A 57,671-nucleotide genomic window follows, 5' to 3' on the forward strand; every position below is an offset into this window, starting at 1 on the left:
GTCTACGCCAAGCCCGACGGCACCGCGAGCCCCTGGCTCATCCGCCACGGCGACGGCCCGCTCGAACGCCACGCGCCCGAAGCGCGCCTCGTGCTGGCCAGCGCGGAGGCGCAGGTCGACGCCGCGGCGAGCGGCTTCGGCATCACGCAACTGCCTACGTGGCTGATCGGCGACCACCTCGCCGACGGACGGCTCATCGCCATCCTCCCCCAGCACGACACGGAAGGCCTGCCCATGCACGTGGTGTGGCCACGGGCGCGGCAATGGTTGCCGAAGGTCTCGGCCGTGGTGGATTACCTGGGCAACGCGCTCGAGGGCACGATCGCTCCGTGAATCCCCGGCCGGACGACGGCAAGAAATTGCGAATCGGTCGTCGCCATGGCGATGCATGTAGACGGCCATTCCGTAATGGGATGTGATGGCGACTCTATCCCGACCGCTTCGTGAGGTTCGCCGTGACGCTTATCCGCCCGTTGGTGCTTTCGTTGATGATGGCCATGCCCGCGGTATCGCATGCACTGACGGACAAGGGCACCTACAAGGCGCTGCCGAGCGAAACACCGACGACGTTCAAGCCGACCAACGATGCCTTCGACTACGAAACGCGCGATGTCATGATTCCCATGCGCGACGGCGTGAAGCTGCATACCGTGATCCTCGTGCCGAAAGGCGCGAACAAGGCGGGCATCCTGTTCACCCGCACGCCGTACGACGCGAGCGAGATGACGAGCGCCATCGCGAGCGGTCACCTCGCCGTAGCCGTGAGCCACGACGACGAGCCCAGCGACGTGCTCGTGCAGGACGGCTACATCCGCGTGGTGCAGGACGTTCGCGGCAAGTACGGTTCCGAAGGCGATTACGTCATGAACCGGCCGTTGCACGGACCGTTGAATCCGACGCCCGTGGACGACTCCACGGATGCCTACGACACCATCGACTGGCTGGTACACCACGTGCCGGAGAGCAACGGCCGCGTCGCCATCATCGGCATCTCGTACGACGGCTTCGAACCGCTCATGGCCATCGTGCACCCGCATCCGGCGCTCAAGGCCTCCGCGCCGATGAATCCGATGGTGGACGGCTGGATGGGCGACGACTGGTTCCATCATGGTGCGTTCCGCCAGCAGAACCTGGAATACATCTACGAACAGACCGCGTCACGGAAGAACCACTACAAGTGGCCGGCGAACTATGCCGACGATTACCAGTTCTTCCTCGAAGGCACTTCGGCGGGTGCCGTCGCGAAACGCTACGGCATGGAGCAGCTGGGCTTCTGGAACAAGGTGGTGGCGCATCCGGCCTATGACGCCTTCTGGTCGCAGCAGGCGGTGGACAAGATCCTCGGCCGGGAACCGGTGAGCGTGCCGACGATGATCGTCGCCAGCCTGTGGGACCAGGAAGACATCTACGGCGCGTTCGCCGTGTACAAGGCGATGGCGCCGCATGACGACGCCCACCGCCTCTTCCTCGTCGCGGGCCCCTGGTTCCACGGCCAGGAGATCGGCGACGGCAGCAGCCTGGGCGCCGTGCGTTTCGGCTCGAATACGGGCCTGTATTTCCGCCAGAACATCCTGCGCCCGTTCCTGGCGCATTACCTGAAGGATGCGCCCGACCTGCCCGCGCCGGTCAACGCCTTCGTCACCGGCGAAAACCGCTGGGAGACCGCGCCGTCGTGGCCGATGTCGACGGGCGATACGCTGAACCTCGTACCGGAAGCCGATCGTTCGCTCGCGCTCGCCCACGGCGGCCACGGCACTGGCACCGGCACGTCCGGTAGCGTCGAGTACGTATCCGATCCCACGCATCCGATTCCCTACCGGCCGCGGCCGGTCGGCCCCATGTCCGGCACGGGCTGGCAGCACTGGCTGACGAACGACCAGCGCGAGGCCTCCGCGCGGCCGGACGTGGCGACCTTCACGTCGGCCGTGCTGACCGCGCCCGTGCGCATCAGCGGCGCGCCACACGTGCACCTGGTCGCCAGCACGACGGGCACCGACGCCGACTGGGTGGTCAAGGTGATCGACGTCTATCCGGATCAGGTCGCGAAGCAGCCGGAGATGGGCGGGTACCAGCTAGGCGTGTCCATGGACATCTTCCGCGGCCGCTATCGCGAAGGCTTCACCACGGCGAAGCCCATCCAGGCGGGTGCATCATTGCCGTACGACTTCAGCCTGCCCAACGCCAACCACGTGTTCCTCCCGGGCCACCGCATCATGGTGCAGATCCAGTCGAGCTGGTTTCCGTTGTACGACCGCAACCCGCAGACCTTCGTGCCGAACATCCTGCTTGCGCAACCGGGGGATTACGTGACCGCCACCCAGAAAATCATCACGGGTGGCGACGCAACGTACGTCGAACTTCCGCTGGGCCGTTGATCGCGGGTGATCCACCCCCTGCGACGCCCCCCCCAAACCGCGGTGCGCCCGTTCCCTGGCGATCCGCCAACCAGGCCACTTCCGCCGAATCGGCATAGAGATCGCCTTTGATGATCGGTATCGATCGGCGTAGGTTGACCATGCACCAACGTTTCAGGACAGGATGTCTACGAGGCGCGCCATGCGCCTCTCACTCATGGAAGAGGAAACGCATCATGGCGCCGTCGCTCTGGTCCCTGCCCCGCGTCTCGCCCGCCACCGGCGATCTCGAGCGCAAATACCTGTTGAGCCCACTGTGTCCATGGGTTAGCGACAGTCCGCTCGATGCCGGCATCGACGACGCTTTCGCACGGTCCGCGTCCGCCATGGATGCCTACCTCATCCGCGACGATGGCGAGATCGTCGAACGGCTGGCCTACGCTCCCGGCGACGACGCGACCTGGGGCAAGGCGGGGTGGCAAAAGGCGCTGGCCGCCTTCGTGCAGACGAACGGTGTCCAGCTCAAGGCCGGCGTCGCCGGCAAAAAAGGCCTGGTACTCGAAGACACCGGCAATCGCCTCTGGCACTACGGCCATGATTGCCGGTCGTTTTCCACCTTGCCGTCGCCCGACAACTGGGTTCGCGCGCTTTGCCTGGAGCCGGTCGAAGTCCCGGCAGGCACGTCGTTGTGGATCGAGGTGCGGGACATCCGGACGCAACGTCTCTACGAACGCATCCGTTTCACCGCACCCGATGCCGGCGGCTGGATCCCGGGCTTGTGCGAAGAGATCAATCGGGCGAGCCGCTGGATCCGGGCAGGCCAGGGGTGGAAAGCCGAATCCGAAGACATGCCCGGCATCTTCATTCCCCAGCACTCCGACCTGGCCGTCACGCTGTCCACGTTCGCCGACGAAACGCAGGTGGTCGAAGCGGCACCATCGGTCCGAGCCACGAGCGGACCAACCCTGCCGGATTCACTCGAGACCATCGATCCGTTCTGGGCGAGTGACTTCCTACAATCCCACTTGGACCGACGCGCCGGCATCGAGGGGGAGGCGTCGACGAGTGAAACGCAATTGACCTTGCGAAAAGCACAGGCGTTCTGGAACGCCTACCGGGTATGGCTCGCTCGACAACCTTTCCTGACCTCAGCGACCAAAGCCGACGTGAGGCCCATGCAATGGAACGTCATCTCGGAGGAAAATAGCTTCCTTGCCTCGTTGGCGCCCCGTGAATACAAGGGAGAGTTCGTCTTTCCATACCGCTCTCGACCCTTATCGTTCGAGATGCCAAAAATTCCTCTTGATCCAGCGCTGGACGAGATTTGTTGGGAATTTCAGATTGATCGAAAGACGGCACTTCACTTGAACGCCAACGACCTGATGTTTCTTCTCAGGCTCGACGGCTCCGTCGATGTGATGTCTCTGAGGGCGCAGCATCTACGGGAGGAAGCCCACCTTCCCGGGCCTTGGAGCAGGGACGGCAATCCGCGACAGGTTCAACCTGGCCTGGTCCAGCCATGGAACGATTGCCGCTTCTATTACGCCGATCGGAGCATGTCGTGGGAGGGGCAGGGTCCGTGCCTCCGTCTGCAACCCACGTCAGGCGGCTCGTGGGAGCCGGGCTGGTACCGCGTGTACATGCATATCGCGGGAAGTTATGCGCCAGAGACGGCGTCCACCCTGTTGGGGGAGGCCGGCTTCTGTAGCAGGACCGCGCCGTGGGCCTCGATATCGTCGTTATCCATTCCCCTTAGAGCATTACGCTCGACGCAAACCGCTTACGAGCCGACCAGCTTGCTGTGCGAGGACTACGGCAACACCGCCGGCAGCGAGCTGTTCGATACCGAAGGCGAGACCGAAACGGGCGTCAATCCGCAGACCGGCCTGTTTCATGCCCACTATCCGGTCGCTACGCTTCACGCGCTCAATGGACGCGACGGCCAGCTCGACCTGACGCTCCACTATTCCGCGCGCCGAGGCAACGAAGCGGGCCTCGGCGACGGCTGGGCCTTTCGCTTTTCCGGATTCGAATATCGCGATCGCCGCCTGACCCTCGACTCGGGAGAGGTGATCCGCTTCACCGACGACGAGTGGGACGAGCTTCTCGAGGGGAAGACCGTGCGGCGCGCGCCGTGCTGGGTGAGCGCCGATACCGACGGCGATGATCTCTCAGGCATTGGACGCCTGATCGTCACTCATCCCTCGGGACGGATCGATACGCTGGTCCGCCCATCCGGTGACCGCACGGAAAGCAACCAGGCCTTCGTCGACCAGTGGAAAGCCCGAATCCAGACGGCCAAGTCGAAACTGTCCGAACCGGAGAAGAAAGAAGTCGATGCGTTGATGGCTCAGTACCAAAGCAACTGGTTCGATGTCCTCGTGCCTTTCGCGGGACCCATCAAGGCCGTGGTATCCAAAGGCATCGAAACCTATGTCGAGCAGCGGCGCGAAAGGGAAAAAGCCAACAGCCCGCTCATCAAGGAGCTGGAGCGCCTGCGCGACTACCTCGACCGTCCGTTCGGTTACTTTCTCTCGTCGACCATCGTCATGCCACAAGGTGGCCGCTTCGACCTGACCTGGCAGCAGCGCAGCGGCCAATGTCTGTTGAAGCGGATCGAATCCGGCGCCACCTGCCTGTTCACTGCGGATTATCCGGTCATCGCCGATCTGCTGGCCCGGTCGACGGTGACCATGTCCTGCTTCCCCGGCACCGGGAGCGAGATGTCCGTCGGCTTGACCCTGGAGCGACTCCTCCTGGTCCAGGCCTCGCGGCGCGATGGCGAGGTGATCGACAACGACACGGCTTCGTACCGCGTCACACGCTTTGAATACCATCATGTCGAAACGCTGGACCATGTCCTCGTGAGCGTCACGGACCCCGACGGATCCATTGAGCAGGTCATCTACCAATCCAACGTCATGGCATACCCGGATGCCACGCCATCCTTGCCGGCGGTTCGTATCCATTCCGTACGCGACCGTGGAAGCCTGGCGCGGCTCGCGAGGTACGCATACAGTCCCAACCATTACCTGACCCGATCGGGCCACTTCAGCACGACCATCGACCGTGGCGACGCGGGTTCGACGTACCTTGAATTCGACAAGCACCATCGGCGGGTCAAGGAAGTGCAAACGTCCGGTGAGGCCAAACAAACGACCGAATGGTCCTACGAGGAGGACGCCTCACCGAAGCGACTGGCCTATTCCCAGGTCAAGAGCATCACCACGACGTATGAGGACGGGGACGAAGACGGGGACGAGGACGCGTACGAGTACGAGAAGGCAAAGGAAACCGTCGTCCAGTCCTTCACTTACGACAACGCCGGCCGATTGACGCAAAGCACGGCCGCCGACGGCACCCTCACCCAATGGTGGTACTACCCCCGCGAGGGGGGCAACGCGAGCGACGGGATCGCCGAAGACAGCGTCGGCAGGGATTCATTGGCGGAATTGACCTGCCCTGCCTATCCCGCCGTCCAGAATGCATCGCTCTTGTCTTGCGCTTACGAATACCGCCACCTGGATGACGGCACGCTGCAACCCCATGCGCTGAAGTTCTACGGCTACACGCTCAACGCGGCCGGACGCTTGGAATCCCGGCGGCACGTCGAGCTGCGCGGCGTCATCCGGGACGGCAAGGTACTCAGGCTCGCGGCCGGTCGGCAATCGCCGGTCATCCAGATCGTGCAGACGATCCTGACCGATCCGGTCACCGAAGCGGGTCAGAGCACGTGGTCGGAGAGCAGCCAGACGACGATCTTGTGGAATGGCATGCGCAGCCAGACGCGCTATACCGGGACGTGGCGCGAAGACGCCACGCGACGGATCAAGAGCGTCAGCATGGAAACCGACGGCCGAACGGTGGAACAGCCTGAAGCGGAGACGTTCTGTCGTTTCACCCGCCATCTGCTCAGCCGACGCGACGGCGACAAGGTACTCCGGTGGCGTTGGCACGGCGAGGGTCGCCAGATGGTCGAAGGCGAATCCTGGCCCACGGCCAATCGACAGTTGGCCAACGTGGGCGGCATGGCCTGCGAGACCGAATACGACGGGCTGGGGCACGCCATACGGCGCACGGTCGACGGTCGGCTCGTCTACCGAGCGTATTACGACCACGACGCCCTGGTCTGCGAAAGTCGTTATGACCATCTGCCCGGCGGCCTTTGCCGCGCCCGCCACGGTAGCCTCGCAGCCCCGGCCTTTTCGCAAACCAGAACGCGCAACCCCGATGCCTTTGGCGAGGACGTCGATACGGAGACGGTCTCCGTCCTGCTAGGCGACCGCGTGGTCTCGACCATTGCCGAGCAGGAAACCGTCACCGCGTCCTGTGGTGTCGTTCATCGCAGAACGGTCTACGCTCCGGACGCCACGACCCTGAACACGTCTATCCGTCATTACGACGATCGAAGCCGGCTCACGCGTATCGAAAACGGCAAGGAAAAGCGCGCCATCACCATCGAGTACGACGATCTCGATCGTCCCGTCGCCCATGTCATGCCCGACGGCACACGCCTGGAACGGAGCTACCTCGGACTTACTCGTCAGGTGCAGCGAATCGACTGGGTGAAGTCGGCCAAGGAGCGGATCGCCCTAGGCGAGCAGGCGCAGGAAAGCGGTCGCCTGAGTCGACGCAAGGTCGGCGCGTACGCCTGCGAGTACCCTGCCGCGGATACCGTGCGCTACCCGGACGGCCGACAGGTCGTGCAGCGGGTGACTGGCCCGATCCGGGAGACGCGCCAGGATAGCGCGACAGGCAACCTTCTCGTCCGCCGATCCGTCGAGGACGACGGACGGACGGTGCGACTGACGTCCGGCACCGCCAACCAGGTGATCGACGGCATGACCCTGGGCCGGCACGAACAAGTGGTCGAAGGCCGCCCCAGGAGTTGGTCGCTTTCACTGACGCAGACCACGCCGCTCGGTTCGCGCGAGGGCGAGATACGTATGTCGCTGCAGGGCCAGCCCCTGGCGGTGACCTCGCTCGCCGGCACACGGACCCGCCTGTTCCGCGACGCGTACGAGCGCGTGGTCCGCAAGATCGATGAGGACGCCGATCGACGCTATATCTACGGCGACACCGGCCTGCTCGAGCGGCAGGAGGTGTTCGACGGCACGCGGCACCTGACGATGACGGTGACCCATGATCCGGCAGGGCGCGAAATCGAACGCGCTTATGTCGTCGACGGCGACGAGCAGGTGCGTTTCGGGTTCACCTACCAGGACAACGGCCAGCTGGCATCGAAGACGATGAGCCGCGCAGGGTCTGTGCAGACCACGGAAACCTACCGATACGATCCCCAGACCGAACGACTGCTCACGTACGCGTGCGATGCCGCCGATCCCGCCCTCGCCCCCACCGACGAGACTGGCAAGGCGTTCCGGTCGCAAGCCTTCGCCCACGACTCGCTCGGCAACCTGCTGTCGTGCACCACCGTCTACGTCGACGGGACCCAGCGCTCGCTCGGCTACGAGTACGACAAGGCCTCGCCGTGCCTGCGCCGGTTCGTCACCGTCGACGGCAAGAAGACCGAGCTGCGCTACGACGCCCGGGGTAACCTGCTGAGCGACGAGCGCGGGCGCTGCTTCGAGTACAACCTCCTCGGCCAGGTCGTGCGCGTCACCGACGGCAAGGGCACGGTGCTGGCCCGGTACGACTACGACGGCCTGATGCGCCTGTCGGCCGCGTACGACGGCGACAGCGGATACACCCGGCAACTGGTCTACGACGACAACCGCCTCATCGCGGAGACCTGGCTCGACAAGGGTCTCTCTCCGATCCAGACCGTCCGCTTCGACGGCGTCATGCAAAGCACCGTGAAGGACGGCAGGACGACGGTGGACTTCGCCTTCGTTGATCCGTTCAGCGGTACGCGCGGTATCGCCGGCGGCGACATGGTCACCTTCGGACCCTTCGGCGACCACTGCGGCTCCACGCCGTCGTCCGTGGGCTACAACGGCCAATGGCGGGACCCCGTGCTCGGCGGCTACCACCTGGGCAACGGCTACCGCTATTACGACCCCGCCGCGCGCATGTTCCACCAGATGGATACGCTCAGCCCGTTCGGCGAAGGCGGCATCAACGACCGGGCGTATTGCGACGGCGACCCGATCAACCTGCACGACCCGAGCGGGCACGTCCTGCTCAGCCGATGGGCGCAGCAGCAGCAACTCTCCGAACTCGATCGCCTGATCGACAGCCTCGATCCGCCGGACGATCCGCCGGAAGTCGACGACCGGCCCTGGTACGTTCGCGCCATGTCGTCGATCATCTGGGGCGGCGTGGCCATCCTCGCCAGCGTGGCCGCCGTCCTGCTGGCCATCCCCACCGGCGGCGCCTCGCTGGTCTTCGCCGGCGTCATCCTGGCGGCCACCGTGGTCTCGACCGGCATCCAGTTGGCGGCAGAAGCGATCCGGTACAGCCACCCGAAGATCGCAAATGCCCTGAGCTGGGCCGGCTTCGCCATGGACATGGCAATGGCGGCGCCGACCATCGTCAGCTTCACCGGCCGACTGCTCTCCTGGAGCGCCTCCCGGATAGGCAAGCTGGCCTCGCGCGTATCCGAGCGGCTCCGGCCCCCTCTGGGCGTCGGCTCGCGCGGCGGACTGCGCAACATGCTGGAGGGCGGGACGAAATTCCTGCCCATGCCGAACCGTGCCGCGTGGGCGCCCCTAAATACCGCTTCGCCGAAGCCCGTCACCAAGCCTTGGGTGGAAGCCCTCGGCGATCTCAAGTTCGGCAGCTCGCGTCGTTCCGCTACCTCCCTGCCAGTGGAGACATATGCCTCACGAGGGAAGCTGGCGGTCGAATCTACTTCACCCATGGGAGGAAGAAAACTCGGGTCTCTGCTAGGGGAAAATGCTGACACGCTGGACTTCACTTACAACATGACCTGCCTGCCACTGTTCTTCAGCTCGACGCTGGACAGATTGGAGGAAACGGCGGGAAACATCGTGGAAGCGGCCACGCCGGGCGATGTCATAGACGCACCATCGGGCTTTACCGTACCAACCTATCTGAATGTGCCGGAGATGCAAGGTGCTATGTCGTGACGTTGCGCCAGGACGCTCCGATTCACCGGGAATGTCTATGCGCCCCACAGATCCATCACTCGAGGAAGCGGACCCCTTCATGGGCGCGATGGCGAGCGAAGAGGTGACGGATGCGCAGGGAGGCGACATCCTGCCCGTCTATCTGTCGGTCGCACGGATGTGGGAGGCTACGTCGTGATGGACGTGCCTCCATGGATGCGTTCGCCCATAGTTTGGCGCTGGCATTGTGGGCTTGTTTGGCGGCAGACATCGATGAAGAGCAACGCGATGCACCTTGCCAGGCAAGTAGGGAGACGCCCGAACCGCGACCGAACGTCGAAGCCATGCCCCGATATCCTAAGGTTACACCCCAACAGGATCGTCCCCGCGGGTACCAGGGGGGATGTCCGAGAAGCACTCTCATCTCGGATAAGCCCTGATCCCTGGCGCGCTACGGTAGTTCGCCAAGCCAACGGCTCCGCGAGTCCAATTCATTACGCGCAACAGGGATCGCGGCCGCGAGCGAAGCGTCGCTCGTAGGACTCCATTCAATCTAGGCGGCATAGCGGCATTATGGCTACACCCTGAGACTGCGTTGTCGCCAATTCCCAGGCCTGCGCTTAAAGTCGCACCGTTGGAAAGAGGGAGCGAACGTTGACAATCGACGTACGCAGTGTTCGGGGAGACCATCCAGAATCGCTTTTTGCGCGCCCAGCAAGAGGCAGCATTCCACTTCTATACGTGTAAGAAAATCTAGTCTCGACGCAGTTCCGCTGGCGACATCAGACCCGGGGCCACCGGGCCCACCCGCGCTTGCTAAAGAAAATGTCCCGGGTTCAGCAACGGGTCTGCTCGGGACGCCAGAAGGCGCGCGTGTGGTGGTTCCGAGCGCGGCCGATGCCCCAGGAGTCTTAGATTACCTTCGCTCCCAAGGCTTCACCGACATCGAGGATGCACCCAACCGTCCAGTCGTTTCGGGAAACGACACGATGGAGGTTGCACAGCTCGCGTTACAAACGAAGATCGTACGTCTTTCCTATTCGGACGGTTCGGAGATCACGAACCTGACAGTCCCCATGGTCCCGCCGTATCTGACCCAGGCCGATCAAATAGTGCGTTGGACACTTCCCAGCCGGCGCACACGTTGACGCACCACTAGATCATCGAGCTGATGGCCTTCTTTGGTTTCGCACATGCATCGTGTGACGCAGTGCGCACTTTGGCTTCGTTGAAGGCGATGCATGAAATTCACCTACGTCATTGCGCGGAAAGGATTCGTAAGCGCGGCGAAAAGTTTGCGCCTAATGCATTGTCGCGTCGAAACCGATGGCATAGCGTTGTTGTCGTGATCAATCGGTCACGCGGAAGGCGGTCAAAGGAGGAACGCGCGGTCGGTCCAAAGGCCTCGATGTCGCTTCTGTTGGCAGCTATGGCTCGGTGGCCTGAAAAGCGAACGCTGCGGGTCACACGCGTCGGTGGCAGACCGCGTAAATCGTCGAATTCGGCCCGCGATGCGTCACGACTGGACGAAACACGGTACACGGACCTTACCAGCGAATTTCCTTTCTCCATCGCGCCGCCTAAAGCTTTCGGTCGAATCGTTGTCAGAACAATCAGGCGAGTGAGGTCGCCTATCAAGGACGTATACGTACGATCACACACGTGGACGAATGCCAACGTGTGCTCGTTAAGCATCCTCAGCGATGCTTGTCCATGGTCCACACCGGACCGATATGTGTAATCACATGGGGAGTCACTATGGTCATGCGAAATGCAGTCCTCGCGGCAATCATTGCCGCGACACTCGGAAACCCATCATTTGCCAACGACGTTCCCGCCGCGCGCAAAGCTGCAGTGCAACGTGCAATCGACTTGGCCACGCAAAATCCCGGCGCCTTCCAGCTCGCTAGACCGAACTCCGGCTTGCGGACTGCGATAAACGCAGCAGATCCAGGGGTCGGAGATACATTCACCGCTCGAGATGTAATTATAGACGAAGATGGTACCGAGCACGTTCGGCTAAATCGCTTCTACGCTGGACTACCAGTCATCGGCGGTGATGTCGTATCACATGCGCGCGCGGGGCAGCTTTTAAGCGCTGACTTGGGGCTTAGCACCACAAAGCGCCCGGCGCTTACACCGAAGCTGAGCCAGGACGAAGCTAAGGTGTTTGCTGCTGCCGCCTTTCCCGGCGTGATTACCGATGAACCGGAGACGACGCTCGTTTTATACGCCAGGGGTGTCGCTCCTAAGCTTGCATGGCAGGTTCGCGTTCTCGGTAAACGTAACGATGGGGTACCTGTAGGTGACATCGTGTATTTCATCGATGCGTCAACTGGCAAAGTATTGGGCTTGGACGACCAAGTAATGAGCATCGCCGCGGTAGGGACGGGCAAGAGTCTCACGCTCGGCGCAGTTGCCATACCCACAGATTCCGTCGCAGGTGGATTTCAGCTCGTCGATCCATCGCGAGGTGGCGGATCGATCTATGATGCGCACAACCGGGCTAACCCGCAGGACGTTTCTGCAGCTACTCTATTTGTGGATTCTGACAACACTTGGGGCAACTATCAAACGAGCGATAGAGCGACCGTGGCAGCAGACATTGCTTTTGGAATAGCAGCGACTTGGGATTACTATAAAAACACCCACGGACGAACGGGGATCTTCAACGACGGAAAGGGTGTCAGATCGTATGCCCATGTCGGCCAGGACTACTCGAATGCGTTCTGGTATGGAGCCACGAAGACCATGTATTACGGAGATGGAAATCCCGCAGACGGGTTTAGGCCGTTGGTTGCGCTCGACGTGGCGGGTCACGAGATGAGTCATGGTGTGTCGGCCGCGACGGCTGGCCTGGCTTACTACACCGTCAAGGACACTGGCGGCATCAATGAAGCAAACTCGGACATCTTCGGTACACTTGTCGAATTCAGTGCGAATGTAAAAGGCAAGCCTGGCAATTATCTTATTGGCGAAGATATTTACGCCGATAACCCTTCGCGAACTAAAGCTTTGCGGCTCATGTTCAAACAGGATGCCGACGGGAGGTCCTTCAGTTGCTACATTCCGGGTGGTTTCACGGCGGATAAAACATATAAAGGCGGCCCCTACGATCCACACTTCACCGGGGGTGTCGGCAATCGCTTCTTCTATTTGCTCGCCGAAGGCCCCGTCGTTCCAGCGGGGTTCAACTACGCTCCCAAAGACCTGGTCTGCAATGGCAACACCCAATTTGCAGGAATCGGAAGGGACAAGGCGGGCGCAATTTGGTTCCGCGCACTTACCGTCTACTTCACATCGACGGTGACCTATCCGGAAGCGCGCGCGGCAACGCTCAAAGCGGCCGGTGATCTTTATGGCACCAATTCTCCTGAGGCTAAGGCTGTTGCCACTGCTTGGAGCGCGGTTCTCGTGAATTGACTTCGGATGCCGGCCGAGGCGGGAGAGCCTCGGCCGGACAGGATGGAGGCTTTTTCATGCTTGCCCCCCCAACGTTTCGAGCCATCCAAAAGTAGAGAGATTCGGCGAAACTAAGCCCATCCAAGAGGTCGTTTTGCCGTGAAGAAATCGAAATTCATCGACGAGCAGATCGCGTTCGCGTTGCGCCAGGTCGAAGGCGGGACCGCCGACGACGAGACGTGCCGCAAGAGGGGTATTTCCGAGTCGACGTTCTACAACTGGAAGAAGAAATATGGCGGACTGGGCGTGACCGAGCTTCGGCGCCTGCGTTAGCTCGAAGAACAGAACCGCAAGCTCAAGCAGCTGGTCGCCGACCTGAGCCTGGACAAGGCCATGCTTGAGGACGTGATCCAAAAAAAGCTCTGAAGCCGGTGCAACGCCGGGCGCTCATCGGCTTTACAAGCTGGCCGGGCTCAATCTGCGCAGCAAGCGGCCCAGGCGCCGGAAGGCCGCTCGAGATCTGGAAGGCGGTCACCTCAAAGATCATCGCCTGCGCCAATATCTGTGTTAATGCACCTTTAGCTTGGACGGCGAACGAGTCGCTCGCGCCAAACTTTTGCCAATTTCGTTCAAAGTTTGGCGACGGCGCCAAACTATCGGCAAATGCATACCATGTCGAGGCCACGACGGAAAATGGCGCGCCCGGAGGGATTCGAACCCCCGACCAATGGCTTCGGAAGCCACTACTCTATCCGGCTGAGCTACGGGCGCGTGCTGAAGCGGACGGGCATTGTAGCGGGATTGCCGGGCCCGGCCTAGCCCGTTCTGCGGGCGGGCTCGATGCCGCCCGCCGCGGTGCGCACGCCCTCGCGATATCGCCGGCTGCACGGCAGCGTGCTGCCGTCGGCCATGTGCAGGCGGGCCTCGCCGGCGTCCAGGGGCTCGATCGAGGCGATCTGGCTCAATCGCACCAGATAACTGCGGTGCGCGCGCACGAAGGCGGCCGGATCGAGCCGCGCCTCCAGCGCCGCCAGCGTGCTGCGCAAGGGATAGTCCCGCCCGCGCACGCGCAGGTTCACGTAGTTGCCCGCCGCCTGCGCCCATTCGATCTCGGCGGTGGCCACGAGGAAGTCGCGGCCGAGCTTGCGCACGAGGAAGCGCTCGGGCCGGTCCACCGGCTCGACGGGCAGGCCTTCATCCGGTTCGGCGAGCAGGCTGGCTTCACCCTTCACCCGGCGGCCGAACCACTCCACGAGATGCGCCACGGCCACGATCAGGAAGAACGTGCGCACGTCCTTGAGGTATTCGTAGACGGCCGCCAGGCCGAGGTCGCCCGGATCGTAGTGCGCGCCGTTGAGGCGGTAGATCACCACGCGCAGGAGGTTCATGCCCACGACGTGGAAGGCGCACCAGGCCACGCTGCCCAGCATGTAAAGCGGCAGGCGGCGGCGCCAGGTATCGGCGTGCAGCGGCCAGCGATCGCAGGCGACGAGCAGGAACGGCAGGGCGATCAATGAGAACAGCATGCTGCTGAGCTCGTTGGTGGCGATCTGCCAGGTGGGCGCGTCGATCCCGTAGCGATCGGCGTCGATGCGCAAGGTGAGGATGTTGGTGACGGCCGAGGTGACAAAGACGGCGAGCCAGAAGGCCACCACGAACACACGACGGCGATGATGTGCGTGGGCGAGTTCCTGGCCGGGAAGTGTGGGGGATGCGCTCATGTGGGCATGCTACCCGGAACGGGCGCCTCGCCGTAGGCACGATCGGTGTTCGCCGCACGGCTTTCCTGCCGAATCCATCCATGTCACGCCTACACCGAAAGTCAGATCGAAATCGTCCATCGACTCGTGGTTAGCTCGACGTCCCCAGCAGGGGCCCATGGAAGCGACACGCACAAGGAGAACGCAGATGCGGTGCAAGCCGACGCCCGTGCCCCCACGGGCGCATGTGATCCACGACATGTTCGAATGCGCCACGGCGGTGGGCAAACACCATGTCGAGAGCGGCCACACGCGGTGGCTCATGGAAGGAAAAGGCACGCTCACCCTGTCGAACCGGTATCCCCGCTGCCTCGTCGCCCGATTCGAGGACTACGGCACGCTGACCATGCAGTCGCGACATGACCTGGGCGAGTACAGCCAGTTCACCCTCGACCTGGATACGTCCGGCCTCGGCGAGGATGCCCTGCTGAATACGCAGTTCGACGGTGAGGACATGTGCCACTCGATCGTCATCCGCAAGGGTTTCGAAAAGATCGTCGGCACCTGCCCCATGTCGGATGCGTGGCCGCGCAATCCCATCAACGAGTTCGTGATCGAAGTGGAAGACGCGGGCTGCCTGATCGTCAGGGGCGTGACGATCCTCGATGTCGGCCCCCTGCCGCGACGCCCGGAAAAAAAGAGGGCGCCTCCCGGCGCCCTCTTCCTCGTCACTTCGTCTTGTACAGCTCGCTGAGCCAGTCGGGCTTGCTCTTGTCCCGCTCCAGGTGCGGGTACTTCAGGCCTTCGTGGTAGTCGATCTTGATCGTCTTGTACTGGTCGAAGTTCTTCACCAGCAGCTCGATCGGGGCGGAGGTGCCCTTGGCGGCGGTGACGGCATCCTTCAGGGTGTCGCCGTCGAGCGACTTGCCGTTGACGGCGATCACCGTCATGCCCGGCGACAGGCCGGCGTTGAAAGCCGGGCTGTCCCAGCGCACGTCGGAGATGTCGCCCTTGGACGACACGCCGAAGCCCACCGAGTAGGTGAGGTCGGTGTAATGGCGCCGCGCCTCGACGGCCTTCACGGCGTCGGAGGGCTTGTCGTTGTAGACGAGCTTCCAGCCGCCGCGCTCGATGCCTTCGAGGTCACCCTTGTGGCCGTCGACGCGATCGCGCAGGTACTTGGCCCAGTCGTAAGGCTGGATGCCGTTGAGCGTGTTGGCCACGTCTTCGAAGGTGTACGGGTTGACCTTCCAGTCGCCGTCCTTCATGCCGAAGAACGCCTTGGCGAAATCGTCGAGGTTGTGCTTGTTCTTGGAAAGCTCACGCAGCTTGGTGTCGACGTCGAGCCAGATCATCTGGCCGCCCGAGTAATAGTCTTCGCTCATCTGGTAGTTGCGGTACGAGAGCGGGCGGCGCTGGGCGATGGTGGGATCGTTGGTGGTGTCCTGGATGTTGCGCCAGGAAAGACCCGGACGGCCCTTGTCGTAGGTAGCGGCGACGAAGGCGAGCAGGTCACGCGCCTGGTCCTGCGAAACGAGGCCCGAGCGCGCGGCAACCACGTTGCCCCAGAACTGGGTCTGGCCTTCGTACACCCACAGCAGGCTGTCGCCCATCGGCACGTTGAAGCTCGGCGTGGCCAGGTCGGCACCGCGACGGTACTTGCCGTCCCACGAGTGATTGTATTCGTGGGCGAGCAGGTCGCGACCGAGCCAGTTCTTCTCCCATTCGGTGAAGTATCCCGGCGCGGCGCTGTTCTCCGAGGAGCGGTGGTGCTCCAGGCCGATGCCACCGAGGTTTTCCGAGAGCGCCAGCAGGAAGTCGTAATGGTTGTAGTGTCGCGCGCCGTAGAGCTTGTCCATCTGCTTGACGAGGTTGCGATGGATCTGGAGCGCCTCGGGCTTGATCTCCAGCGACTTCGCATCGTCGGCGACGATGTTCAGGTGCACGGGCGAGCGGCCGTTGGGGTCGAGGTCCACGCGCTTGAAGTACTTGCCCGCGAAGACGGGCGAGTCGACGAGGTCGTCGAAGTCTATCGTCTTGAAGGTGACGGTGTCGCCGCTCTTGCTGGCCTCTTCCAGGGCCGAGCCGTACTGGAAACCGGCGGGCAGCTTCACCGAGGCGTCGATCTTCACCTGGTCGGCGCGATAGCCGGCCGGGTAGAGGGCCACCTGGTTCCACTGCACGTTGACGATCTCGGGCGTCATCACCACGCGGCCCTGGCGCGGGCTCTGCGGCGTGAGGGTCTGGAACTCCACCTCGACCGACGATGCGCCGGCGGGCACGTCGACGTGGAAGGCATAGACGTTGTACTGGTCACGCTTCCACTCGAGGCGCTGGCCGTTCGCGTGCACGATGAGGCCGGCGAACTGGTCGATCGGCCCGGTCGGCGAATGGTGGCCGGGAATCCACTCCGGGAACAGGAGGGTGAGCTTGCCGGGCTGCGCCGGGATGGTTTCCTTGACGCGGAAGATGCGACGGTCGAGGTCGGTGGCGTCGACGTCGAGTTTCAGGATGCCGGCGTAGGGCGCGTCCTGGATGGGCGGCACGTCGTCCGCGGCGAACGCGGCGGAAGCGCCGAAACCGGCCATGGCGGCCAGCAGCGCGGAAGCGAGAAGGGTGGATTTCACTGGGGTCTCCCGTGGAACAAAAGGCGCCCGGCCATTCCCTTCCGAGCGGATCGGCGCGCGTTCCCCTGTGGTTCGCGCAAGTGACCGATGCTAGCTCCGGGGGGCTGGCAGGCCCCATGCCAGAGGTCACGGTAGCCCCGCTTCCGGCGCCATGACGGGCCGACAGGATTTCACGAAAACCGGCGCGGTTTCACGAAACGCGCGAGAAAGAGCCTTATCCCGGGGATGCCGAAGCGACGAGGTTTCCTATAATGCCGCGGCCCGCCGCGTACCGTCGGGCGCGAAATCCAGGAAACAGGGACCCAAGGACTCATCATGCACACTTCGGTACTCAAGGCGACCGTCGCCGTCGTGTTGCTTTCGTCACCCTTCGCCGCTCTCGCCGACTCCGCGTCCGTCACCCAGACCGGCGCGTTCGTGTCGGTCACCGGCGGCAAGTCGCACTTCAACGTGGACCGAGATCCATCCGCGCTCGACCCGAAGGACGACAGCGACGGCACGGGATTCGACGTGCTCGGCGGCTATCGCTGGGTGGTGGCGCGGCCGTTCTCGCTGGGTGTCGAAGGTGGCTACGTCAACCTCGGCGACACGACGTGGAAAGGGCACTACGGCGGCCTGTCGTCCCAGTACGACGCGCGCGCGAAAACGAAGGTCGACGGCATCCTCGTCGGCATCAACGGCAAGTGGGATCTCCCCTACGAGCTCACCGTGACCGCCCGCGTCGGCGTGTCGCACATGCGTGCCAGGAACCACGAAACGGACATCGGGGGATTCATCTTTCTGGCACCCGTCACGACGCAGACCAGCCATTCGACGAACAGTAACCGCGTCTACGGCGGCGTCGGTTTCGGCTATGACTTCAACGAGAACATCGGCCTGACGCTCAGCTACGACCGATACGGTTACAAGACGGGAGGCCCGCACGATGCCGGCCACACGGCACACGTAGGCCTCCTTGGCCTCACGGCGGAATACCGCTTCTGGTAAGCGGGTGGAGGGTCGGCGCGTCGCTCCCGCTCCCTCCGGATGATCAATGGTCTCTGCTCCACTCGAAGTCGCGTTGCAAGAAAGCCCGCGCCAAACGTCTACGAGTGATTGATATACGCCGGGCATATGTGAAGAATGACCGACTTCTCGGGGATCAATGCCGCGCCAGTCGCGGCTTCACTACGGATACAGGGACTCGTCATGCAAATCTTCCGAACGGTAGCCGCCGCTACCACTCTTATTCTGTGCTCCGCCGTCGCACACGCCGACGTTGTCGATGGACTGTTCGTGCACGCCAATGCGGGCATGTCGCACACCAGCGCCAACTACGGTCCGCGCGACGATAAGAGCGACCACTCCCTCGGCTTCCTGCTGGGGTATCGCTGGAGCCTCGCCGATACCTATGCGATGGGCATCGAGGCGGGTTACAGCCGCCTGGGGAATTTTGGATCGAGCGACATTTCGCCGCAGACCCTCCCCCTGGGGGGAACGGGTACGTCCGTCACCTTCCCCGCTGGAAGCAGCTGGCGCCTGCGAGCCAGGGCAACGCTGCTCGGCGCGACGATGAAATGGAACGTGTCAGGCCCCTGGACGATCCTCGCGCATGCCGGCGCACTGCATTCACGCGCGACCGTCGACGAGGAATTCGATTTCTCCGGGCTTTCCCGGACTCGTCATACGGTGACCACCCACGGAGGTATCTACGCAGGCATCGGCTTCGGGTACGACGTGACTACCCACCTGACATTCGCCCTGAACGCTGACGCGTACAAGATCAAGTTGGAAAATGGCTTCGTCGTCGGCCAGCACACCAGCTACATACGCACGCTCGGCGCATCGGTCGAATACCGGCTCTGACGAAAGCCCCCCGAATGTGGGAGCCGGAGAGGTCGGCTCCCACCCTGGGCTCAGGACTTCGACGGGATCTTCAAGCCACGCTGCACCGCCGGCCGCGACATGCCGCGCTCGAGCCACGCCGCGACGTTCGGATAATCGTCGAAGCCCACGAGTTCACGCGCTTCGTAGAAGGTGATGAGGTTGTTCACCCAGCCGAGCGTCGCGATGTCGGCGATGGTGTAGTCGTCGCCCATGATCCACGTGCGACCGTCGAGCCGCTTGTCGAGGATGCCGAGCAGGCGCTTCGACTCGCCGACGTAGCGTTCCAGCGGGCGTTTATCCTCGAAGGCGCGACCGGCAAATTTGTTGAAGAAACCCACCTGCCCGAACATCGGGCCGATGCCGGACATCTGGAAGTGCAGCCACTGGATGGTTTCCCAACGTCGCGCCGGATCGCTCGGGATGAATCTGCCGGTCTTCTCGGCGAGGTATTGCAGGATCGCACCGGATTCGGTGAGGCCCATCGGCTTGCCGCCCGGGCCGTCGGGATCGACGATGGCCGGAATCTTGCCGTTGGGATTGAGCGATTCGAACTCGGGCGACTTGCTCTCGTTCTTCGTGATGTCGACGAGGTGCGGCTCGTAAGGCAACCCCAGCTCCTCGAGCATGATCGACACCTTCACGCCGTTGGGCGTGTTGAGCGAATACAACTGCAGGCGATCCGGATGCGCCGCCGGCCAGCGTTGCGCGATGGGAAAACCGGAGAGATCGGCGGTCATGGGGGGCATCCTTCGTGGGAGAGAGCATCGAAGGTAGGCGCCCGCGCCTGCGTATTCAAGCGAGGAGGCGCCGCACACCGCGACACCTCCCTGCCGGCTCACTCCAGGTCGCCGAGCTTGTCGTCCATCTTCGGCGCGGACAGCCAGTGGGCGATGTCCTCGCCGATGGCGTTGGCCGTGCGCACGAGCACCGAGCAGCTTCCCTTGAAACCACCAAAGGCCCCGCCCATCGACGAGCGCCGGTCCTTGAAGCTGCCCACGACCTTGCCGTCCTCGTAGAGCTTGCCCTTCACGGTGATCGACTTGCGGTGGCCGATGAATCCGTTTCCGTCGGACATCACGTCGGCGATCTCCATCCAGAGCACGCGTCCCGGCTCGGTGCCATCGACCTTCTCGGCGAAATTCACCGTCGTGCCGGCATTCAGGGCGCTCTCTGCCACGGCCCTCGGCATCTCGCCATCGAGTTTGCACTCCTCGAGCACCGCCTTGGGAACCTCGGCATCTTCGTTGAACCCCATATGCCTCTGGATCGTCACGATGTCGGCGGCGAACGCGGCCGGCGTGGCGGCAAGCACGAACAGCACGGTCAATGCGCTCTTCTTCACTTTGATTCTCCCTTGTGATCCATCATGGAAACCGCGGTTTGAGCATCACGGGCATCTTCGTCACGATGCGCCCGTTCACCGCCAGGAGGCGGCGCACGACGATGAAGCATTCCTTGTTGGTGATCCTGGACGAGACTTCGTAATCGCCGCCGTCGTCCACATGGAACTTGGCGTCGATGGGGCCGCATTTCTGGATCGTTCCCGGTTCATACTTGTTGCCCGGCGTGTCCATGCGAAACGAGAAGAACGCATCGACGTCCTGGTCGGCTATCACGTAGTGCTCGTCGGCCAGCCGCGTGGGTTCTTCATCGTCGGGCATGCCGATACGGACACGATTTCCCGGCCACAGGAGGCCATGGGCCACCATGTCCCCGCGCTTGTCGCCGGGTTGTTTCTCGGGTCGGATCATCAGGTCGCCCGCGCCGCCGATGAGTCGGATGCGCGCGCGGGGCCCACTCGTGGGCTCGGAGGCTTTCGGAAGCAAGGCTGTCATGCAGCCGGACAGCATCACCGCCGTCACGGCGGTTGCCAGCATGGCGTGTAACTTCATGTTTTCCCCTGTAGCGTGATAGCGGACGAAACCGGCGTGCGGTTTCGTCCCGGCCCAAAGCTAACACGAAGCCCGGGGGCAGTGTCAGGGGACGGCGGAGCCTAGCCGCGATTGAGCTTGCTGTGGCGTACGCCGTAGGTGAAGTACACGATCAGGCCGATCGCCATCCAGATCGCGAAGCGCTCGAAGGTGATCCACGGCAGGCCCCAGATCAGGGCCAGCGAGAACAGGATGCCCAGCGGCGCCACGAACCAGACGGCCGGCGTGCGGAACTTGCGCTCCAGGTCCGGCTTGCGCACGCGCAACACGAGCACCGAGGCGCAGATCAGGATGAAGGCGCTGAGCGTGCCGATGTTGACCAGCTCGGCCACTTCGCCGATGGGCAACAGGCCGGCGACGACGGCAGTGAATACGCCCAGGATCATGGTGGGTCGGGCGGGCGTGCCGAAACGCGGATGGACACGGGCGAACCACGCGGGCAGCAGGCCGTCGCGCGACAATGCGAACCAGATGCGTGCGGCACCGAGCATGAAGGCGAAGAGCACGCTGATCACGCCGATGACGGCGGCCACGGCGATGATGTTGCTGATCCATGGCAGGCCGATGGCGTTGAACGCGTCCGATACCGAGGCCTCGCCGCCGAGACTGGTGTAGGGCACGATGCCGGTGAGCACCATCGACACGGCGATGTAGAGCACCATCGCCACGGCCAGCGAGAGCAGCACCGCGCGGGGCAGGTCGCGCTGCGGGTTGCGCGCCTCTTCGGCGGCGGTGGTGAGCGTGTCGTAGCCGAATACCGCGAAGAACACCACGCTCGCTCCGGTGAGCACGCCATGCCAGCCGAAGTGGCCCACGCCCTTGTCGTTGACGATGCGCTCGGGGATGAAGGGGTGCCAGTGCGAGGCGTCGATGAAGAACGCGCCCACGCCGATCACCAGCGCCACGCCAAGCACCTTGATGCCGACGATGAGGGTATTGAGACGGGCGCCCCACTCCGTGCGTACCGAGAGCATGATCGCCACCAGCAACGAGATACCCGCGGCGATGACGTTGAAACGATGGCCGTCGGTGGGGGCGGGCACCGGGTCGGCGAAGCCGACGCCGAGCGAACCCAGCGCGTGCTGCCAGTAGTACTTCATGGTGTCGGCGCTCATGCTCTTCTGCGCCCACTCCGGCAGGTGCACACCGGCCGTGGCCAGCAGCACCTGCACGTAGCCGGACCAGCCGATGGCGACCACCGCCACCACCAGGGCGTATTCGAGCAGGAGGTCCCAGCCGATGATCCATGCCGCGCCTTCGCCGAGCACCGCGTAGCCGTAGGTATAGGCGCTGCCGGTGACCGGAATGAGACCGGCGAATTCCGCGTAGCACAGTGCCGCGCAGGCACTGCCCAGGCCGGCGATGATGAAGCTCAGCGCCACGGCGGGACCGGCGTTCATGGCGGCCTGCTGGCCGGCGAGCACGAAGATGCCCACGCCGATGATGCCGCCAATGCCGATGGCGGTGAGTTGCCACAGGCCCAGCACGCGGCGGAAATCCCGGCGCTGGCCGACTTCCGCCTGCAACTGCTCGACGGATTTGTGGCGAAGGAACTTGGCAAGCGACATCGGAAGATCCCAGGGGCTCAATGGGCCGGGATCATAGCGGGCGGGGGCGGGTCGTGTCGTCGGGCGGGTGCAGCATCGAGGCTCCGGCCAGCCTTGGGTTCGCCGATACGATCGGCTCCCACCCTTCGGTAGACACGTGGCTACCGAAGGGGTGGGAGCCGATCGTATCGGCGAATCCGACGGAGCGGTAAAGCCTCAGCGGCCGTCCACGGCCCTGCGTCCCAAGCGCGGATCATCCGTAAAAAACGCATCGATACCCGTGGCGAGGTAGGCACGGATTTCACTCACCGAGCCCTCCTCGTTGCGCTCCGCGTCTCCCGCACCGTTGCGAAAATCCGCAGCGAGGAAGTGATTCTCCGGGCGGAAGGTATACGGATGCACCTCCAGCCCCGCCGCATGGGCGTCCTTGACCAGCGACGACGCCGGCGCCAGCTTCCCGTCCTTGCCCAGCGGAATGATGCTGCGCGTGGACGGCCCGATGGCGTCGGCATAGGCGCGGATCGTCTTCAACCCGGCCGGGGTCATCATCGCGCCATAGGTGATGCCGGGCTGGTCGGCCGGGTGCTCGGTGGCGTCATCCATCAGCTGGAGCAGGCGGACGTTGGGGTGGTTCTTGCCGAGTTTGTCGTGGAGATACTTGAGGTTGCCCACCTCGAACGACTGGATCTCCACCGGCGCGCTGCGCGTATAGGCGTGCGCGGCGAGCGTCGCGAGCACCTTGTCTTCCATGGGCAGGCCGATGCCATGGAAATAGGTGGCATGCTTGATCTCGGGAATGATGCCGATGACCCGACCGCGCGCCGAGGCTTCCGCCGCCACGAACTCGATCATCTCATCGAAGGTGGGCACGGCGAATTGCCCGTCGTAGGTGGCATTGCGCTTGCGGATCTCGGGGAGGCGCTCGCGGGCACGCAGCGTTTTCAGCTCGGCCAGGGTGAAATCCTCGGTGAACCAGCCGTCGATCTTTACGCCGTCCACCGTCTTCGTGGTGCGGCGCGCGGCGAATTCCGGATGCGAGGCCACGTCGGTGGTGCCGCCGATCTCGTTTTCATGGCGGATCACCAGCACGCCGTCCTTCGTCGAGACGAGGTCGGGTTCGACGAAGTCGGCGCCGTCCTCGATGGCCACCGCGTAGGAGGCTAGCGTGTGCTCCGGGCGCAGCGCGCTCGCGCCACGATGGCCGATCACCAGCACCCTGGCGGCGATGGGGCGGACCGATTCCGCGTGCAGGGTCATGACGTGCGCTCCGATCAGCAGGGCAAGAGCGCAGGAGGATAGAGCAATCCGCTTCATCAGAAATCCGCCGAGAGGGTCACGAAACTCTGCCGCGGGGCACTGGCGTGGAAGGCCAGGGCACGTCCCTGCGGGTCGGTGGCGCCGAACGCCGTGAGGTTGGTGGCGTAACGATGATCGGTGAGGTTCGTGACATTCAGGGCGAGGGTCAAGGCCTTGAGCTGGCCGACCGCGCCGAAGTCGTAGCTTGCACCGAGGTCGAACGACGTGGCGCCGGCGACGCTCTGGTCGTTGGTATAGGTGTAATAGCGCTTGCCGGTGTACTTCCCGCGCAGGCTCGCCGACCACGGGCCGACCGTGTAGCTGACCTCGCTCGAGTACAGGCGCTTGGGCGTGTCGACGGTGGTCTTGTCCTTCACCGGCACGACCTGGCCGTTGGCGACGTAGTTGTCGTCGTACGTCGAATCGTTGAACGAGGCCGAGTTGTACCACTGGAATCCGCGGAACGGCTTCCAGATGAAGGTGAACTCCGCACCGCGGCTGGTGACCGAACCCACGTTCACGAACGCCGTATTGCATTCCGGGCGCGTGCCCTGCTCGATGCTGGGGCAGGGATTGAGCGAGAGCAGGCGGTTGTCGAACTTCACGTCGTACAGCGCCACGGAGGCCTCGTACGACTGGCCGATGCTGCGGAAGCCGCCGTCGATGGTGCGCGATTGCTCCGGATGCAGGTTCGACTTCGTGCCGTCGAAGGCGGTCTGCGACACCAGCAGCGGTCCGCTCGCGCCGCCGCCCTGGAAAGCGGCGATATTCTTGGCGTACGACAGGAAGAACTCCTGCCCCGGCGCCACCCGGAAGGCCACGCCCGCCTGCGGGAGCAGCGACTTGCCGGCCTTGAGCGTGCCGTTAGCCATGGGGCTTTCCACGCCCGGGGCCTCGCGCGCGGTCATGGTGGTGTGCGGACTCTTCACGCCCACGTCCACGGTGAGGCGATCGTCCAGGGCCTTGAAAGTGTCCTGCAGATAGGCCTGCTTGGTCGTGATCACGTAGTCCTGCGCGAACAGCCGGCGATCCGGGTCGGAAAGGTAACGGTCGTCGCTCACCGGACCGGTGATGTCGTAGAAGTTGCGCTCGACGTGATGATCGTTGTGCTCGTACCACAGGCCGCCTTCCACGTGGTGCGCACCGAGGTCCCACGAGAGCGAGGCGATGGCGCCATCGCGGTTGATGGTGTAGTTGGTGCTGCGGATCGAGATCGGCAGCTCTTGCTGCGTGCCCGGATACGACGGCTGGCCCGGCGACCACCAATGGCCCTGGCCCGCGTTCTCGTGGTGATAGACCTGCGTGTGCAGCGTGGCGCCCTCGGCCACCGTGAAGTCGCCGGCCACGTAGTAGAGATCGTCGCGACGCAGGGCGCGGCTCTGGTAGTAGGCGTCGTCGATGTTGTCCACGCCGCCGGAGAAACCGCAGCGGGCATCCTTCACCCCGCCCTTGGTATATGCGGGCGCACAGTAGGCCGCCGCGAGCGCGCGCTGCCAGTCCGGGGCATAGAGGTTCCAGTCCCAGCCGAGTCCGCGGCTCAGGCCGCTCTTGGACAGGTAGGCGTAGTCGGCCTGGCTGGTGCGCGAGGTGTCGGCGAAGCCCGTGATGCGGTTGCCGTCGCCGAACTCGTAGACGGCCTTGCCGTTGAACTGCTGCGTGGTGGTATCCGAATTCGGGCGGGCCCACATGTCGGCGTCCGCGTGCACGCCCGAGAGGTACATCGAAAACCCCTTGTAGTCGCCGGTATCGATGCGCGCATAGGTGCGGCGGTTATGGTCGCTGCCGAAGGTCTGCGCCACCTTGCCGCCGAAGGTCCTGGCGGGGTCGGCCGAGAAGTACTGGATCGCGCCGCCGAGGTTGCTGGTGGAGGCGGTGCCCAGTGCGCCGATACCCTCGGCGAGCTCGACGGTGGCCATGTTCTCCGCGATCAGCGCGCGCGAGATGTTCAATCCGTTGTAGTTGCCGTAAGCGTTGTCGCCCAGCGGCAGGCCATCGAGCGTGTAACCCAGGCGGGTGGTGTTGAAGCCGCGCAGGGTAATCGACTGCGACTCCTCGTTGGCGCCGAAGGCATCGTTCGACTGCACCGACACGCCGGGCAGGCGGTTGAGGATCTTCTGCGGGCTGGTACCCGGCGGCAGCACCTTTTGGTCCTGCGGCACGATGCGCTGCACCTGGCGGGTCTCGCCCTGGCCGATCACCGATACCGTCTCGAGGTCCTGGGTCTTGGGCGGGGTATCGTCGTCGGCGTGGGCGACGAAGGCCAATGCGCAGGACAGCGCGAGGAACAGGGGGCGGCGGCAAAGCTTCATCGGGGCGAACCTGAGGATGGAAAACCCCGCAGATTGGCGATGCGATGTGTACGTTTTCTTACGATGGCATGCGATCTTGCTTGCCGCGTGACGATCCTGCGACGCGGGTATCGATTTCACGCACCCGAGATTGCAACATCGTGCCGTCACCATGACGGGCTCGATCACACCCAGGGGAATGCCATGCGCCGCGCCGCGCGACTCGCCGCCATCGTGCTGACCGCCTTCGCCGTCCAGGCGAACGCCCATCGGGTGATCGTGTTCGTCTGGGACGGCATGCGTCCGGACGCCATCAGCGAGGACGACACCCCCCACCTGACGGCCCTGGCCCGGCGCGGCACGTTCTTCGCCGACCACCACGCCACGTATCCCACCTTCACCATGGTCAATGCCTCGAGCTTCGCCACCGGATCGTTCCCGGGCACGATCGGCTTCTACGGCAACCGCTTCTGGGCACCGGGCGCCCATGGTTTCGACGCCAAGGGCGTACCCAGCGACTTCGCCGCGCCCATCTACACCGAGGACTACGCGGTGCTCCGCGCCCTCGACGACCACTATCGGCACGACCTCCTCCAGGCGCCGACCCTGCTCGAGCGTGCGCGCAAGGCGGGACTGACGACGGCCGTGGTGGGCAAGTCCGGCCCCGCCTTCCTCCAGGACATCCACGAGGGTGGCACCCTCCTCGACGAGAACGTGGCCCTGCCCCTGGCCTTCGCGAAAAAGCTGGCCGCGGCGGGATTCAAGCTGCCCGCCAACACCGTGCACGCCTACGACGCCGACCGCTTCCAGCTCGAGCCCGACAACGGGGCGCCCACGGCGCAGTTGCCGCTGGTGACGCTCAAGGACGGCGCCAGCTCGGATGCGTCCGATGGCTCCGGCGCACCGCCCACGCCGTCCAACGCGTACCTCATGGAGGCGTTCCTGGGCTACATCCTCCCCGTGGAGAAGCCCGACGTGAGCTTCGTCTGGCTGCGCAATCCCGATTCCACCGAACACCTCTACGGCGTCGGCTCGCCCAACTTCCACCTCGCGCTGCGGGCGCAGGACGAACTGCTCGGCAAGCTCGAAGCGAAGCTGAAGGAGCTGGGCATGGCCGACGACACGGACCTGGTGATCGTCTCCGACCATGCGCACAGCAACGTGTCCGGTCCCGCCGATCGGTTCCCGCTGCGCGACATCGCCGACGGACGGGTCGGCCGTCCGGATGCGGAGTGGGGCTATTCGGTGTCCGGCTCGGTGCGCCTGGCCGATGAAATGACTCGCGCGGGCTTCACCGCCTACGACGGCTTCGGCTGCATCTATGCGCCCGTGATGTCGGGCATCCGCGCCGACGGCACGCCGCTGCGACCCACCCGCTTCGACGACGACGGCCGCCTGTGCGGCAAGCCGGGGCCATACACCACGCCCGCCTACAAAGTGCCCGCGGAGATCACCGCCGGCGCCTTCGTGATCGCACCCAACGGCGGCAGCGAATACCTCTATCAACCTTCGCACGACCGGGCCAAGGTCATCGAAGCGGTTCGCTTCCTGCAATCGCGCGAGATGTTCGGCGCGATCTTCGTCGATGCGCGTTACGGACGCATTCCCGGCACCTTGCCGCTATCGGCGGTGCACCTTGCGAACAAGCGTTCCCCGGACATCGTCGCCAGCTACGACTTCGACGCCGACGCCGTGGTACAAGGCTTCAAGGGCACCGAGTACACCAGCATGTCCAACGAGCGTGGCATGCACGGGAGCTTCAGCCCGGTGGATGTGCACAACACACTGATCGCCAGCGGACCGGACTTTCGCGAAGGGCTGCGCAGCAGTTTGCCGAGCGGCAACGTGGATCTGGCGCCGACGCTCGCGGCGATATTGAAGCTCGATCTCGGCAAGCCGGATGGGCGCGTGCTTCGCGAAGCCTTGCGTGGGCGCGACGGCGACGGGTTGGCGGTGAAGGCCGTGGATGTCGCCAGCGACGAGGCGACGGGATTGGATATACGACGAATCGACGGATCGTCCATGGAGCGGTCCACCTATCGCTTCGTGCTGAAGACCAGGCAGGTGGACGATAACGGCAGGACGTATACGTATTTCGACCAGGCCAAGGCCGAACGGCGTTGACGCGATAACCGGCTTCCTCGCGGCGGGCCGGGATCCACGGCGAAGCGCTCGGCTGTATCGACACCACCCCACATCTGCTAGCTTCCGCCCCGAAACTCACATGTCACGGACACCGAAAATGTTCAAACCCCTCGCCCTGGCCACCCTCTCGGCTGCCCTGCTCGCCGCCTGCGCGAGCACGCCCGCCGATAAGCCGGCCACGCTCGCCGACGGCGCGACGCTCGACCTCGCCATCCTCGAGACCACCGACGTCCATTCGAACATCCTGTCGTACGATTACTACAAGCAGAAGGACGACCCGTCGCTCGGTTACGAGCGCGTCGCCACGCTGATCCGCCAGGCCCGCAAGACCTTTCCCAACACCGTGCTGTTCGACAGCGGCGATACCATCCAGGGCTCCGTGCTGGCCGATTACCAGGCCATCGTGAAGCCGGTCGGCTGCGACACGGAACTGGCGATCTACAAGGCGATGGATGCCGTGGGTTACGACGGCGGCACCGCCGGCAACCACGAATTCAACTACGGCCTGCCCTTCCTGGCCCAGGTCACCGATACGTCGATGAACGTCGACGGCGTGACCGCGCGCCAGTGTGCCGGACCGAAGTTCCCGCTGGTGCTCTCCAACGTCTACAGCACGCGCGACGGCCAGCCCATCTTCAAGCCGTGGACAATCGTCACGAAGAAGGTCGAGGTGAAGACCGCCTCGGGACAGACCGTGCCCACCGAACTGAAGATCGGCATCATCGGCTTCACGCCGCCGCCGATCATGGACTGGGACAAGCGCAACCTGGCCGGCAAGGTCACCGTCGACGGCGTGGTGGAAGCCGCGAAGAAATACGTGCCCGAGCTTCAGGCGCAACATCCGGACCTGATCGTGGCGATCCTCCACGGCGGTCTCGACACCTCGCCCTATACCCCCCATATGGAGAACGGCGGCTGGTACCTCGCCGGCATTCCCGGCATCGATGCGCTGCTTCTGGGCCATTCGCATACCGAATTCCCGGGGCCGCGGTACGCGGGCATGAAGGACGTCGATGCCAAGCGCGGCCTCGTGCGCGGTGTTCCCGCGGTGATGGGCGGATTCTTCGGCAAGGATCTCGGCGTCATCCAGATGACGCTCAAGCGCGAGGGCGATCGCTGGGTGGTGCAGAAGGACGCCAGCCATAGCGAGGTGCGGCCCATCTGCGCGAAGAAGGGCGAATGCGTCGCGCCGGACCCGGCCATCGCGCCCATCGTGAACGAAGCGCACGAGGCCGCCATCGCTTACGTCAACACGCCGATCGGTGCCGTCGACCACGACCTCTCCAGCTACTTCGCCGACGAGGGCAACATGACGGCGCTGTCCGTGGTGAACGCGGCGCAGATCGACTACGCACGCGACGAACTGGCGCGTTCGCGTCCCGACCTCAAGGACGTGCCCGTCATCTCCGCCGCCTCCGCGTTCCGCACGGGCTTCGGCGGGCCGGACGACTTCACCGACGTGCCCAAGGGCCCGCTGACGATCCGCAACGCGGCCGACCTGTATTTCTACCCGAACACGCTCGCCGCGGTGAAGATCGACGGCGCGGGCGTGAAGGCGTGGCTGGAGAAGTCGGCCTCTCGCTTCAATCGCATCGATCCGTCGAAGGACGGCGAGCAGCCGTTGATCGGCCGCCTGCCGGGTTACAACTTCGACCAGATGCAGGGTGGCGTCACCTACACCATCGACGTGTCGAAGCCGGAAGGCGAACGCATCGGCAACCTGCGTTACAAGGGCAAGCCGGTGAAGGACGACCAGGCGTTCATCGTGGTGACCAACAACTACCGGGCGAACGGGGGCGGCGATTTCCCGGGCATGAAGGGCGATTCCGTCGTGCTCAACGCGCCGGACGGCAACCGCGAAGTCGTCATCCAGTGGGTGCAGTCGAAGAAGACGCTCACGCGCAAGGACGTCGAAAAGCGCTCGTGGTCGTTCGCGCCGTTGAAGGTGAAGGGCCCTGTGACGTTCACCTCGGCCTCCGGGAAGGAAGACCTCGCGAAGTCGTTGGGGTTGGCGGTGCGGCAGGTGCGCGACAACGGCGACGGCACGGCGGTGTACGCCATCGATCTGTCGAAGCGCTGAGGGACCTCGGCGACCGGGGCCCTGGGCTTCCCCTGCGTACGCAGGAGCGACGGACTGGAATCGTGCAGCTCGTCGTTCCCGCGTAAGCGGGAACCCAGCGCCTCGGTCTACAGGATTCGCCATAGCGTCGATCGGCTCTTGACACCCCGCACGCCCCAGGCATACCGTCGAGTCATGCACGCTTCCGCGCCCGCGCTGATTACCTTCACGGCCATCACCCCGGCCGGCGCGTTCGCGTCCGTCACCACCACCGCGACGACCACCACCACGACCACTACGGTCGGAGGATCGGAGACCGCGCGCGCTTAGTTCCACGTCGCTGCCGGCCCCGACCTCCCGCAGGACGGGACGGGCGCCGAAGCGATCCCAGGCCGAACTCCCCCCTGACGCGAACGAAGGGCCTCTCACCCGGAGGCTTTCATCGTGTACATCGCCAACGCCATACCCACCCAGGTACCGCGAGCCATCGCGGATCCCATCGTCGTCGACCTCGGCCTCGTCGGCCCCGGCAAGGTCGGCAGCGCGCTGCTCGCGCAATTGCGGCTCGCCGCCCCCCGACTGTTGCGCGAGTGCAACATGCAGCTGCGCCTGCGCGCCGTCAGCGACAGCCGCCACATGTGGCTCGACTGCGACGACGACGCGCTCAACGGCCGCACCCACGGCGCGCAAACCTGGCGGCCGGCCGCACTCGACGAGTTCGCCGCCTACGTGGGCAGCCGTGGCGGCCAGCTCGCCGTGCTGGCCGATTGCAGCGCCAGCGACGCCGTCGCCGACCGCTACGCGGGCTGGCTCGCCGCCGGCATCCACGTGGTGACCCCGAACAAACGCGCCGCCAGCGGACCGCTCGAGCGCTGGCGGCGTATCGCCGAGGCCTCGCACGCCAGCGGCGCCCGCCTGCACTACGAAGGCACCGTGGGCGCCGGACTGCCGGTGGTACGGACGCTGCGCGACCTGCTCGATACCGGCGACGAGCTGGTCGCCGTCGAAGGCATGCTCTCCGGCACCCTGGCCTGGCTGTTCAACCGCTTCGACGGCTCGCGGCCCTTTTCCGCCCTGGTGCGCGAGGCCCACGCCCTGGGCTATACCGAACCCGACCCGCGCGACGATCTTTCCGGCATGGACGTGGCGCGCAAGCTGGTGATCCTGGCCCGCGAGGCGGGCCTCGCGCTGTCGCTGGACGATGTCGAGGTGGAGAGCCTGGTACCCGCCGAACTCGCCGAGGGCGATGTCGACACCTTCATGAAGCGGCTCGACCGGCTCGACGCGCCGATGGCCGCGCGCCTTCGTCCCGGCGGCGTGTTGCGCCACGTGGCGACGCTGGAAAACGGCCGGGCGACGGTCGGCCTGCGCGTGCTGGATCCCTCGCACACGTTCGCCCACGCACGCCTCAGCGACAACGTGGTCCGCTTCGCCACCCGTCGTTACTGCGACAATGCGCTGGTCGTACAGGGGCCGGGTGCCGGCCCCGAGGTCACGGCCGCGGCGGTCTTCGCCGACCTGCTGCGCGTGGCCGGCGCCATGGGAGTAAAACGATGCGCATGCTGAACGAATCCACCCCGCCCCGGGCCCGCGCGGACGTCGCGACGGCCGAGGCCTACGCCAGTGTCGGCAACGTCGGCATCGGTTTCGACATCCTCGGCCACTGCGTGGCCGGTGCGGGCGATCGCGCCGAGGTGCGGCGCATCCCCGAGCCCGAGGTGCGCATCGCCGGCATCGATGGGGTGGTCACCGACCTTCCGCTGGCGGCGCGGGACAACACCGCCGGCGAAGCCCTGCTTTCGATGCGGCGCGGCCTCGGCCTGCCCTTCGGTTTCGAGCTGACCCTGCACAAGGGCATTGCGCTGGGCTCGGGCATGGGCGGTTCGGCCGCCTCCTGCGTCGCCGCGCTGGTGGCCGCCAACGCCCTGCTCGACGAACCGCTTTCCCGCGACGCCCTTTACCCGTTCGCGCTCGATGGCGAAGTGGTGGCCAGCGGCAGCCGGCACGGCGACAACCTCGGCCCCATGCTGCTCGGCGGCCTGGTACTCGCCACCGATACCCGCCTGGTGCGCATTCCCGTGCCCGCCGAATGGCATTGCGCGCTGGTGCACCCCCACGTGGTGCTGGAAACCCGCAAGGCCCGCGCCGCGCTGGCGGGCCACTACGCCCTCGGCGATTTCGTGCGACAGAGCGCAAACCTCGCGCTCGTGCTGGCCGGCTGCTATCGCGGCGAGGCCGCCCTGGTGCGCGAAGGGCTGGCCGACGTGCTGGTCGAGCCACGCCGCGCGCCGCTGATTCCCGGCTTCGCCCGGGTCAAGCAGGCGGCGCTCGACCACGGCGCGTTCGGCGCCAGCATCTCCGGGGCCGGGCCCAGCGTGTTCGGGTGGTTCGCCGATCGCGCGTCGGCCGAGGCGGCCGGCGCGGCGATGCGCGCGGCGTTCGCCGACGAGGGCCATGCCGCCGACGTCCTCGTGGCGCCCATCGACGGCCCCGCCGCCCGGGTGGTGTGACGATGCGCTACGTCAGTACGCGTGGCGGCGCCCAGCCGGTCACGCTTTCCACCGCCATCGCCGCCGGCCTCGCCCCGGATGGCGGCCTGTACGTGCCCGAGGCCATGCCCAAGGTGACCCGGCTGCCCGCCGACGGCTACCTCGCCAGCACGGCCGCCCGCATGCTCGCGCCCTTCTTCGAAGGCGATGCCCTCGCTCCCGAACTGGAGGCCATCTGCGCCGAAGCCTTCGCCGCCCCCGCGCCCCGGCGCGAGCTGCGCATCGACGGCGCGCACCTGCTCGAGCTGTTCCACGGCCGCACGGCCGCGTTCAAGGACTTCGGCGCGCGCTTCCTCGCCGCCTGCCTGCAACGACTGCGCCGCGACGAAGACCGCCCGCTCACCATCCTGGTCGCCACCTCGGGCGACACCGGCGCGGCGGTGGGCGCCGCTTTCCACGGTTTGCCCGGCATCCGCGTCGCCATCCTCTATCCCGACCGCCGCGTCTCGCCCCGGCAGGCCCATCAGCTGGGCAGCTTCGGCGGTAACGTGCGCGCCCTGCGCGTGGAAGGCAGCTTCGACGACTGCCAGCGCCTGGTGAAGGGCGCGCTCGGCGACCCGGCCCTGCAGGCCGACGTGCCCATGTCGTCCGCCAACAGCATCAGCCTCGGCCGCCTGCTTCCCCAGATGGCCTACTTCGGCCACGCGGCCCTGCAAGCCGGTGGCCCCATGAACACCATCGTGCCCACCGGCAACCTGGGCAATGCGGTGGCCTGCCTCTGGGCGCGTTCGATCGGGCTTCCGATCGGCGAGGTGGTGTTCGCCTGCAACGCCAACCCGACCCTGCCGGAGTTCTACGCCGGCCAGCCCTACCGGCCCCGCGACGCCGTGGCGACGGTCGCCAACGCGATGGACGTGGGCGCGCCGAGCAACGTCGAGCGCCTGCGCCACCTGTTCGGCGATGACGAGGCCGTCCGCGCCAACGGCCGGGCCTATGGCGTGGACGACGCGCAGATTCGCGACACCATCCGCCGCCATGCCGCCAACGACGGCGAAGTGTTCTGCCCCCACACGGCCACCGCCGTACATGTTTTCGAACGCCTGCGTATGGAAGGCGACCGCCGCGACTGGACCCTCGCCGCCACCGCGCATGCGGCGAAGTTCGATACGGTGGTGGAGCCCCTCGTGGGCCGTCGCATCGACGTACCCGACGCCCTCGCCGCGATGCTCGCCAGGGACGCCTCCGCCGAGCCGATGGCGGCGGATGGCGGTGTTTTCTCGGCGTGGCTGCGCGGCTGGTGAAACGCCCCCGCGGCGATGCATACCAGTGCTGCCGATGCGTGTCGTACCAAGGTCCGGCGCCGCCGACCAGTGCATGGATGTCTAGCCGTCCAAACGTTCCTAGGAAAAATACTTTCAACGGAAAGTGTTGACACCCACCGAACGCGTGGCTTACGTTCGACTGCATGACGCAGCGCAGCAGCCATGGTCGCTTTGCCTTGAACCGACTTCCACGAGTCGACGGCGAGCTGCGTCTGGGCGGCGGTCTCCTTCTTATTAACCTTGTACTTATTACCTGCGGAGGTGCGGGCTAAGGGCAAGTGTCCAGGTAAAAAGAAAAACGACCTGAAGACTCCCAAAACCCCGCACCCGACAACGGATGCGGGGTTTTTTGTTGCCTGGCCCGCCTTGCGAGCGGAGCGAAGACATGAATCCAGCACATGGCAGTAACGACACGACCGAGGCCGAGGTAGGCCGCGTGCGCATCTTCGACACGACGTTGCGCGACGGCGAGCAGGCCCCGGGCTTCTCGATGGATCGCCGCGCGAAACTGCGCATGGCGCACGCCCTGGAGGAATTGGGCGTCGACATCATCGAGGCGGGATTTCCCCAGGCATCGCCCGACGATTTCGCGGCCGTGGCGGAGATCGCGAGGTCGCTGAAGACACCCACGGTGGCCGCATTGGCCCGATGTCTGCCCGACGACATCGACAGTGCGGGACGGGCGCTGGAAGGCGCCAGGCATTCACGGATACACCTGTTCCTCTCCACCTCTCCCCTGCATCGCGAACACAAGCTGGGGAAAAGCAAGCAAGAAGTGATCGACATCGCCGCAACGGCGATCCAGCGCGCGAAAGCCCTGGCACACGAAGTCGAATTCTCCGCCGAAGATGCCCTGCGCACCGAGCCGGATTACCTCGCCGAGATCTTCTCGGTGGCCGTGGAAGCCGGCGCCAGCGTGCTCAACGCGCCCGACACGGTCGGCTACGTCACCCCCTCCGAAATCACCGAGATGTTCACCTACCTGCGCGCGCACGTGCGCGGCGCCGACAAGGTGATCTTCTCCGCGCACTGCCACGACGACCTCGGCATGGCCGTGGCGAACAGCCTGGCCGCCGTGGCCGCCGGCGCGCGCCAGGTGGAATGCACCATCAACGGTATCGGCGAGCGCGCGGGCAACGCGGCGCTCGAGGAAGTCGTGATGGCGCTGCACACGCGACGCCCTCTTTACAAAGCGGACACCGGCATCCAGACGCGCCGGCTCTTCCCCACCTCGCGCCTGCTCGCCGAAGTCACCGGCCAGCCGGTACCGCGCAACAAGGCCATCGTGGGCGACAACGCGTTCGCGCACGAGTCGGGCATCCACCAGCACGGCATGCTCAAGCACCGCGGCACCTACGAAATCATGAGTCCGCAGGATGTCGGCGCGAAGACCTCGCTCGTGCTGGGCAAGCATTCCGGCCGCCACGCGCTGCGCCAGCGCCTGGTCGAACTCGACTACGACGTCGACGAAGCCACGCTGGATACGGTGTTCGAACGCTTCAAGGTGCTGGCCGACCGCCAGCGTTCCGTGACCAACGACGACCTCACCGCGCTGATGGGCGCGTTCGAGGACGACACGCAGGCCGCCGTCGCGGCCCAGTCCTGAAGGAGCACATCATGGAAGCCCCCGCCCATCTCTGGCACAACGGACGCATCAAGGCCTTCGCCGATGCCACCGTCCACGTCGGCGCGCACGCGCTGCATTACGGTTCGTCGGTGTTCGAAGGCGTGCGCGTCTACGCCACGCCCGACGGCCCGCGCTACTTCCGCCTGGAAGAACACACCGAGCGCCTGTTCCATTCGGCGCGCGTCTACGACCTGGCGATGCCGTACGACGCCGCCACGATCAACCGCGCCTGCCGCGAGGTGATCCGCGCCAACGACCTTCCGTCGGCATACGTGCGCCCGATCGTCTTCCGCAGCGGCTTCACCTTCAGCCTCGCGCCGTCGCTGGACACGGCGGTGGATGTCGCCATCATCGCCCTGCCCTGGAACGCCTACCATGGTGCCGATGCCATCGAGAAAGGCGTCGACGTCTGCGTGTCCTCGTGGAACCGCGCGGCACCCAACACCTATCCGAGCGGCGCGAAGGCCGGCGGCAACTACCTCAACAGCCAGCTCATCGCCCGTGAGGCGGTGAACGCCGGTTACGCCGAGGGCATCGCGCTGGGCACCGACGGCCTGCTGAGCGAAGGCGCGGGCGAGAACCTCTTCATCGTGCGCAAGGGCGTGATCTATACGCCGCCGGCCGCCTCGGCCATCCTCTGCGGCATCACCCGCGACACCGTGCTCACGCTGGCCCGCGAGCGTGGCTATACCGTGGTGGAACAGCCGCTGCCGCGCGAAATGCTCTACTTCGCCGACGAAGTGTTCATGACCGGCACCGCGGCCGAAGTGACCGCCGTGCGTTCGGTCGACCGCAAGCCGGTGGGCAGCGGCCACCCGGGCCCGATCACGCGCCAGCTGCAGGCGGATTTCTTCGGCCTGTTCGACGGTCGCACGGAGGACCGCTGGGGCTGGCTCACGCCGGTGGACGAAGTCGCCGCCGGGAGGGCCGCCGCATGACGCCGCGCACGCTGCTCGACAAGCTGTGGGACGCCCACCAGGTAAAGGCCGAGACGGCCAGCACGCCGGGCGTGCTCTACATCGACCTGCACCTCGTGCACGAAGTGACCTCGCCGCAGGCGTTCGACGAACTGCGCTCGCGCGGCCTGAAGGTGCGCCGCCCCGACCGCACGCTCGCCACGCTCGATCATTCCACGCCTACGCTGCCGCCCGACGCGGATGGCCGCCGCCCGTACTACACGAAGGAAGCCGAGAACCAGGTCGCCACGCTGGAAGCCAACGTTCGCGAGTTCGGCATCGACCTCATGGGCTGGGATAGCCCGCAGCGCGGCATCGTGCACGTGGCCGGCCCCGAGGTGGGCGCGACGCAGCCGGGCATGACCATCGTCTGCGGCGACAGCCACACCGCCACGCACGGCGCGTTCGGTTCGCTGGCGTTCGGCATCGGCACCACCGAGGTGGGCCACGTGCTGGCCACGCAGTGCCTGCTCCAGCGCAAGCCCAAGTCGCTCGCCATCCACGTGGACGGCGCCTTGCAGCCCGGCGTGACCGCGAAGGACCTGATCCTGCACATCATCGGCGTCATCGGTATCGGTGGCGGCACGGGACACGTCATCGAGTACACCGGCGACGCCGTGCGCGCGCTGTCGATGGAAGAGCGCATGACGGTCTGCAACATGTCGATCGAGGCGGGCGCGCGCGCCGGCCTGATCGCGCCGGACGAAACCACCTTCGCCTGGCTCGAAGGCCGCGAGCGCGTGCCGAAAGGTGCTGCATGGGATGCCGCCGTCGCCTATTGGCGCACGCTGCCCAGCGACGAAGGCGCCACCTACGACCGCGAGGTACGCATCGACGCGTCGACGATCCAGCCGTCGGTCACCTATGGCACCCACCCGGGCATGGTCGTGTCCATCCATGCGCCGGTACCCGCGGCCGCCGACGCCATCGAGCAACGCGCGCTCGACTACATGAAAGTGAGCGCGGGCAAGCCGATCGCCGGCGAGTCGGTGGACGTCGTCTTCATCGGCAGCTGCACCAACGGCCGCCTGTCCGACCTGCGCGACGCCGCCGCCATCCTGCGCGGCCGCCGCGTGGCCGACGGCGTGCGCATGCTCGTCGTGCCCGGTTCCGAACAGGTGCGCCGCGACGCCGAAAGCGAAGGCCTGCACGAGGTGTTCCGCGCCGCCGGCGCCGAGTGGCGCCAGCCGGGCTGCTCGATGTGCATCGCCATGAACGGCGACCTCGCCCAGCCGGGCCAGCTCGTGGTCGCCACCAGCAACCGCAATTTCGAGGGACGCCAGGGCAAGGGCGCGCGCACCGTGCTCGCCAGCCCGCTGGTCGCGGCCGCATCCGCCGTGGCCGGTCGCGTGGCCGATCCCCGCGATTACATGAACCAGGAAGCCGCCGCATGAGCGCCAACCCACCCCTCACCTACGTGCATTCGCGAACGGCGGTGCTGCGCGACGAGAACATCGATACCGATCGCATCATCCCCGCCCGCTTCCTCACCACCACCGAGCGCACGGGCCTGGGCAAGCATTGCTTCGAAGACTGGCGCTACGCCGCCGACGGCAGTGACGATCCCGCCTTCCCGCTCAACCAGCCGGCCGCACGCGGCTGTTCGATCCTCGTCGCCGGCCGTAACTTCGGCTGCGGCTCGTCGCGCGAGCACGCGCCCTGGGCCCTGCTCGACTACGGCATCAAGGCGGTGATCTCCAACGAGATCGCCGACATCTTCCGCGGCAACGCGCTGAAGAACGGCCTGCTCGCCATCGTGCTGAGCGACGCCGAGCATCGCTGGCTGCTCGACAACCCGGGCGTCGAGCTGCGGATCGACATCGCCGAAAGCACGATCCGTCTGCCCGACGGCGGCTCGATCCGCTTCGAGCTCGACGCCTTCGCCCGCCACTGCCTGCTCAACGGCGTGGACCAGATGGGCTTCCTGCTCCAGCAGGACGACGACATCACCGCCTATGAAACGCTCACGGAGAAAGCCGCATGAAGTCCCGCATCGTCGTATTGCCCGGTGACGGCATCGGCCCCGAAGTGGCCGCGGCCGGCGTCGCCGTGCTGCGCCAGGTGGCCGAGCGCTTCGGTCACGACTTCGCCTTCGACGAGCATGCCATCGGCGGCGACGCGATCGACCGCTTCGGCGACCCGCTGCCGCCCGCCACGCGCGAAGCGCTGCTCGCCTGCGACGCGATCCTGCTGGGCGCGGTCGGCGGACCGAAATGGTCCGATCCGTCGGCGAAGGTTCGCCCGGAACAGGGCCTGCTCGCCATGCGCAAGCTGCTGGGCGTGTTCGCCAACATCCGTCCGCTGAAGCTGCATCCGCGCACCGCCGCGTTGTCGCCGCTGAAGCCGGAACGCACCAAGGATGTCGACCTGGTCTTCGTGCGCGAACTCACCGGCGGCATCTATTTCGGCGCGAAGACGCGCGACGACGACGGCGCCACCGACGAGTGCCGCTACAGCGTGGCGGAAGTGGAACGCGTGGTGCGCCATGCCTTCGACCTGGCCCGCTCGCGCAAGCGCAAGCTCACCTCGGTGGACAAGGCCAACGTGCTGGAAACCTCGCGCCTGTGGCGCTCGGTCGCCACGCGTGTGGCCGCCGACTACCCCGACGTGGAACTCGAGCACCAGCTCGTCGACTCGATGGCGATGCACCTGCTCACCCGGCCCGCCGACTACGACGTGATCGTTACCGAGAACATGTTCGGCGACATCCTCACCGACGAGGCGTCCGTGCTGGCCGGTTCGCTGGGCCTGTCGCCGTCGGCGTCGGTGGGCGGACCCGGCGCGGGCGTGTACGAACCCATCCATGGTTCGGCACCCGACATCGCCGGCCAGTCGCTCGCCAACCCGCTGGGCACCATCCTCTCCGTCGCCATGCTGCTGCGTCATTCGCTGGGCCTGGCCGACGAAGCCGCCGCCGTGGAGGCGGCCGTGGAACAGGTGCTCGCCCACGGCAACCTCACCCGCGACCTGGGCGGCACGGCCACCACGGACGCCGTGACGCAGGCCGTGATCCACGCATTGCAGACCGAGACGGAGGCCGCATGAGCAGCCGCAAGATCCCCCTGCGCACGCTGCGCAGCGACGCCATCAAGACCGGCCCCGACCGCGCCCCGGCACGCGCCATGCTGCGCGCCACGGGCCTCGACGACGAGGCCATCGCCCGGCCGATGGTCGCCATCGTGCATAGCTGGTCCAACGTATCGCCGTGCAACCTCAACCTGCGCGACCTCGCCGAAGCCGCCGCCGACGGCGTGCGTGCGGCGGGTGGCACGCCGGTGGAGTTCAACACCATCGCGGTCACCGACGGCATCGCGATGGGCACGCCCGGCATGCGCTCGTCGCTGGTCAGCCGCGAACTGATCGCCGATTCCATCGAACTGGCGGTCGATGGCCACTGCCTCGACGCGATGGTGGTGCTGTGCGGCTGCGACAAGACCATTCCCGCCGCCGCGATGGCGCTGGCCCGCCTGAACATCCCGGGCGTGGCGCTCTACGGCGGCAGCATCGCGCACGGCAGCCATAACGGTTGCCCGATCACGGTGCAGGAAGTGTTCGAAGCGGTGGGCGCGCACGGCGCGGGCAAGATCGACGACGCCACGCTCGACGACGTGGAACGCCATGCCTGCCCGGGTGCGGGCGCGTGCGGCGGTCAGTTCACCGCCAACACCATGGCGATGGTGCTGACCACGCTGGGCATCACCCCGATCGGCTTCAACGACATCCCCGCCACCGACCCGGCCAAGCGCGATGCCGCGTTCCGCTGCGGTGAGCTGGCGATGGCCTGCCTGGAAGCGAACCGCCGCCCCCGCGATGCGATGACCCGCGACGCCTTCGACAACGCGGCACGCATGGTCGCCGCCACGGCGGGGTCGACCAACGCCGTGCTGCACCTGCTCGCCATCGCCAACGAGGCACGGGTGCCGCTGTCCATCGAGGATTTCGAACCCGCGTCGGCGCATACGCCGGTCATCGCCGACCTCAAGCCCGGCGGTCGCTACAGCGCGGTGGAACTCACCGCCGCCGGCGGCACGGCCATCGTCGCGCGGGAACTGCGCAAGGCGGGCATGCTCAAAGATACGCCCACCGTCACCGGCCGCACGCTGTTCGCCGAACTCGACGACGCGCCCGCCGCCACCGAGGGCCAGGAGGTGGTGCGCTCCACCGAGGCGCCGTTCAAGCCGCGCGGCGGCTACAGCATCCTCTACGGCAACCTCTCGCCCGAAGGCAGCATCCTGAAGCTCGCCGGCCACGGCCGCACGAGCCATGCCGGCCCCGCACGCGTGTTCGAGAGCGAAGAAGAGGCGTTCGCCGCCGTGCAGGCCGGGCGTATCCGCCCCGGCGACGTCATGGTGATCCGCAACGAGGGCCCCGCCGGTGGTCCCGGCATGCGCGAGATGCTGGCCGTGACCGCCGCCTTGGTCGGCCGCGGCCTCGGCAACGACGTGGCGCTGATCACCGACGGGCGCTTCAGCGGCGCGACGCACGGTTTCATGGTGGGCCACGTCGCGCCGGAGGCGGCGCGCGGCGGTCCCATCGGGCTCCTGCGCGAGGGCGATGCGATCTTCATCGACGCCTCCACGCGCGAATTGCGCACCGATGCCGACCTCACCGCACGACGTGCATCGTGGCGGCCCGCCGCGCCGAAGGTCACCCGCGGCGTACTCGCCAAATACGCGCGACTGGTCGGCTCCGCCGCCGAAGGCGCGGTGACGCAAGCCTTCGACGAGGCGCCCGTCTCTCGCGTTCGTCGCGAGATCGAAGACGAGAACATGACCCAGGAACTCATCGGCAACTGACCTGGCCGCGCTCCGCACGATTCGCGGACACGGTCCGCTCCCACCCCTTCGGTAGCGAGCCTCCTACCGAAGGGGTGGGAGCAGATCGCATCGGCGAACAGAGCTTGCGACAGCCCCACCCCTTTTTGCCCTACTTACCGACCCGGAGAGATCCATGACCGACCAACAAGCCACCACCGCCCCCTTGCAGAACGCCCGTATCGCCGTGCTCGGCTACGGCAGCCAGGGCCGCGCGCATGCGCTCAACCTCAAGGATTCCGGACTCGACGTGGTCGTGGGCCTGCGCGCCGGCGGTCCGTCCTGGCACAAGGCGTACACGGACGGCTTCCACGTCGCCGAACCCGCCGAGGCCGTGCGCGGCGCCGACCTCGTCGCCGTGCTCACGCCGGACATGACCCAGCCCGGCATCTACCGCGACGCCATCGAGGCGAACATCAAGCCGGGCGCCACCCTGCTCTTCGCGCACGGCTTCAACGTGCACTTCGGCCAGATCAAACCCCGCGCCGACATCGACGTGGTGCTGGTCGCACCGAAGGGCCCGGGCGCGCTCGTGCGTCGCGAATACGAGATCGGCCGTGGCGTGCCCTGCCTGTACGCCGTGCACCAGGACGCTACCGGCCACGCCACCGAGCGTGCCACGGCCTACGCGGCCGGCATCGGCGGCGCGCGCGCCATGCTGATCGAAACCGACTTCAAGGAAGAGACCGAAACCGATCTCTTCGGCGAGCAGGCCGTGCTCTGCGGCGGTGCGTCGGAGCTGGTCATCAAGGGCTTCGAGACGCTGGTGGAAGCGGGCTACCGCCCGGAGATCGCCTACTACGAAGTGATGCACGAGCTGAAGCTCATCGTCGACCTCTTCTACGAAGGCGGCCTGGCGCGCATGCTCGAATTCATCTCCGAGACGGCGCAGTACGGCGACTACACCCGGGGCCCGCGCATCGTGGACGACGCCACGAAGGAGCGCATGAAGGGCGTGCTGAAGGAGATCCAGGACGGCACCTTCGCCCGCGAATGGACGGCTGAATACCAGGCCGGCCTGCCCAACTACAAGGCCTACAAGCAGCGCGACCTCGAGCATCCCATCGAGAAGGTGGGCGCCCAGCTGCGCGCGCGCATGCCGTGGCTCGCCGCCAACCAGCCGAAGGCATCGGAGCCCGCCAAGACCCCCTGATGCCATCCCCTGTGGGAGCGCGTCCAGCGCGCGATGCCGTCCCTCCCCCTCGCCCGCGAGCGGACGCGCTCCCGCACCTTCCAAGGAAGCCCATCACCGTGAACGCGCAACCGGACATCGGCGACATTGGTCGCCCCGCCTCGAACCACCCCCTCGCCGGACAGGCCATGACCGGCGCCGACATCGTCGTGCAGGTGATCGCCGACGAAGGCCTCGACGTCCTCTTCGGTTACTCCGGCGGTGCCATCCTTCCGGTCTACGACGCGTTGTTCCGCTACAACCAGACCCATACCCTCGACGACGGCGGCGAACGCCTGCCGCTCATCGTGCCCGCGAACGAACAGGGCGCCTGCTTCATGGCCGCCGGCTATGCGCGCGCCTCCGGGCGCGTCGGCGTGGCCCTGGTCACCTCCGGCCCCGGCGCCACCAACGCGGTGACGCCCGTGCGCGATTCGATGGCCGATTCCATTCCCCTGGTGGTGATCTGCGGCCAGGTGCCGACCGGCGCCATCGGCACCGACGCGTTCCAGGAAGCGCCGATCGGCACCATCATGGGCGCGTGCGCCAAGCACGTATTCCTCGTCACCGATGCGAGCACGCTCGAAGCGACGCTGCGCACGGCGTTCCACATCGCCCGCAGCGGCCGCCCCGGCCCGGTGGTGGTGGATATTCCCAAGGACGTTCAGAACGCGCCCCTCGTCTTCCACGGCGAGCGCGAATTGCCGGTGCGCGGCTATCGCGCGCGCCTGCATGCCGTCGAATCGGCCACGCCCGATGACGACGCCTGCCGGGTGTTCTTCGCGGCGCTCGCCGCCGCGGAGCGGCCGTTGATCTACGCCGGCGGCGGCATCGTATCGGCCGAAGCCGCCGATGCCCTGCGCGACTTCTCGCAGGCGTTCGGCGTGCCCGTGGTCACCACGCTGATGGGCATCGGCGGCGTCGACACCACCGACCCGCTCGCGCTGGGCATGCTCGGCATGCACGGCACGGCGTATGCGAACTACGCGATGGACGATTGCGATTTCGTCTTCGCGCTGGGCGCGCGCTTCGACGATCGCGTGGTCGGCGTCCCCGACAAGTTCGCGCCGAAAGCGCGCACCATCGCGCAGATCGACATCGATCCGGCCGAGATCGGCAAGGTGAAGGCCGCGCACTGGCATCACGTGGGTTCGCTCGACGTCTCGCTGCGCGCGCTCACGGCCTACGGTCGCGACATCGGCTTCGCGCCGGACCGCCGCGCGTGGCACGCCCACGTCACGGCGTTGAAAGCGGCCCATCCCATGAACTTCTGCCGGGACGGCGATCTCATCCAGCCCTGCGCCGTGATCGAGGCGATCAATCGCATCACGGGGGGCCACGCCATCATCACCACCGGCGTGGGCCAGCACCAGATGTGGGCGGCGCAGTACTTCGATTTCCGCGAGCCGCGACGCTGGCTCACCTCGGGGTCCATGGGAACGATGGGGTTCGGCCTGCCGGCCGCCATCGGCGCGCAGTTCGCGCGCCGCGACCTCACCGTGATCGACGTCGACGGCGATGCCAGCATCCGCATGAACATCGGCGAGCTCGAAACCGTCACCACCTACGGGCTGCCGGTGAAGATCGTGGTGCTGAACAATGCGGGCGACGGCATGGTGCGGCAGTGGCAGAAGCTGTTCTTCCGCGGCCGTTTCTCCGCCAGCGACAAGAGCCTGCACAAGAAGGACTTCGTCCGCGCCGCCCAGGCCGACGGATTCGAGTGGGCGCGGCGTCTCGACGACGCCGCGCAACTGGAGGCGACGATCGCCGACTTCCTGGCCTTCGACGGGCCAGCCTTCCTCGAGGTGGTCATCGATCCCGACGCGGGCGTGTACCCGATGGTGGGGCCCGGCGCATCGTATGCCGAGATGATCACCGGGGAATGGATTCCCAGCCGCCACGTTCCCGTGGCGCACGAAGCCGAACCGACGGGAATGTTCTGACCATGCGCCACCTGATTTCCATGCTCTTGCAAAACGAGGCCGGCGCGCTCGCGCGCGTCGCCGGCCTGTTCGCCTCGCGCGGGTACAACATCGAATCGCTCACCGTGGCGGCCACGCATGACGAGGCCGTGTCGCGCCTTACGCTCGTGGTGTTCGGTGACGACATCACCGTCGACCAGGTGGTGAAGCAGACGGCCAAGCTGGTGGACGTGATCGACGTCGCGGAGCTCACGCGGCGGGATCACCTGGAGCGGGAGCTTTCGGTGGTAAGGGTGGAAGGCGACGGCGAAGCGATCGATCGCTACCTCGCCCGAGCCGGCGCGCGGCTGCTGCAGCGGGATGGCGGGCATTCGATCGTGGAATACACCGGCCGCACCGACGACGTCGACGGTTTCATCGACGGGCTTCGCAATGTCGCCGACATCGCCGATCACGCACGCAGCGGGGTGGCGGCCATCGAGCGTGTGCCCACCGCGCTCCCCGACCTGTCGCGGGCTTGATTCGCCGATACGATCGGCTCCCACCCCTTCGGTAGGGAGTCTGCTACCGGAGGGGTGGGAGCCGATCGTATCGGCGAACGCAGATCACCAGACCTTATAGACCTCCCCGGTCGGTAGGGAGTCTGCTACCGGAGGGATGGGAGCCGATCGTATCGGCGAACGCAGATCACCAGACCTTATAGACCTCCCCGGTCGGTAGGGAGTCTGCTACCGGAGGGGTGGGAGCCGATCGTATCGGCGAACGCAGATCACCAAACCTTATAGACCTCCCCGGTCTGCCGCCCCTCCACGCTGCGCGAGAACGCCCGTGCCGCCCGCGCCGCCGTCACCGGTTCGAAGCCGCGGAAGAACGGGCCGTACCCTTCCATCGACTCGACGAGCACGTTCGGGCTGACCGCATTGATGCGCAGGCCACGCGGCAACTCGATGGCGGCGCCGCGCACGAACGCTTCCACCGCGCCGTTGACCATGCTGGCGCAGGCGCCGGCCACGATCGGCTGCTCGGCGAGGATGCCGGTGATGAGGGTGAACGAGCCGCCATCGCGCACGTGCGGCGTGCCCGCCGTCACCAGGCGCACCTGGCCGAGCAGCTTGTCGTGGAGGCCCACGAGGTAGTCCGCCTCGGTGAAGTCGGCCAACGGCTTGAACGGCACCGAGCCCGCCGCGCAGATCACGGCATCCAGTTCACCGACCTGGCCGAACATCGTTTCCACGCTCGTCGCGTCGCAAAGATCGACGCGTACGTCGCCGCTCGAGCGACCCGCGCGCACGATGTCATGGCGCGGCTCGAGTTCCGCCGTCACCGCCCGACCCAACGTGCCATTCGCGCCGATGATGAGAATTTTCATAAACTACCTCCTTGGTGATCGCAGCCGGGAAGGGTACCCTCGGTCGCATGAACCGTCGCGCCGCGCTCTCGCTGCCGCCCCCCATGGCCGATACGTCGGCGCTGGGCGGTGAACAGGATCTGTTCGGGCTCTCCGATGAGCCCACACTGCACTACCTCGAGCACGGCTCGCGCAGCCGGTTGATCCGCTGGCACTACCACCCGGCCTACGAACTGCACCTGATCGTCGCCACCGAAGGCACCGCTTACGTGGGCGATCATACCGGCCGCTTCGCACCACACACGTTGATGCTCACCGGGCCCAACGTGCCGCACAACTGGATCACCGACGAGGCCTGCGCGCCGGTGGCCGTGCGCGACCGCGTGATCCTGTTCTCCGAGGCCTTCGTTCACCGTTGCATGGCCCTCTTTCCCTCGGCGCGTCAGGTGCAACGCCTGTTGCTGGAAGAGGCCCGCCACGGCATCGCTTTTTCGTCCGACCTGGGCCGTCGGCTCGAGCCCTACTTCATGCGCGTTGCCAGCCACACCGGACTGCGGCGCGTCGCCAGCTTTCTGGAGATGATCGATGCGCTGTCGGAGGACGATACGCGCCGGCTCTTGAGCAGTCGCCCCTTCCAGGGCGCCGCGGATCGCACGCAGTCGATGAAGCTGCACCGGGCCGTCAGCTACATCGAGCGGCACCACGCCGGCGACGTGTCGCTGAAGACCGTCGCCTCCCGGCTGGACATGTCCGAGACCGCCTTTTCGCGTTTCTTCCATCAGCACACCGGCTATCGCTTCATCGACTACGTGAACCAGATCCGTGTGCAGCATGCCTGCGAACGGCTGACTTCGTCCGATGTCGCCATCACCGACGTCTGTTACGAGGTCGGCTTCAGCAACCTGTCGAACTTCAATCGGCGCTTCCTCATCCTCACGGGCATGACGCCGCGCGACTACCGCACGCGTCATCGTCGGCGCGACCACGACGACTGATGCGGCGGTGCCGCAGGTACCGACAGCTCGGCCCCATAACACCGCCATATACATACTCTTTTGCACGGCTCTCAATCATGCTGCGCAGCAGCATGATCACGCTGAATTCGCGTGCGCAGGCGACTCTTCGGGCTCGCTGCCTGCAAAAAAGTATGCATTTTCACCGTAAAACGACGGCGGCCGTATTGGTGCGCCCCCGTGTATTACACCTATAACGCCTAACCACGACGCGGCACCCCGCCGTCTCACGGGAGGCACGATGACCGATCGACGCAAACGTAACCGCCGACTCGTCGCGCTGCTTGCCGGCGCCACCCTGGCGGCGTCGACGGGAACCGCGTGGGCGGACACGACGCTGACCATCGGCACCGTCAACAACGCGGACATGGTGCGCATGCAGGCGCTCTCCGGCGACTACGAGAAAAGCCATCCCGGGGTGCACCTGAATTGGGTGGTGCTGGAAGAGAACACGCTGCGCCAGCGCCTTACCACCGACATCGCCACGCATGGCGGCCAGTTCGACGTGATCACCATCGGTGCCTACGAGGCCCCCTTGTGGGGGGCGCAGCGATGGCTCAAGCCGCTGGACCACCTGCCCGCGGACTACGAGGCCGACGACCTGCTCAAGAACGTGCGCGAACAGCTCACCGTGGACGGGCACCTCTACGCAGTGCCGTTCTATGCGGAGGCGAGCATCACCTATTACCGCACCGACCTGTTCGCCCGGGCCAACCTCACGATGCCTGACCAGCCCACGTGGGACCAGATCCGCGGCTTCGCGCAGAAGCTGCACGATCCCGCGCATGGCGTGTATGGCATTTGCCTGCGCGGCAAGGCCGGCTGGGGCGAGAACATGGCGCTGCTCGGTACGATGGTGAACAGTTGGGGTGGGCGCTGGTTCGATGAGTACTGGAAGCCGCAGATCGACACGCCGCCCTGGCACCAGGCCGTGAATTTCTACGTGGACCTGTTGAAGAACTACGGTCCACCGGGCCCCTCGGACAACGGTTTCAACGAGAACCTGGCCCTGTTCGCGGCAGGACGTTGCGCGATGTGGGTGGATGCGAGCGTCGGCGGCGGCACGGTGGCCAATCCGAAAGAAAGCCAGGTCGCCGGACGGGTCGGCTTCGCGCGTTCGCCGCACCAGGTGACCGACAAGGGTTCGTCGTGGCTGTGGGTGTGGTCGCTGGCGATTCCGTCCAGTTCGCGACAGGCCGACGCCGCCCGCGATTTCATCCTGTGGGCGACGTCGCGGCCCTACGCGAAGAAGGTGGCCGAGCGCTATGGACCGGAATCCACGCCGCCGGGCACGCGCGAGTCCACTTACGCCGATCCCGACTATCTCGTGGCCGCGCCGTTCGCCAAGGTCACCTACGCGTCGCTCAAGGCGGTGGACCCGGCGCATCCGACGCTGCTGCCGGTGCCGTACAAGGGCATCCAGATCGTGTCCATCCCCGAGTTCCAGGCGGTCGCCACGCTGGTAGGCCGTGAGATCGCCGGCGCGCTGGCCGGCCGCGGCAAGGTCGACACGCTGTTGCACGTCGCGCAGGGCGCGGTGGATCGCACCATGAAGCGCGCGGGCTACTACGACAACAAGCCGGTCATCCAGAAGCAGGAGGCGACGCCATGAACGCGACGGTCCGTAAACGTCCCGAACGGCTGCTCGCCCAGCCGGCCATCGTCATGCTGCTGGTGTGGATGATCGTGCCGCTGGCGATGACGCTCTATTTCTCCACGCAGTACTACAACCTGCTCTATCCGGGGAAATCCGCTTTCGTCGGGCTGGAGAACTTCGCCTATTTCTTCACCTATCCAAGCTTCTGGACGTCGGTGCTCAATACCGTGGTACTGGTCGGCAGCGTGCTGGCGGTGACCGTGGTGGGCGGCGTGCTCATCTCGGTGCTGGTCGACGAGACCTTTCCCGGCCAGGGCATCGTGCGCATGCTGCTGATCTCGCCGTTCTTCATCATGCCCACGGTCGCGGCGCTGGTCTGGAAGAACCTGTTGATGAATCCCGTGTCGGGCTTCCTTGCCTGGCTATGGAAACTGTTCGGCGCCACCCCGGTGAACTGGTTCGCCGATTGGCCCCTGCTGTCGGTGATCGTCGTCGTGTCGTGGGAGTGGCTTCCCTTCGCCATCCTCATCTTCGTCACCGCGCTTCAATCGCTCGACCGCGAGCAACTGGAAGCGGCACGCATGGACGGCGCACGCGGCATGGCGATCTTCCGCCACCTCACGCTGCCGCACCTGGCGCGTCCCATCGCCGTGGTGGTGATGGTGGAAGCGATCTTCCTGCTCAACGTGTTCGCCGAGATCTACGTCACCACGAACGGCGGCCCGGGCGACGCGACCACCAACGTACCCTTCCTGGTCTACACGCAGGCGCTGCTCGAATTCGACGTGGGCGCGGCCTCCGCCGGCGGCCTGGTCGCGGTGGTGCTGGCGAACGTGATGGCGATCTTCCTGATCCGCCTGATCGGCAAGTCGCTCACCGAACGCTGAAGGAGACGGACCCATGTCGAACCGACCCCATCGTCGTCTCGCCCGCACCGTCCGAGCCGTCGCCTCGTGGCTGGTGGCGCTGGCGATGTTCTTTCCCATCCTCTGGATGCTGCTGACCAGTTTCAAGAAGGAGCTGGACGCCTTCAGCATGCCGCCGCACTTCCTGTTCACGCCCACGCTGGAGAACTACCGCGACATCCTCGCGCGCGCGAACTACCTGCATTACGCGTGGAATTCCGTCGTGACCGCGGGCGGCGCGACGATCCTGGGCATGCTGGTGGCGGTACCCGCGGCTTACGCCTTCGCCTATCACCCCACCCGCCGCACCAAGGACGTGCTGCTGTGGATGCTCTCCACGAAGATGCTGCCGAGCGTGGGCGTACTGGTGCCGATCTACCTCATCTGCCGCGATCTGAACATGCTCGACTCGAAGACCGCGCTGGTGGTCATCTTCGCGCTGATCAACCTGCCGATCATGGTCTGGATGATCTACACCTATTTCCGCGACATCCCCTACGACATCCTCGAAGCCGCGCGCATGGACGGCGCAAATACCGTGCAGACGATGTTCCGCGTGCTGATCCCCGTCAGCCGCGGCGGCCTCGCCTCGACGGCGCTGCTGTGCCTCATCCTTTCGTGGAACGAGGCGTTCTGGTCGCTCAACCTCACCACCGCCAGCGCGGCGCCGCTCACCGCCCTGGTCGCCTCGTTCTCCAGTCCCGAAGGACTGTTCTGGGCCAAGCTGTCCGCCGTTTCCACCCTGGCCTGTGCCCCCATCCTCGTGCTCGGCTGGGCGTCGCAACGCCAGCTCGTGCGCGGCCTCACCTTCGGCGCGGTCAAATAGGAGTCACGCATGTCCCGTCTGGAAATCCGTTCGCTGCGCAAGTCGTTCGAAGGTGTCGACGTCATCAAGGGCATCGACCTGGTGGTGGAAGACCGCGAGTTCTGCGTGTTTCTCGGCCCCTCGGGCTGCGGCAAGTCGACGACGCTCCGCCTGATCGCCGGGCTGGAAGACGCCGACGACGGGCAGATCCTGCTCGACGGCGACGACATCACCCACCGTGCCGTCGACAAGCGCGACCTGGCCATGGTGTTCCAGAGCTACGCGCTGTACCCGCACATGAGCGTGCGCGAGAACATGTCGTTCGCGTTGAAGCTCGCCAAGGCCGACCAGCGCACCATCGACGAGAAGGTGGCCAGGGCGGCGAAGATCCTCGCTTTGGAACCCTACCTCGACCGCAAGCCCTCGGCATTGTCGGGCGGCCAGCGGCAACGCGTCGCGATCGGCCGCGCGATCACCCGCGAACCGCGCGTGTTCCTGTTCGACGAGCCGCTGTCCAACCTCGACGCGGCGCTTCGCGCGCAGACGCGCCTCGAGCTTGCGCGACTGCACCAGGAACTCAACGCCACCATGGTCTACGTGACCCACGACCAGGTCGAGGCGATGACGCTGGCCGACCGGATCGCGATCTTCAGCGAGGGCGGCATCGAGCAGGTCGGTTCACCCCTGGAGCTTTACCGGCGTCCGGTGAACCGCTTCGTCGCCGGCTTCCTCGGCATGCCGAGGATGAATTTCCTCGCCGCCGAGGTCATCGACGGCGCCTTGCGGCTGGCCGACGGCAGCGTGCTTCCGTTAGCCGCCGGCCTGGAAGCGAAGGGCGAGGTGACGGTCGGCATACGGCCCGAGCACCTGAGCGTCTGCGACACCGACGACACCGCCGGCCGGACGCTCGGCGGCCGACTTACCGTGGTGGAGCGCCTCGGCAGCGAAACCTACGCCTACGTCGACGTACCCAAGGTGGGCACGATCACCGTGCGTGCCGACGGCGATTTCGAGCGACGCGCCGGCCGCGACGTGTGCGTCCGCCTCGACCCGGCCCACGCCCATGTGTTCGATGCCGCGGGCATCGCCATCCATCATCCCTGAAGACCTTCCCCATGTCCGTCGCACTCACCCCTTCGCACTTCGACCGCCTTCCCGCCGGCGTGGACGCGCCGCCGTTCGATCGCCGCAAGGTATCCGCCGGCATCGCGCACATCGGCGTGGGCGCCTTCCACCGGGCGCACCTGGCGATCTACACCCAGCAAACACTCGCCGATGCCGACATGGCGTCGTGGGGCATCCTCGGCATCCACCTGCTCGACCACGACCAGCCGCTCGCCGAAGCCTTCGGCGCGCAAGACGGGTTGTACTCGGTCAGCGAATACGATCCGCACGGCGAACGCCGCACGCACGTCGTCGGTGCGATGGTCGATTACCTCCATGCGCCGACCGCCGGTGCGGCGGCCGTGCTGGAGCGCCTCGCCGACCCCGCCATTCGCATCGTCTCGCTGACGATCACTGAAGGCGGCTACCTCATCGACGAGAACGGCCGCTTCCGCCTCGACGACGTGACCGTCGTTCACGACCTGGCCCATCCCGACGCACCCAAGGGCGTCTTCGGTTTCGTCGTAGGCGCGCTGGAGCGGCGGCGCGCCGCCGGCACGCCGCCGTTCACGGTGATGTCGTGCGACAACCTGCGACATAACGGCGCCCAGGCGCGCAAAGCCGTGCTCGCCTTCGCCGCGGCGCGCTCGAAGGAACTGGCCGCCTGGATCGAGGCGGAAGTCGACTTCCCCAATGCGATGGTCGATCGCATCACCCCCGCGACCACGCACGCCGTGCGCGACGAACTCAATGCCGCCACCGGCCTGGACGATCGCGCGCCCGTCATCTGCGAAGACTTCATCCAGTGGGTACTCGAAGATCGCTTCCGCCAGGGCCGCCCGGCGTGGGAACGCCACGGCGTGCAGATCGTCGACGACGTGTCGCCTTACGAAGACGCGAAGATCCGCCTGCTGAACGGCTCCCACCAGATGCTGTCGTACCCCGCTTTCCTGGCGGGCCACCGGCGCGTGGACGTCGCGGTGAAGGATCCGTTGTTCCAACGCTATCTCACCGACTTCCTCGATGAGGACGCGGGCGTATGGCTGCAGTCGCTGCCGGGCATGGATCTAGGCCCCTACAAGAAGAAACTGCTCGAACGCTTCGGCAACGCCTCCATCGCCGACCAGCTCGACCGGCTGTGTCTCGATGGCGGCTCGAAGATCCCCGGCTTCCTCGGCCCGACGATCCGCGCCTGCCTGGAGCACGGCAAGGATGCGCGCCGCCTGGCCTTCCTGCTCGCCGCCTTCGACCGCTACGTGCGCGTGGGCCACGACGACGACGGTGCGACCTACCCTTTGCGCGAGCCCAACGCGATGCACCTGGTGCAGGCACTGATCGACAGCGGCTCGAAGGATGCGCTGATCGAAAGCGAGGACCTGGTGGGGCCGCTACCCGCGAAGGACGCGCGCTTCCGTCGGCAATACGACATCTACGTGGCGTCGATGGCGGAACGCGGCGTGCGCGGGACGCTGGAACGGCTGGACTCGCTCGTCGACTGAGGCTTTACGAAGCATTCCCGGTGGCTTCACCCCGTGGGACCTAGCGTGCGAGGCAAGTACCCTATTCGGAGTGCCGCTCCATGCCCTATACCCCGACCAATCCGCAGCCCCCGTTCGCCGAGCCGGGCAAGAACCGCCCGGAAGACGAGATCCGTCAGCCCGGCAGCTACCGGCCCGAGCGCGATGCCGACCCGGAGCCGCCGGTGGACGACGACCCGGTGGAGCCGTTGGAACCGAAATGAACGAAGGGCGCCGTGAGGCGCCCTTTCGTCATCCCCTGTGCCGCCAGGCGTAGGCCACCATGTCCCAGGGATGGAACACGAAACTCAAACGATGCTCGCCCGCGGGCACGCAAACGGCGCGGAACATGCCGTTGGCGCGATGGATGGGCAACGATTGTCCGTCGAGCCGGGCCTGCCAGCCGGGATGATCCAGTTCACCCGCCACGACCCAGCCCGCCGACGTCGCGCGCGTGTGCAGCTCCTGGCGAGTAGGCGTATTCCGCACGGGGTCGAGAGCGACCGCGCCGTGACAGGACGAGGCATCGGTTACCGCCGATGCGAAATCATCGGCATCCCGGGGGGTAAGCCATAACGTTTCCGCGAAATCGGTATGGACGAAGGCGGCCACCCCAGGCTCCTCCTCGACGCGAAGGACGTTCGCCCGCCGGGGATTGAGGAAACGAGGATAGGCTCGATCGTTGCGCAGGAGGTCGACGTAGGCGAACGACTTTTCGAGCCGGTAGTGGGAGGGCGGCGCATACGGCGCGCCAGGCCGCCCCTTTCCGAGTACGAGGTAACGCACGCCCAGGAGATCGTCGAGCCGGGCAAGAGGTGGTGCGTTGTAGGGCGAGTCGGGCACGTTGACGAGCGTGTTTTCCCTCGGCCGGTACCATCGTTCGTAGAGTGCGTAGCGAAGCGGGTTGTAACCCTGCGTCGACGCGATCCCGGCGAGCATGCCGCCGTCGTCCCAAATGGCGCCCGTGTCGCGGGTCGCGATACGGGCGGGTGGCGACGCACCGTTCGTCCCCAGGGCCTGCTTCAGATAGGCGACCTCGGGACTGGCGAGGTAACGCTTCGCCTCGTTGGGGGAGGTCAGGAAGCGTCCGCTGAAATTGAACATCCGGTAATCCGCGACGATGACGACGAGAAGCCATACGACGGCGCGCCACGCGTCGTCACGCTGGCGCACCTGCCACAGGGCAACCAGCGCCACGGCGGGCGCAACGAACGCGGTGGCGCGTGAGGGCAGCATCGTGGTGGCCGCGATCGCCAGCCATGCGGCCGCCACCACGAGCAGTATCGTCAACTCACGGCGCGATCGAAGGTCGATGCGGCTCGCGCCGATGCCGGCGAGGAAGGCCAGCGCGACGTCGAGCACGTATGCCGCGTCGGATGGCCGGCGAAAATGGACCAGCCCCGGCATCCATCCATAGAGCCAGCCGTAGATGGGCGTATGCGTGCCCAGCATGTAGATCGTCGCCGCGACGGCGAGGATGCCGAAGCAGACGATCGTCCGCGCGTGACCGCTACGCCATGCGCGTCCCAGGCCCAGGAAGGCGAGCAACGGGATCGCGCCGATATAGAGGAACGCCTGTACCGGATCGATCGAAGCGTGCTCGAAGTCGCTCAATCCACCGAAGGCGTTGGGATGCACCAGATAGAGGAAGGCACGTGCGTCGAGCGACGACCCCGCCGCGTCCGACAAGGCCATTTCGCTGCGATTGGACATGACCATCGCGCTCCAGCTGAAGACCAGTTGCGGCCCTCCGATCACCAGGGCCATCAGCGCCGCCAGCGCCAGTCCGCCGACGACCGCGCGACGCCGGGACGCGTCGTAGACCGGCCAATGACGGACGAGCGCCACGCACGCATAGGCACCGATGACGATGACGAACAAGTAGGTGACCTGGACGAGCTGGGTCACCATCGCGCCCGCCGCCAGTCCCAATAACGACGCGCGCGCGACACCCGGCGTCGCCAGGAAGTGCCGCAAGGCCAGCAGGACCACGGGCACGTACGCGTACGCGATGACGATGGGAATGTGCTCCAGTCGTGACGCCGCGACACCGCCGCCCATGTAGACGATGGCTCCCACCAGCGAACCGAACGCGTTGGTTCCGTGTCGGCGCAGCACGGCGAGCATCGCCGTCGCGCCCATGAGCATGTGCAGCAGAACGCCCCAGCTGAACCATGTGGCGCCAGGGTCGGCGGGCAAGAGCATCCAGGCCATCAGCAAGGGGGAAAAAAGCATGCCCTGGGGATCGCCGATCTGTGCGTAGCCGCCGTAGATGTAGGGGTTCCACCAGGGCAGCTCACCCGTACGCAGACCATGCGCGTTGAAATAAACCGTGGGATAGAACTCGTTGATGGCGTCCCAGGGCAACACCCGCCCGCGGAAGAGCAGGCTGGAATCCAGGACCAGCCAGACGAGGCACAACAGGAGGAACAGCCGGCGAAAAGACATCGTGTCCGTGATCAAGGCAGCCATCGGCGTTGGCGGGTGGGACGGAAAGTCTAAGGCATCCGGATCGAAGCCCCTGTGGCGTCCCGCACCGAGCCGGTAGACTTCGCCCATGAGTCCCGCCCCCAAGAAACCCCGGCCACGTCGCACGGCCGCGCCTTCCGTGCGCCGTGCCCCCGCCCCCGCGCCGGCCTCGCGTCCCGCCGACGCCTCGACCTCCGCCGAGCGCGTGCTCGCCTTCGTGTTGCGCGGCATGCCCGCCGCGCGGCGTGACCGCGTCTACGCGTTCCTGCAGCTCACCCGCATGGATCGCCCCATCGGCGCGTTGCTGCTGTTGTGGCCCACGTGGTGGGCGCTGTGGCTGGCGGCAAAGGATTTTCCGCCGATCGGTCCCTTGGTGATCTTCACCCTCGGCGTGTTTTCCATGCGCGCCGCGGGCTGCGCCATCAACGACTACGCCGACCGCAAGCTCGACCCCCAGGTGGCACGCACGCGTGGCCGGCCGATCGCCAGCGGCCGCATCACGCCGCGCGAAGCCCTGTGGACGTTTGCCGGACTGATCGCGTTCTCCTTCGTGCTGGTGCTGTTCACCAACCGGTTCACCCTGCTGCTGTCGTTCGGCGGCGCCGCGCTGGCCGCGGCCTATCCTTTCACCAAACGCTACACCCATCTTCCGCAGGTGGTGCTGGGCGCGGCGTTCGGCTGGTCGATCCCCATGGCGTTCGCCGCCGTGGGCGAGAGCGTGCCGCCCGTGGCGTGGCTGCTGTTCATCGCGAACATCGTCTGGTCGGTGGTGTACGACACGATGTACGCGATGGTCGACCGCGAGGAAGACATCGCCGCCGGCGCGAAGTCCACGGCCATCCTGTTCGCCGATGCCGACCGCGTCATCATCGGCATCCTCATGGGCACCTTCCTGCTCGCCATGGCGATGGTCGGCACCCGCTCGAACCTCGGCTGGCCCTACTGGATCGGCCTGCTCGCCGCCGCCGGCATGTTCGCCTACCAGCAATGGATGATCCGCGACCGCCAGGGACCCGCCTGCCTCGCCGCGTTCCGCCACAACAACTGGGTGGGCCTGGTGATCTGGGTGGGCATCGTCCTGGCGCTGGCCTTGTGACGCAGGTCACCTTTGTCATCCCTTTGAAAACGATATAGATCGATTGAAATCTGACGGACACGAAGACTGAAACAATCCGTCATCACTTACGCTTAACGTCGTCGGGATCGCGCACCCAGGGAGAGGCCGCGGACCCGGCCGCCCCTGCCGGGTCGCGGGGTGGGTGCGCACGCCCATCCCATCCCCGGAGTTTCCCCCACATGCGTAGCACCCCGCTCGCCCGCGCCCTGCGCGCGGCACTCTTCGGCGCTTTCGCCGTTTCGGCCGCCGCCCAGGCGCAGGATGCCGCTCCCCAGAAGAAGACCACCGACCTCGACAACGTGGTGGTCACCGCGCGTTCGGGCGTCGAATCGCGCACCAAGGCGGAAACCAGCTACTCCATCACCACGATCGACGAAGACCGCCTGCGCATGCAGGCGCCGACCAGCGTCACCGAAGCGGTGAAGTCGGTGCCCGGCTTCTGGGTGGAATCGTCCGGCGGCGAAGCCTCGGGCAACATCCGTGCGCGCGGCATCCCGGTCGACGGCTACGGCTCGGTCACCCTGCTCGAAGACGGTATCCCCGTGCAGCACGATCCGGCGCTGGGGTACCTCAACGCCGACCAGGCGTTCCGCCTGGACGAAACCATCGAGCGCGTGGAGGTGGTACGCGGCGGCCCATCGTCGATTTTCTATTCGAACGCCCCGGCGGGCGCCATCAACTTCATTCCGCGCACGGTCGGCGATACCGCCGAAGGCCTGGTGAAGTACACGGTGGGCAACTATTCGCTCAACCGCCTCGACTTCTGGTACGGCACGCCGGTCGGCAACGGCTGGAAGGCGTCGTTCGGCGGCTTCTGGCGCGTGGACGACGGCATTCGCCGCCCGCAGTTCCATGCGGACGACGGCGGCCAGCTCCGCGCCACGCTCTCGAAGCAACTCGAGCACGGCGACATCAGCTTCGACGTGAAGCACCTGGACGACAAGGTGGCGCTGTACCTGGGCATCCCGATGCGCACCACGCCGGGTGGCGACATCCGCCCCGTGCCCGGTTTCAGCGGCAACTACGGTACCCTGGCCGGCCCGGAAACCCGCGACCTCGATATGCGCGAGGCCGGCGGCGGCACGTATCACTTCGACAATACCGACGGTACGCACGTCAAGCGCACGCAGGTCTCGTTCAAGTTCGACCACGACCTGGGCGACGACTGGAAACTCGCCGAATCGGCCCGCTACAGCACCACCGATTCGCAGCGCAACGGCGTATTCCCCAATGCCGTGCAGAGCGGCAG

Annotated in this window: 39 protein-coding genes, 1 tRNA gene and 3 pseudogenes (2 of these 43 running past the window's edge); 32 read left to right on the forward strand and 11 right to left on the reverse strand. The window is 66.0% G+C overall.

The annotated features are described in order from the left end of the window. The 6 genes and pseudogenes from JNG39_RS18540 to JNG39_RS18565 form a co-directional block, all read left to right on the forward strand. Nucleotides 1–333, forward strand: partial view of a LysR family transcriptional regulator gene (locus JNG39_RS18540; RefSeq protein WP_368313461.1) — the 3' end only. It extends 585 nt beyond the left edge of the window; 333 of the gene's 918 nt are visible here — the last part of the coding sequence; the start codon falls outside the window, past its left edge; it ends in the stop codon at nt 331–333. A 122-nt stretch (nt 334–455) separates the two neighbouring features. Further along, the gene (locus tag JNG39_RS18545; protein ID WP_368313462.1) at nt 456–2,375 is read left to right on the forward strand and encodes a CocE/NonD family hydrolase; all 1,920 of its coding nucleotides are present in this window, start codon (nt 456–458) and stop codon (nt 2,373–2,375) included. A gap of 215 nt (nt 2,376–2,590) precedes the next feature. Next, complete coding sequence (locus tag JNG39_RS18550) at nt 2,591–9,406, forward strand: RHS repeat domain-containing protein (protein ID WP_368313463.1); 6,816 nt, start codon at nt 2,591–2,593, stop codon at nt 9,404–9,406. A 37-nt stretch (nt 9,407–9,443) separates the two neighbouring features. Then, nucleotides 9,444–9,584: a hypothetical protein gene (locus JNG39_RS18555; protein WP_368313464.1), complete on the forward strand. Its 141-nt coding sequence runs from the start codon at nt 9,444–9,446 to the stop codon at nt 9,582–9,584. Between the two features lie 1,565 nt (nt 9,585–11,149). Beyond that, nucleotides 11,150–12,808: a M4 family metallopeptidase gene (locus JNG39_RS18560; protein WP_368313465.1), complete on the forward strand. Its 1,659-nt coding sequence runs from the start codon at nt 11,150–11,152 to the stop codon at nt 12,806–12,808. A 138-nt stretch (nt 12,809–12,946) separates the two neighbouring features. Beyond that, nucleotides 12,947–13,230, forward strand: a pseudogene (locus JNG39_RS18565) (transposase); the annotation flags it as partial. Nucleotides 13,231–13,481: 251 nt separating this feature from the next. On the opposite strand, the gene JNG39_RS18570 reads toward JNG39_RS18565, so the two are convergent. Continuing rightward, nucleotides 13,482–13,558, reverse strand: a tRNA-Arg gene (locus JNG39_RS18570). 44 nt (nt 13,559–13,602) lie between these two features. Then, nucleotides 13,603–14,508: a LytTR family DNA-binding domain-containing protein gene (locus JNG39_RS18575; RefSeq protein ID WP_368313466.1), complete on the reverse strand. Its 906-nt coding sequence runs from the start codon at nt 14,506–14,508 to the stop codon at nt 13,603–13,605. Between the two features lie 187 nt (nt 14,509–14,695). On the opposite strand from JNG39_RS18575, the gene JNG39_RS18580 reads away from it, so the two are divergent. After that, nucleotides 14,696–15,241, forward strand: coding sequence for a hypothetical protein (locus tag JNG39_RS18580; RefSeq protein ID WP_368313467.1), 546 nt, complete (start codon nt 14,696–14,698; stop codon nt 15,239–15,241). Here the strand turns inward: JNG39_RS18580 and JNG39_RS18585 are convergent. Then, a complete protein-coding gene (locus tag JNG39_RS18585; protein ID WP_368313524.1) occupies nt 15,216–17,075 on the reverse strand; it encodes a M61 family metallopeptidase in 1,860 nt (619 codons plus the stop codon). The two genes, JNG39_RS18580 and JNG39_RS18585, sit on opposite strands and share 26 nt — an antisense overlap. Nucleotides 17,076–17,429: 354 nt before the next feature. On the opposite strand from JNG39_RS18585, the gene JNG39_RS18590 reads away from it, so the two are divergent. Both JNG39_RS18590 and JNG39_RS18595 read left to right on the forward strand, forming a co-directional pair. Further along, the gene (locus tag JNG39_RS18590; RefSeq protein WP_368313468.1) at nt 17,430–18,101 is read left to right on the forward strand and encodes an outer membrane protein; all 672 of its coding nucleotides are present in this window, start codon (nt 17,430–17,432) and stop codon (nt 18,099–18,101) included. Nucleotides 18,102–18,236: 135 nt separating this feature from the next. Continuing rightward, the gene (locus JNG39_RS18595) at nt 18,237–18,959 is read left to right on the forward strand and encodes an outer membrane beta-barrel protein (protein WP_368313469.1); all 723 of its coding nucleotides are present in this window, start codon (nt 18,237–18,239) and stop codon (nt 18,957–18,959) included. A 50-nt stretch (nt 18,960–19,009) separates the two neighbouring features. Here the strand turns inward: JNG39_RS18595 and JNG39_RS18600 are convergent, their stop codons facing one another. The 6 genes and pseudogenes from JNG39_RS18600 to JNG39_RS18625 form a co-directional block, all read right to left on the reverse strand. Further along, entirely contained in the window at nt 19,010–19,717 is a 708-nt protein-coding gene (locus tag JNG39_RS18600) for a glutathione S-transferase family protein (RefSeq protein ID WP_368313470.1), read from the reverse strand. Nucleotides 19,718–19,815: 98 nt separating this feature from the next. Next, nucleotides 19,816–20,322, reverse strand: a complete 507-nt coding sequence (locus JNG39_RS18605; RefSeq protein WP_368313471.1) for a hypothetical protein — start codon at nt 20,320–20,322, stop codon at nt 19,816–19,818. 22 nt (nt 20,323–20,344) lie between these two features. After that, on the reverse strand, nt 20,345–20,872 hold the full coding sequence (locus JNG39_RS18610) for a hypothetical protein (protein WP_368313472.1): 528 nt from the start codon (nt 20,870–20,872) through the stop codon (nt 20,345–20,347). Between the two features lie 101 nt (nt 20,873–20,973). Next, on the reverse strand, nt 20,974–22,479 hold the full coding sequence (locus JNG39_RS18615) for an amino acid permease (protein WP_368313473.1): 1,506 nt from the start codon (nt 22,477–22,479) through the stop codon (nt 20,974–20,976). Nucleotides 22,480–22,674: 195 nt separating this feature from the next. After that, a complete protein-coding gene (locus JNG39_RS18620; protein WP_368313474.1) occupies nt 22,675–23,715 on the reverse strand; it encodes a glycerophosphodiester phosphodiesterase in 1,041 nt (346 codons plus the stop codon). Between the two features lie 56 nt (nt 23,716–23,771). Beyond that, nucleotides 23,772–25,973, reverse strand: a pseudogene (locus JNG39_RS18625) (TonB-dependent receptor); the annotation flags it as partial. 273 nt (nt 25,974–26,246) lie between these two features. Between JNG39_RS18625 and JNG39_RS18630 the strand changes: the two are divergent. From JNG39_RS18630 to ilvN, 14 genes and pseudogenes are all read left to right on the forward strand, one after another. Beyond that, the gene (locus tag JNG39_RS18630; protein WP_368313475.1) at nt 26,247–28,166 is read left to right on the forward strand and encodes an alkaline phosphatase family protein; all 1,920 of its coding nucleotides are present in this window, start codon (nt 26,247–26,249) and stop codon (nt 28,164–28,166) included. Between the two features lie 118 nt (nt 28,167–28,284). Next, nucleotides 28,285–30,267, forward strand: coding sequence for a bifunctional 2',3'-cyclic-nucleotide 2'-phosphodiesterase/3'-nucleotidase (locus JNG39_RS18635; RefSeq protein WP_368313476.1), 1,983 nt, complete (start codon nt 28,285–28,287; stop codon nt 30,265–30,267). 429 nt (nt 30,268–30,696) lie between these two features. Next, entirely contained in the window at nt 30,697–31,812 is a 1,116-nt protein-coding gene (locus JNG39_RS18640; RefSeq protein WP_368313525.1) for a homoserine dehydrogenase, read from the forward strand. Beyond that, complete coding sequence (locus JNG39_RS18645) at nt 31,800–32,756, forward strand: homoserine kinase (RefSeq protein WP_368313477.1); 957 nt, start codon at nt 31,800–31,802, stop codon at nt 32,754–32,756. Before JNG39_RS18640 ends, JNG39_RS18645 begins: the two co-directional genes overlap by 13 nt. Nucleotides 32,757–32,758: 2 nt before the next feature. Further along, nucleotides 32,759–34,036 (forward strand): threonine synthase, encoded by a 1,278-nt coding sequence (gene thrC / locus JNG39_RS18650; protein WP_368313478.1) that lies wholly within the window; start codon nt 32,759–32,761, stop codon nt 34,034–34,036. A 406-nt stretch (nt 34,037–34,442) separates the two neighbouring features. Further along, nucleotides 34,443–35,612 (forward strand): annotated as a pseudogene (locus JNG39_RS18655) (2-isopropylmalate synthase); the annotation flags it as partial. Between the two features lie 62 nt (nt 35,613–35,674). Further along, nucleotides 35,675–36,622 carry a branched-chain amino acid transaminase gene (locus tag JNG39_RS18660; protein WP_368313479.1) on the forward strand — a complete coding sequence of 316 codons (948 nt, stop codon included), beginning with the start codon at nt 35,675–35,677 and terminating at the stop codon, nt 36,620–36,622. After that, nucleotides 36,619–38,034 carry a 3-isopropylmalate dehydratase large subunit gene (gene leuC / locus JNG39_RS18665; protein WP_368313480.1) on the forward strand — a complete coding sequence of 472 codons (1,416 nt, stop codon included), beginning with the start codon at nt 36,619–36,621 and terminating at the stop codon, nt 38,032–38,034. The genes JNG39_RS18660 and leuC overlap by 4 nt, the downstream gene beginning before the upstream one ends. Further along, a complete protein-coding gene (gene leuD / locus JNG39_RS18670) occupies nt 38,031–38,624 on the forward strand; it encodes a 3-isopropylmalate dehydratase small subunit (RefSeq protein ID WP_247371433.1) in 594 nt (197 codons plus the stop codon). The genes leuC and leuD overlap by 4 nt, the downstream gene beginning before the upstream one ends. Then, complete coding sequence (gene leuB, locus JNG39_RS18675) at nt 38,621–39,685, forward strand: 3-isopropylmalate dehydrogenase (RefSeq protein ID WP_368313481.1); 1,065 nt, start codon at nt 38,621–38,623, stop codon at nt 39,683–39,685. The genes leuD and leuB overlap by 4 nt, the downstream gene beginning before the upstream one ends. 26 nt (nt 39,686–39,711) lie before the next feature. Beyond that, nucleotides 39,712–41,436, forward strand: a complete 1,725-nt coding sequence (gene ilvD / locus JNG39_RS18680; protein WP_368313526.1) for a dihydroxy-acid dehydratase — start codon at nt 39,712–39,714, stop codon at nt 41,434–41,436. A gap of 154 nt (nt 41,437–41,590) precedes the next feature. Then, nucleotides 41,591–42,607 (forward strand): ketol-acid reductoisomerase, encoded by a 1,017-nt coding sequence (gene ilvC / locus JNG39_RS18685; protein ID WP_247371438.1) that lies wholly within the window; start codon nt 41,591–41,593, stop codon nt 42,605–42,607. A gap of 167 nt (nt 42,608–42,774) precedes the next feature. Next, nucleotides 42,775–44,568 carry a biosynthetic-type acetolactate synthase large subunit gene (ilvB, locus tag JNG39_RS18690; RefSeq protein ID WP_368313527.1) on the forward strand — a complete coding sequence of 598 codons (1,794 nt, stop codon included), beginning with the start codon at nt 42,775–42,777 and terminating at the stop codon, nt 44,566–44,568. Between the two features lie 2 nt (nt 44,569–44,570). Continuing rightward, complete coding sequence (ilvN, locus tag JNG39_RS18695) at nt 44,571–45,068, forward strand: acetolactate synthase small subunit (RefSeq protein ID WP_368313482.1); 498 nt, start codon at nt 44,571–44,573, stop codon at nt 45,066–45,068. A 248-nt stretch (nt 45,069–45,316) separates the two neighbouring features. On the opposite strand, the gene JNG39_RS18700 is transcribed toward ilvN, so the two are convergent. Beyond that, nucleotides 45,317–45,916 carry a short chain dehydrogenase gene (locus JNG39_RS18700; protein ID WP_368313483.1) on the reverse strand — a complete coding sequence of 200 codons (600 nt, stop codon included), beginning with the start codon at nt 45,914–45,916 and terminating at the stop codon, nt 45,317–45,319. Between the two features lie 47 nt (nt 45,917–45,963). Between JNG39_RS18700 and JNG39_RS18705 the strand changes: the two genes are divergently transcribed. The 7 genes from JNG39_RS18705 to JNG39_RS18735 all read left to right on the forward strand — a co-directional run bounded on the left by JNG39_RS18705 (nt 45,964) and on the right by JNG39_RS18735 (nt 53,060). Further along, the gene (locus JNG39_RS18705) at nt 45,964–46,890 is read left to right on the forward strand and encodes an AraC family transcriptional regulator (protein WP_368313484.1); all 927 of its coding nucleotides are present in this window, start codon (nt 45,964–45,966) and stop codon (nt 46,888–46,890) included. 259 nt (nt 46,891–47,149) lie between these two features. Next, nucleotides 47,150–48,520, forward strand: a complete 1,371-nt coding sequence (locus JNG39_RS18710; protein ID WP_368313485.1) for a sugar ABC transporter substrate-binding protein — start codon at nt 47,150–47,152, stop codon at nt 48,518–48,520. Next, on the forward strand, nt 48,517–49,392 hold the full coding sequence (locus JNG39_RS18715) for a carbohydrate ABC transporter permease (RefSeq protein ID WP_247371455.1): 876 nt from the start codon (nt 48,517–48,519) through the stop codon (nt 49,390–49,392). Before JNG39_RS18710 ends, JNG39_RS18715 begins: the two co-directional genes overlap by 4 nt. A 13-nt stretch (nt 49,393–49,405) precedes the next feature. Further along, nucleotides 49,406–50,236, forward strand: coding sequence for a carbohydrate ABC transporter permease (locus JNG39_RS18720; protein WP_368313486.1), 831 nt, complete (start codon nt 49,406–49,408; stop codon nt 50,234–50,236). Nucleotides 50,237–50,245: 9 nt separating this feature from the next. Beyond that, nucleotides 50,246–51,319 carry an ABC transporter ATP-binding protein gene (locus tag JNG39_RS18725; RefSeq protein ID WP_368313487.1) on the forward strand — a complete coding sequence of 358 codons (1,074 nt, stop codon included), beginning with the start codon at nt 50,246–50,248 and terminating at the stop codon, nt 51,317–51,319. Nucleotides 51,320–51,330: 11 nt separating this feature from the next. After that, a complete protein-coding gene (locus JNG39_RS18730) occupies nt 51,331–52,818 on the forward strand; it encodes a mannitol dehydrogenase family protein (protein ID WP_368313488.1) in 1,488 nt (495 codons plus the stop codon). 80 nt (nt 52,819–52,898) lie between these two features. Further along, entirely contained in the window at nt 52,899–53,060 is a 162-nt protein-coding gene (locus JNG39_RS18735; protein WP_216158233.1) for a hypothetical protein, read from the forward strand. A 28-nt stretch (nt 53,061–53,088) separates the two neighbouring features. Here the strand turns inward: JNG39_RS18735 and JNG39_RS18740 are convergent, their stop codons facing one another. Further along, nucleotides 53,089–55,284 carry a hypothetical protein gene (locus JNG39_RS18740; RefSeq protein ID WP_368313489.1) on the reverse strand — a complete coding sequence of 732 codons (2,196 nt, stop codon included), beginning with the start codon at nt 55,282–55,284 and terminating at the stop codon, nt 53,089–53,091. Between the two features lie 109 nt (nt 55,285–55,393). Here JNG39_RS18740 and ubiA point away from each other — a divergent pair, with 109 nt between their 5' ends. Beyond that, nucleotides 55,394–56,401, forward strand: a complete 1,008-nt coding sequence (gene ubiA / locus JNG39_RS18745) for a 4-hydroxybenzoate octaprenyltransferase (RefSeq protein ID WP_368313490.1) — start codon at nt 55,394–55,396, stop codon at nt 56,399–56,401. 200 nt (nt 56,402–56,601) lie between these two features. After that, nucleotides 56,602–57,671 carry the beginning of a TonB-dependent receptor gene (locus tag JNG39_RS18750; RefSeq protein ID WP_368313491.1) on the forward strand. 1,423 nt of this gene lie beyond the right edge of the window, so the window shows 1,070 of its 2,493 coding nt (coding positions 1–1,070); the start codon lies at nt 56,602–56,604; its stop codon lies beyond the right edge, outside the window.

Origin of the sequence: Luteibacter sp. CQ10 (assembly GCF_040900725.1) — a bacterium.
Classification (GTDB): Bacteria; Pseudomonadota; Gammaproteobacteria; order Xanthomonadales; family Rhodanobacteraceae; genus Luteibacter.

Bases quoted from the DNA above. Each gene is read 5' to 3' on its own strand.
- JNG39_RS18645 (WP_368313477.1), top strand. From the start codon at position 31,800: ATGCGCATGCTGAACGAATCCACCCCGCCCCGGGCCCGCGCGGACGTC.
- ubiA (WP_368313490.1), top strand. From the start codon at position 55,394: ATGAGTCCCGCCCCCAAGAAACCCCGGCCACGTCGCACGGCCGCGCCT.
- JNG39_RS18705 (WP_368313484.1), top strand. From the start codon at position 45,964: ATGAACCGTCGCGCCGCGCTCTCGCTGCCGCCCCCCATGGCCGATACG.
- ilvC (WP_247371438.1), top strand. From the start codon at position 41,591: ATGACCGACCAACAAGCCACCACCGCCCCCTTGCAGAACGCCCGTATC.
- leuC (WP_368313480.1), top strand. From the start codon at position 36,619: ATGACGCCGCGCACGCTGCTCGACAAGCTGTGGGACGCCCACCAGGTA.
- ilvN (WP_368313482.1), top strand. From the start codon at position 44,571: ATGCGCCACCTGATTTCCATGCTCTTGCAAAACGAGGCCGGCGCGCTC.
- JNG39_RS18580 (WP_368313467.1), top strand. From the start codon at position 14,696: ATGCGGTGCAAGCCGACGCCCGTGCCCCCACGGGCGCATGTGATCCAC.
- JNG39_RS18700 (WP_368313483.1), bottom strand. From the start codon at position 45,916: ATGAAAATTCTCATCATCGGCGCGAATGGCACGTTGGGTCGGGCGGTG.
- JNG39_RS18600 (WP_368313470.1), bottom strand. From the start codon at position 19,717: ATGACCGCCGATCTCTCCGGTTTTCCCATCGCGCAACGCTGGCCGGCG.
- JNG39_RS18575 (WP_368313466.1), bottom strand. From the start codon at position 14,508: ATGAGCGCATCCCCCACACTTCCCGGCCAGGAACTCGCCCACGCACAT.
- JNG39_RS18615 (WP_368313473.1), bottom strand. From the start codon at position 22,479: ATGTCGCTTGCCAAGTTCCTTCGCCACAAATCCGTCGAGCAGTTGCAG.
- JNG39_RS18635 (WP_368313476.1), top strand. From the start codon at position 28,285: ATGTTCAAACCCCTCGCCCTGGCCACCCTCTCGGCTGCCCTGCTCGCC.
- ilvB (WP_368313527.1), top strand. From the start codon at position 42,775: ATGACCGGCGCCGACATCGTCGTGCAGGTGATCGCCGACGAAGGCCTC.
- JNG39_RS18730 (WP_368313488.1), top strand. From the start codon at position 51,331: ATGTCCGTCGCACTCACCCCTTCGCACTTCGACCGCCTTCCCGCCGGC.
- JNG39_RS18710 (WP_368313485.1), top strand. From the start codon at position 47,150: ATGACCGATCGACGCAAACGTAACCGCCGACTCGTCGCGCTGCTTGCC.
- JNG39_RS18660 (WP_368313479.1), top strand. From the start codon at position 35,675: ATGGAAGCCCCCGCCCATCTCTGGCACAACGGACGCATCAAGGCCTTC.
- JNG39_RS18725 (WP_368313487.1), top strand. From the start codon at position 50,246: ATGTCCCGTCTGGAAATCCGTTCGCTGCGCAAGTCGTTCGAAGGTGTC.
- JNG39_RS18595 (WP_368313469.1), top strand. From the start codon at position 18,237: ATGACCGACTTCTCGGGGATCAATGCCGCGCCAGTCGCGGCTTCACTA.
- JNG39_RS18735 (WP_216158233.1), top strand. From the start codon at position 52,899: ATGCCCTATACCCCGACCAATCCGCAGCCCCCGTTCGCCGAGCCGGGC.
- JNG39_RS18630 (WP_368313475.1), top strand. From the start codon at position 26,247: ATGCGCCGCGCCGCGCGACTCGCCGCCATCGTGCTGACCGCCTTCGCC.
- thrC (WP_368313478.1), top strand. From the start codon at position 32,759: ATGCGCTACGTCAGTACGCGTGGCGGCGCCCAGCCGGTCACGCTTTCC.
- JNG39_RS18610 (WP_368313472.1), bottom strand. From the start codon at position 20,872: ATGAAGTTACACGCCATGCTGGCAACCGCCGTGACGGCGGTGATGCTG.
- JNG39_RS18590 (WP_368313468.1), top strand. From the start codon at position 17,430: ATGCACACTTCGGTACTCAAGGCGACCGTCGCCGTCGTGTTGCTTTCG.
- JNG39_RS18560 (WP_368313465.1), top strand. From the start codon at position 11,150: ATGCGAAATGCAGTCCTCGCGGCAATCATTGCCGCGACACTCGGAAAC.
- JNG39_RS18740 (WP_368313489.1), bottom strand. From the start codon at position 55,284: ATGTCTTTTCGCCGGCTGTTCCTCCTGTTGTGCCTCGTCTGGCTGGTC.
- JNG39_RS18550 (WP_368313463.1), top strand. From the start codon at position 2,591: ATGGCGCCGTCGCTCTGGTCCCTGCCCCGCGTCTCGCCCGCCACCGGC.
- leuD (WP_247371433.1), top strand. From the start codon at position 38,031: ATGAGCGCCAACCCACCCCTCACCTACGTGCATTCGCGAACGGCGGTG.
- JNG39_RS18585 (WP_368313524.1), bottom strand. From the start codon at position 17,075: ATGGCCGGTTTCGGCGCTTCCGCCGCGTTCGCCGCGGACGACGTGCCG.
- JNG39_RS18715 (WP_247371455.1), top strand. From the start codon at position 48,517: ATGAACGCGACGGTCCGTAAACGTCCCGAACGGCTGCTCGCCCAGCCG.
- JNG39_RS18720 (WP_368313486.1), top strand. From the start codon at position 49,406: ATGTCGAACCGACCCCATCGTCGTCTCGCCCGCACCGTCCGAGCCGTC.
- leuB (WP_368313481.1), top strand. From the start codon at position 38,621: ATGAAGTCCCGCATCGTCGTATTGCCCGGTGACGGCATCGGCCCCGAA.
- JNG39_RS18620 (WP_368313474.1), bottom strand. From the start codon at position 23,715: ATGACCCTGCACGCGGAATCGGTCCGCCCCATCGCCGCCAGGGTGCTG.
- JNG39_RS18555 (WP_368313464.1), top strand. From the start codon at position 9,444: ATGCGCCCCACAGATCCATCACTCGAGGAAGCGGACCCCTTCATGGGC.